Origin of the sequence: Lentzea roselyniae (assembly GCF_039537795.1) — a bacterium.
Taxonomy (GTDB): Bacteria; Actinomycetota; Actinomycetes; order Mycobacteriales; family Pseudonocardiaceae; genus Lentzea; species Lentzea atacamensis.
The window spans coordinates 1-57,671 of the sequence record NZ_BAABBE010000023.1 but is presented as its reverse complement, the minus strand read 5'-3'; the positions used below and the strand labels follow the sequence as shown (position 1 = coordinate 57,671).

The following is a 57,671-nucleotide window of genomic DNA, read 5'->3' as shown; positions in this document are numbered from 1 at the left end:
GTGGTGCCGCCAGGAGGCGTCGTGCCTCCGGGGGGAGTGGTGCCCCCAGGCGGAGTGGTGCCCCCAGGAGGCGTCGTACCACCAGGAGCAACGATGATGACGGCTTGGTTGACCACCGTGATCGTGGTGGCCTGGTAGTGGATGACCGTGCCGGAAGGCACCATGATCACGCTGCCGGAAGGCAGAACGACCTGCACGGGCGCACCCGATCCCGGCACGATTGTGATCGTCGTGCCACCGTCGATCACAATCGTGGTGATCTGAGTGATGACAGTGCCACCAGGAGGCGTCGTACCACCAGGAGGCGTCGTACCACCAGGAGGCGTCGTACCACCAGGAGGCGTCGTGCACGGCGTGCACGTCATGCAAGACGACGGCACCGGCACACTCTCCCGGACGGCGAGATCACGCGGTCCGCAACGCTCCATCTCCGCGGCGGGCTCAGCGACGGGCTCCGCGACAGGCTCCGCGACAGGCTCCGCGACAGGCTCCGCGACAGGCTCCGCGACAGGCTCCGCGACAGGCTCCGCGACAGGCTCCGCGACAGGCTCCGCGACAGGCTCCGCAACGGGCTTCGCGACGGGCTCCGACACCACGACTTCGGACGACGGAACCGAACCGACCGCAACAGGCTCAGCCCCGTAGGCAGGCGAGAAAGCTGGTCCTATGACCAACCCCACCCCCACCAATACGACGCCAACAGCGCGTACCATTCTGGCCACTTCGGACACTCTCCAGTCTCTCTAGTCGCCACGCTTCGAGAAACACCCATGCGGTGCGACGGCGATACCATTGAGGACATCTGGAACTCTGATCTCCCAAACCCGGACCTACCACTTGGGCCGCCACTGGAAACACCAACAGGTGTCCCATATCCCCCGATAGATACCATCCGAAAAATATTGACTGCGGTCCGTTAGTGGCCCTGTTTCACACCTGTGGCCGAGGCGCGCCGGAAACACGAAGAGAAATCACGTAGACGGCTTGATCACAGCATTTGGCCTCATTGCGGCGACAGTCCACCCGCGCCGTGCCAGGAAGGCTTGGCGGACAACGGAGAGTCGTACACCGGCCGGTTCGGAGCCGGCACCGGTCGTATCCGGTCTCCTTGGGCATCGGCGATGTCGCACGGCCGGTTGTGCCCTGTCCGGCAGCCACCGGACGAGTTCGCGGATGGGTTGAGCATCGCAACGGTCCGCGGATGGGTTTCGTGCTGCCGCACAGCACGAAACCCATGGCATGCGGGCCACCCAGGGCAGATGAGGCGGCGGGAGGGAAGCACGACCGAACGCCGGTTCACAGCTGCTCAGGTGCGTGTCCTACCTCCATCGATCACAGGCGGTTGTTCAGACTCCCAGAGCCTCGGCGGCGAGGTGGGTGCCTTCCACCCTGGCCGCGATCTTCGCGAAGGCGGTGTCCCGAGAGGTCGAGGTGTCGTCACCGAACGGTGAGAACCCGCAGTCGTCACACGTGCCCATGCGATCGAGCGGGAGGTACTCGGCCGCTACCAGGATCCGGTCGCGCACCTGCTCCGGAGTTTCCACCACGGGGTTGATCGGGTCGGTCACGCCGATGAAGACCCGCTGGTCGGCCTGCAGGTTGCGGCTGATGATGTCGAGCACCCGGCGCTGGTCGGTCTCGCTGGCGAGCTGCAGGTAGAAGTTGCCGGCGGCCAGGCGGAACAGGTCCGGGAGCAGCTCCAGGTAGTCCACGTCCAGGCTGTGCACGGAGTCCTGGTCTCCGCCAGGGCAGGTGTGCACCCCGATCCGCTGCCGCTCGGCGTCGCTGAACTGGGCGAGCACGCGGTTGTTCAGGTCGATGAAGCTCCGGAGCAGTCCCTTCGAGGGATCGAGCTTCAGTGACAGCCGCCCCTCGGTGAAGTCCAGCTGCACCGAGGCCGCACCGCCGTCGAGCGCACGCCGGATGTCCGCGGCGGACTCCGCGACCAGATCGTCGATGAACTCCTTCCGCACGTAGCCCGGCACACCGTCCGCCGGGTACAGCAGACTCAGCGCGGACGGTGCGATCACCGCCTGCTTGATCGGCAGGTCGGTGTGCCGCTGCGCCCTCGCCAGGTAGTCGGCGGCATAGGTGCCGTAGCGGAACGGACCGCCGGTCAGCACGGGAAGCTGACGGGTGTGGCCGTCCTCGAACGGAATCGTCACCCCACCGGGGGCCAGCTTCTCGAAGCCGGCCAACGGATAGGTGACGAAGCTGGGCTTGGTCTGCTCACCGTCGGTGATGACCGTCGACCCGGTCTTCTCGAACCTGCGGATGGTGTCGCTGAGAGCCTGCTCGTACAGCTCGTCGAGTTCGGCCTGACCGATGCGGCCGGTCTGGAACTTGGCGACTCCGTCGATCAGCTGCTGGGGACGCGGGATGCTGCCGATGGGCTCTGACTGGATGGGCAAGGCGGACGCACCTTTCGTTCTGGGTTCTGCTCACGTTCCAACCGGGTCCCGGACGGAGCCCCGAGGGCTCATTCGATGTAGTGCGACAACGCGTCCCGCAGTTCGGCGGGCACGCTCACCGGCACGGTCCCCTGTTCGGTCCTGCTCATGCACGCGATGGTCTGGCTGCCCCTGGCCACCAGCTGCGCCACCGGACCCGAAGTGCGGTAGTAGTCGAACGTCATCGTCACCCTGTTGTCGCTGGTGCCCTGCAACGCCATGCGGAGCTCGACCGTGTCCGACGCGAAGAGCTCGTCGAAGAAGTCGCACTGGCAGGAGACCGTGACCAGTGCCAACGCTCCCCGCAGCGCGCGGAGCACACCAGGTGCGTGTTCCATCAGGAAACGTTCACGGCAATGTCCCTGCCAGCGCAGGTAGTTCGTGAAGTAGACGTTCCCGACGAGGTTCGTCTCCTCGAGAGTGATCACGTGCCGGTAGTCGAACGTCCTAGCCACGCTCACCGCTTTCCGGTGCGGCGACCAGCACGGCAACGGCGACCGGTGAGTCGACGCCGCTGATCGGCACCACCGCGGAAACGACGGTCACGGCCCCGGTGCGCAGCACCACCCAGCCCCCGTCGTAGACGCCGCCGAGGACGAGCGGTGCACCGGGCGGATAGCCGATCTTGGAAAGACACTCGACAGCGGTCCAGACCCTGGCTGCGGTGTGCGTGACCGGTTCGGTCAGCATCGTGCGGAGCTGCTCGATGAACGGTTCGAACCGTGAGCCGACCAGCCGCAGCCACTCGTCGCCGGTTCTCAGCCCGACCGCCTCCCAGTCGCACGCGACGCGGGCAGCGGCGGAGACGCTCAACACCATCCCGTTCTGGTAACTGCGGCATTCCCGTCCGGACAGATCCGCGGGACCGGCGTGGCAAGACCGGTTCTCACCGAACCTGTCGCCCGCACCGACCCGCACCGTCAACCGGGGAGCGGGAACCAGCGCGAGCACCGACCGTTCCAAGTAGACAGCGAGCAGTGCGGCGGACCACGGCCCGGACGCCGGCAACGGACCCGTGTCGCGCAGCCGCAGTCCCGACCAGCTGACCCGACGCCTGCCGTCGCAGTCCAACGCCACCACGTCCCAGACGTACTCGCCTCCACCGGCGTGCCGTTCCGACGCGAGCACCTCCACCGCCGCATCCGCGCCGGGTTCGACCGCGAAACGCTCACAGCCGACCGGCAGCAGCCGCCGGTGCGGCACACACGCCTGCAATGCGTGCACTGTCGCGTCGTTGCCGGTTGGATCACCCAGCAGGGTCAGGTCGTCGAGCCCTTGCTCCGGTGCGTGCAGCCGGAACCGGCAGTGCCGTGCGGCCAGGGCCGAAAATCGTTGCACCAGACGAAATCTGCCGGTGTGGAAGAACAGCGGGCCGTACAGTTCGTCTCCGCTCAGGGGAACCTCGCCTTCCGCCAGGTCCTCTTCTGGCAGAACCGCGCCGCTGACCCGCGTGAGAGGGAACCTCGCGCGGAAGTGGTCCACCTGACAACGTGTCTCGTCGCTGCGCAACACCACTAGGACGGCGTCGTCCTGACGCAAGGCGCACACCCGCACCATGCGAGCACCGTCCTCGGGGACGATCACTGGGTGCTCCAGCGTCACGTCGGCAATCTCCCGCAGCGGCCGGCCTGCCAACGCGGAGGCCACCTGTGCCATCGCCTCCATCCCCACCACGGCTGGCAACACGGCCAGTCCGTCGATGCGGTGGTCGCGCAGGTACGTGTCGCGGCCGAGATCCAACCGGGAGTCGGCCACCAGCTCGACTTCGGGCCAGTGCGCGGACACCGTTTCCAGGAAACGCCCGCCGAACCTGGCTTCCTCCTCGGCGAGCAGTCCGCCGAGCCGGCCGTGCACCGCGACCGTGGCAGGCAGATCGTTGGCGCACAACAGCTTGAGGAAGAGATCCACACCTTCCGCCACCGGGATCGGGGTCACGTCCAGGCGCAGCAGGGTGTCGAGCACCCCCAGCGACTCCCCCATCCCCGCACCTGACCACACCGACCAGTCCAGGTTGAGCACGCGGCAGTCCGGGAGTTCGACCGCGAGTCGTTCCGCCTCCGCCCGCAGCGCCCCGTTGGCGAAGGCGTAGTGGCACTCGCCCACCAGCCCGTGGCGGCCGATCACAGAGCCGAACGTCACCAGCAGCCGGAGCCGCCCGCGGTCGAGCGCGGCCAGGAGGTTGTGCAACCCGATCGTCTTGGGCGCCAGGTGGGTGGCGAACCGGGCGTGGTCCAGTGGGTCGAACCTCACTGGTTCGTTGACCCCGCTCGCGTGCATCAGGGCCGTGATCGGGCCGAGGCACTGTTCCAGGCGGCGCACGCCCGCCTCCACCGCCACGGGGTCGGCGACGTCCACCGACTCGTAGGCGACCCGCAGCCCCTCCGCCCTCAAGCGGTCCACGTTGGACCGCAGCAGCTCGTCGGTGTGCGGATCGGCTCTGCCTACCAGTGCCAGCGCGGCACCGCACCTCCGGGCGAGCGCCGCCGCACACTCGTAGCCGATGCCCTTGCCACCGCCACTGACCAGGAGCACGTCCTGCTCTTCCAGCGGCAGTTCGCCCTCGGCGAGGTGCCACACGGGCCGATGCCTCGGTTCGGTGGCAACCCCCTCGGCGTCGAGCACGACTTCTCGCCACTCTCCAGCCGCCACGACGGCGTGGCGAGCGGCCGCACGAACTCCGTCGGAACTGGGCGGTACGCGCAGCAGCGTGATGCCCAGTCCTGGATGTTCCATCCGCAGGCTGCGCAGGAATCCACTCAGACCCGAACCGTGGGTGATCACCACCAGCTCGCCGGAGCCGAGCGCCGAGCTCACCGCCGAGAGCAAAGTGCCGACCACCTCAGGGGCCGTCGGGTCGGGCAGGTAGAGCAGGTCGGCGGTGTCTCCAGAGCCCGCATCCGATCCGCCGAACAGCACATGGATCTCGTCGGCCAGCCCGGACGTCCGTCCGTCTGCCACGTGCGTGCGCCAGCGACGGGTTTTGCCCGGTGAGTCCGGCTCGACGGCTGGGCCGGTCTCCTCGACGAAGCACCGGATCCAGGACGCCACCCCGGCGACGGGCTCGTTCTCCCCGCCCGTCTCGGCTGCGGGCAGGCTCTCGATGGTCTCGATCAGCTCGGCGATCGACGCGTCGGCCATGGCCAGCGGCGCGACGGGGCGCTCACGGCCGGCCGCGTCGACCGCGGCGAGGACGAGCTGGGTGACCGCGAGCGAGGTCATGTGCAGATCACCGAGCAGGCGAGCTCGCGGGTCGAGCGACGCCACGTCCAGCTCACTCGCCTCGGCGAGCAGTTCGAGCACGACCGTCCGCGGGTCCCTGGACTCCTCTGCCGGGGCAGCAACCTCGGCGGAGGTGATCACGGTGGCGGGCAGGACCTCGATCGGCCTGACGCTGGACACCGACGAGCAGGGATTGGCCAGGAACCGGCGGTCGCGCCAGATGTCGATCGGTCGTGCGGGCCGGTCGGTGAAGACGGGGGTCAGGTCGTGCAACGCACCCGCGGCGAAGAGCGCCGCGACCGTGTCGGCGAGCGGCCGGTCGTCCGGCGAACCGGCGTCGACACCGACCACGGGTACCGAGCAACCTCCCGCGACCAGAGCCGACAGCGTGCGCCCTGGGCCTGCCTCGCAGAAGAGGTCGGTGTCCGGAAGCGCCTCGTCCATCGCCTGCCAGAACCGCACCGGAGCGGTGAACTGCTGTCCCAGCAACTCGCCGATGTCGTCCTGTGCGCTCAGCGTGCGTCCGAGCACCGTCGAGACCAGCCTGGCGGCCGGGGCGCGGAAATCGACCGACTGCAGGAACGGCTTGAACTCGGCGGCGGCGCCCGCCATCGCGGGCGAGTGGAACCCGTGGGTGACCGGCAGGACCACCGTCTGCGCGCCCAGCCGCGCCGCGCGTGCGGCGACCTCGTCGATGGCGGCTCGCGCACCGGCGAGCACCTGCGAGCGTGGCCCGTTGTAGCAGGCCACGACCAATCCCGTGCCTTCGCACAGCCCGTGTGCCGTCGGCACATCGGCGACGACCGCCGCCATGCCAGTATCCCGAGGACCGAAGACCTCCATCACCCTGGCACGCTCACGCACCAGCCGGTCCGCGTCTCCAATGGACAAACAGCCCGCCCACACCAGTGCGGCGACCTCACCGAGGCTGTGACCGATGACGGCACCGGCCCGGACACCCAGCCGGTCGAGCCAGCGCAGTGCGGCCACGCTCGCCCGGAAGATCGACGGCTGTGCGATGGCGGTTCCCCGCGTCCCCGCCAGTTCCTCGTCCAACCTGAGCTCGCCACCGGTCAGCGCGAGGTCCCGGCCGAGCGCGCCCAGCTCCGCTCTGACCGGTGCGCCCTGACCGGGCAGCAACACCGTGACCCTGCCCGCGACGGCCGTGCCGAGGAAGACTCCGTCCTCGGCGGTCAACCTGCCTCGTGGTACGGATCCGACGCGCTGAGCCGCCGCCACGGCCCGTTCGGCCAGCTGCCCGGGCGTGGTCACCACCAGGGCGACCCGATGCTCACCGGGCGCGACGTCGCGGCCCCACTGACAGGCCAGGTCGTGCAACTCCGCCTCGGAGAGCCGGGGAGCCAGCTCCGCGACCCGTTCGAGGGTGGCGCGTAGTTCGGCGGCATCGCTGCCCGCGAGGACGAACACGTCGGTGCGCGGCGTCGGGCGGGGGCGCGACCTGATCGGCGTCGAGACGGTACGAGGCGGTGACACGACGGGATCGCGCAGCGCGACGTGGGCGTTGATGCCGCCGAACCCGAAGGAGCTCACCCCGGCCAGCCTCGGTCCGGCCGGCCACGGTTGCGCCTCGGTCAGCGCGCGAAACGGTGACCCCGCGCTGGTGAGGACGTGGTGGGGCCGTTCACAACCGGTGGTGGGTGGCAGCACGCCCGACGCGATGCTGAGAGTGGCCTTGATCAGGCCCGCGACGCCGGACGCGGCTTTGGTGTGGCCGATGTTGGCCTTGATCGAACCGACGGCAGCCTGATCACGTGCTCCTCTGCGCAGTTCGGCGAGGGCGCTCAGCTCGGTTTCGTCACCCACGGCGGTCCCAGTGCCGTGTCCTTCGATCAGACGCACCTCGGCGGGGTCGACGCCCGCCATGTCATAGGCACGGCGCAGCGCGAGCAGCTGTCCCTGCTTCTCGGGTCTGGTGATCCCTCCGTTGCCATCGGACGACAGACCCCATCCGGTGATCTCGGCGTAGACCCGCACTCCCGCGGCACGTGCGTCCGCGGCGCGCATCAACACCACGACGCCGCAACCCTCGCCGGGGATGAAGCCATCCGATCGCTCGTCGTACACCCGCATCGGCCCCGCGGTCAGCGCTCCGGTCTTGGCGAAACCGACCAGCTCGAACGGGTCGATGCTGAGGTCGACGCCGCCGGCGAGAACCACGTCGGCACTGCCGTCCCGCAACGACCTGCAAGCGGTCACGACCGCGAGCAGCGCCGAGGAGCAGGCACCGTCCACTGTGTACCCGCCGCCGTGGAGGTCGAAGTGGTTGCAGATCCGGCCCGCGATCGTGTTGGACAGCGCACCCGCGAGGGTCTCGTCCCCGACGGCGGGGAACGGCGCGAGGTAGTGCGTCTCGGCCCGGCCGAGCAGCAACCCGGCCTGCTCGGCGGAGATCTCCGCCTCCGCGAGCGCGGCCGTGAGCACGTGCCGCACATAAGGCCAACGCAGCCGCATCGTCGTCGCCCTGGTCACCTCGCCGGTCAGGCTGTTGCCGAACACGACCGCGACCTTGTCGCGCGCGAGGCCTTCCGCACCGGGCCAGCCCGCGTCGGCCAGCGCACGACCGGCCGTCTCCAGCGCGAGCCAATGCGCCGGGTCGGTCATGCGGTATGACGGCCCGGGAATCCGGAACGCGGCGCGGTCGAACTCCCAGCCCTCGATCAACGCCGCCATCGAGCTGTAGATCCGGTCGGTGGCGGTGCGGTCGGCGTCGTAGTAGTCAGCGAGGTCCAGGCGTTCCCGCGGAATCCGCCGGAACGCCTGGCGCTGGTCCAGCACCATCTGCCACAGCTGCTGCGGATCGTCCGCGTCCGGGTAACGGCAGGCCATTCCCACGATCGCGATCGGGTCAGCGTCGTCGCCGCGCCACACGGCGCCGTTGTCTATGCCGCCGTTCATACCCGGCCGTTCGCGCCGAGAACCGGCACGCCGACTTCTTCGATGCGGTCGCGCACGACCGCGTCGTACTTCTGCGATGCCTGCGCGGGCACCTCAACGGTCTGCCGCCACGAGAGGACGGCGAGGCCCACGCCGCGCAAGGCGCACACCGCCACCAAGGCGAAGAACAGACCGAACACCACGTGAAGCTGCATCAGCACCCCGTACGCCGCCGCGGTCGCCAGTCCGAACAGAACCTGGTTGCGCGGCTTGGAAGGCGACGTGGACGGGTCGGTGATCATGTAGTTGGTGAACAGGATGAACGCGGTTCCGGTGATCGGCAGGATCGCGCTGACGAGCGACAGGTCGGTGAACGCACAGCGGAGCACGGCCTGCAGGACGAACCCACCGACCCATCCCAGGATCAGTGGGATCTTCTTCGTCAGCTTCGCGTTGAGCATCGTGCCGGCCGCGAGCAGGATGACGGGGATCAACCAGTCGACAAAGCCTCTGGTCCACTCCGTGAACTGGTAGGGCGGGGCGATGCTCACCCAGGGGAACACCAGCAGCACCACGACGATGCCGGTGTTGCTGGGGTTGAGCACGTGCCGCAGGCGGCCGTTGATCTTCACCCGGATCAGGTACTTGCTCGCCACCGCGATCACCACGGCCAGCACGATGGGCATCAGCCTGTCGTTGGCGTACAACAACATCGCGCACGCCAGGCCGCCGATGTAGGCGGGCAGCAGGAAGTCGACCACCGAGCCCACCGGACCGAGGTAACGCGGCCGCCGTCCGAGCGAGGCCGCCTCGATGGACTCCAGCAGAACCTCGACCCCGAGGGCGACCAGCACCGCGACGACAGGAGTCAGGTACGCCTGCTCGAAGCCGAGCAGCGTGTGACCCACGACGGTGAGCACCGAGATGGACAACCCGAACCGGCGCAACGCGGCGCTGCGTGGATCCTTCGGCTTGCGGTGCCCCGCGGAGCCGTTCTGGTCCGTCGTCTTCCGTAGCAGCGTTTTCACTTGCCCTCCACCGTGGTCGTGCCGTCCGCGTGCAGCAGAATCCGGTGCCAGCCGGGAGTCACGTTCACCGTCGCCGCGTGCTGCTGACCGCAACCGTCCCGCCAGGACACCTCAACCGGCAGCGGGCCGTCTCGCATGTCTCCGAGACCGAAGACCAGGTCGGGAGCGTTGACGCCGTTGTGCCCGTTGGCCGGGTAGACCTGCTGGGAGTGCTTCGTGCCGTCCGGAGCAGTCAGGACGGCGGTGGCGCCGATCGCCGGTCGGCTCACGCCTTCGCTGCTTTCCGCGCACGTGCCGACGCCCGCGGGCTGGCGCAACCTCAGTCCGACGAACTCGCCCGCCGACTGCGACGTGTTGCGGTACAGCGTCGACTGGGCCCACTGGTTGGCCACGACGAAGTCCAGGCGGCCGTCACCGTCCACGTCACCGACCGCGAAGGCGCGGCTGACCGCGTCGGTGCCGACACCGACGAGGTCGGCGACGTCGATGAACCGCCCACCGCCACTCCGGGTGAAGAACGTGTTCGGGTCGTGGCCCGACAGACCGTCCTCCTCGGTGAACCGCGGCCACAGCGCGGGATTGCCGAGGATGAGGTCGTTCGACATGGCCGCCTCCTGCATCTGCGGCCACCGGTTCGTGGTGCCGCGGATGAACCCGGTGGCGTGCATGACTTCCGCCGCACCGTCGTTGTCGAAGTCGGCCGCCTTGACGTCCCAGCTCCAGCCGGAACGGGACAGTCCGAGTTCCTCGCTGCGGTCGTCGAAGGGGGCGACGCCGCGCCGCAAGGCATCCCGGTCGCCCGTGCTGATGAAAGCGAAGTTGCTTTCTTGCAGCGCGTAGGGCTCGGTGATGTTGCTGACCAGGATGTCCGGCATGCCGTCGTGGTTGAGGTCGGCGAAGCTCGCACCCATGCCCTTGAAGGAGTCCTTGCCGACCACTTTGGACTTCGGTGTCAGCGCGTGTTGTTCGCCGTGCGACTCCCGGAACCGGATCTGGCCCGGTACGGAGACGTTGACCAGCAACTGGTCCGGGCTGAAGTCGTTGGCGACGTAGAGCTCGGGCAGGCCGTCCTGGTCGATGTCCTGGGCTGCTGCCGCGAGCGTCCACCCGGTGTTCCGCGAGTCCCCCTCGACCGGGTTGACCGCCTCCGCGTAACGCACGTCGGGTGCGTTCCCACCCGTCGTGCCTGCGAAGCGGAAGTAGCGGTGGGTACCGCCGTTGTACCCGTCGGACAGCGAGTCGGTCATGACCAGCTCCGGCTGCTGCGCCGTGGGGTCGAGCACCCGCGCCCCGTCGGGGAAGTAGTTGCCGAAGAACAGGTCGAGGTGGCCGTCCCCGTCCAGGTCGGCGATCGTGGCGGCGTTGGTGTTCCACACCTGCGGCGGACTGACGAGCTCGCGTTCGGAGAACCCGGCCGCCGCGGGCGCACTGCCCGGCGTTCGCAGGAACAACACCGGCGACCGGCCCCAGTAGTAGACGACCACGTCTTGCCAGCCGTCCTCGTTGAGGTCGGCGGGAAGACATCCCATCGGGGCGACGTAGTCGGCGTACGGCAGCGTGGTCGGTGCGAGGGTGAAGGCCGCGTACCTCTCACCGGTGGTGGGTGCCGGTTCGACGGTAACCGTGTCGGTGCGTGGATCGACGAGGCAGATGTCGTGCGAGACGACACCACCGTCCACAGCGAACAGACCGGCCCCTGCGCCGACGGAGGACACCCAGTTGCGGATCTGTTCGTAGGCGGGTGCCACCGTCCGGATCCGGCGGTCGCCGTCGCGGTCGGCGGGACTGATCGCGTGGTGGTCGAACCCGAAGCGGGCGGCAAGACGGGCGCGGTCCTCGGCGGCGACCGACGGCGGCTGGGCCAGGACCCACGCCAGCACGCAGCACAGCGCTGCGGCGATCTTCGGCACGAACCGGCGGAACCCCGGAGCGGAAAGCACCTTCACGACGGCCGCCCTTCCATGTTGTCGGCCCACAGATTCCGGATCCCGGCGCGCCACTGCTGGTACTGCGCGGACGTACCGTTCGCAGGACCGAGGGCGTGCTGCGAACGGTTCGCCCACGATCCGGCGACGTCGGCGGTCACACCGGCCAAGATCGGCGCGGCCAGCCGGGTGTGTTCGGGCACGACGCCGGAGATCCGGCGTGCCTCGCAGGCGAAGGAACATCCCTGCGCGAGATCGGCCCGATACTCACCGGCGAGCAGAGCCAGCGACTCCAGTTCGTCAGCTCGCACGCCACCCGCGTAGGTCGCGGCGAGGCCGACGCCACTCCACAGGTCAGGCCGGCGGTTCCGGGGGAAGTCGTTGATGCGCAGGGCGACCGCTTCGGGATCCGCGCACTCCTGGAACCACAGCGACCTGCCGACCCCCTGGTCGCGGACGGCTCGCTGGTCCTCGGTCAGCCCGCGCTCGACGACCTTGCCGCCGATGACCCGATCGGTGTGGAAGAAGCCCTGGTGAAATCCGTAGCCGTCCCAGGCGAGCCAGCGCAGCAACGGATCCTTCACGACCGCGCGCCCCCAGCCGGGGCGCAGTCGCAGCCTGGCGAACGCCCAGCCCACCCCCACGTGCACCAGGTGCGGATAGTCGCTCGCCGGTCCGCGCAGCAGGGCTCGCGTGTTCCTCCCGCCGGACAGCGTCAGGATGTCCAAGACCGCGCAGGCCATGCCGGCGCCCTCGTAGGCGAAGCCGCGCAGTGGAACGTCGATGCGCTCGATCTCACTGGCCAGTCGGTCGTCGGCCGGCCAGGCCACGGCCGCGTTGAACCCTTCGAGAAATGACCGACCCGCACGTTCCAGCGTTTCGCGCGCCGAGCCGGTCCGCAGCCGGAACCGGCGCCTCCCGAAGTCGACCTGCTCGAGTTCCTGACCGAGTGCCGCCACCAGAGCCCGGCGAGTGCGACTCGCCGCCCTGGGACGAACGACAGCAGTTCGGCGCTCTCTTGCAATTTCCGTCGTCAACCTGGACCGCCATTTGCTCTCAGCCGCCCGCCACAAACGACAGACCGCACGGCAAATCGATTGATGCCACAATCATGCCGATCGTCCAGGCGAGCGAAAACCAGTGCAGAACAACGTTTGCAGACTTCCCGCGGGTCAGCCACAAAGAATCAAAAGCAACCTCGTACTACTATTTTTTAAAGTTCATTCCTGCTGGCCGCCTACAGCTAACAGCAGGCATCCGGAGGTCGCGCGTCCGCAGCGGGACATTCACCCGGAGTGGTGACAGCAATCTCTTTCGCCTCAAACGCTGCCGCGCCACGCGGGCAGGGCGCAGCCGCAACGCATCGCGGCGCGGTCGACGGGGGACGGGAACATGTGCAGCATCATCCCGACGATCATCGGGAGGAAGACGATCGCGTTGTAGAACAGGTGGAGCTCCACCCGTGGCACGACGAGCTGGGCGATACTCGTGGGCGTGGACCTGCCGGACAGGTGGACACCGGTGACGACCTGGAGCAGCAGGAGCAGATGCTCGAAGTGGTGCCAGACCTGGACCCCCAGCGAAATGGTCCACCAGCTGCGGCCGCTGCCGGTGAATCCGGGTCGCAGGACGATCAGTCCGACCAGCATGACGAGGGCATAGCCGTAATGCAGCGCCTCGGAGTGCACCAGCCACGGAAAAGCCACCCCCAGCAGTCCGCGTGCCTCATGCACCGGCCATCCCAGCGCGTAGATCTGAAAGGCCTGGGCGAGATGTTCCGCCCAATGCCCCAGCACGATCACCAGAAAGGTGATCAGCGCGGTCCTGTGCCATCGGGTGTTGAGCGCAGCGAACCGGGCGAGGCCGCCGGTCCGCGTCCGGACATGAGCCATATCGGCCGGTCCTTTCCATCGCGATCTGCCGCCACCGGATGAACCGTCACCAGTGTGATGAACGGACAACCTGGCACCGGTCGCCGTTGCTCGCAATCGGATCGCTCTGCCATACCCCAGTCGGGTGACCGGAATCCCCCATGCAGCCGGAAGGCCGCTCACCGTGATCGGTGAGCGGCCTTCCGGTCGGGAGGAGCGTGAGAAGAGAACCTCTTATCCCCTCACGCTCCTGTCAACGTCCACAGAGGATCAAGTCCGGTGTGGACACGTGCATCACTTGTCGACGGCGTCTCCGAGCACGCCGGGGACACCACCGGTGGTGGCGCCGACCTTGCCGGTCGCGTCGGCGGTCTTGCCCGCGACCGCGGGGACAGCACCGGACAGGGAGCTCATGCCGCTGGGGTCGGACATCAGCGGCGCGGAGTCGTTGCTCCGCGCGGTGGCAGGCCCGTCGCCGCCGAGGTCGATTGGGATCACCGAGGCCGGAACCGTGCCCACCTGCACGTCGGTGACATCGGCGACGTGGTTCGACACGGTCGCCATCACCGGCAGCGTCAGGTCCTTGACCTGCGGGACCAGACCCACCGGGATCTGCAGCGGCGATGCGGCGGCCGGGGTGCCGCTGACGTCGCTGTCCACCGCGCTGAGAGTGGTGTTGTCCACGTGCGACAGGGCACCGACGCCCCAGCCGAAGACCTCCGGGTCAGCCGCAACGGGGACGTCCACGATCGCGCCGTTGAGGGCGCTGCCGTCGCCGACTGCGGTCTCGTCGCCACCGGTCTTCGCCGTCAGGTCGTTGACGACCCCGTTGGTCGCCGAACCGATGGCGGAGACGGCCAGGCCGAAGATCTGCGGCATGGCCTGCGCCTCGGCGGAGACGATGTCACCGGACACCCGCGCCACCCGTACCGTCGGTGGTGATCGGGCCACCCGCGGCGATGTCGGTGACGTTCTCGGTCTCCGCGGTGCCGCTGGCCATCGCCGTGATCGTGTTGCCGAACACCTGGGCCAGCGGCTGCGCCTGCGCGGCGATCACGTCGCCGGCGATGGCACCGTTGACGCCGGAGGTGTTGACCGGACCACCCGCGTGCGAGGTGACGTCGTTGTCGGCCTTGGTCTCGACGTTGCCGATCCACGAGACCGCCCAGCCGGTCACCGCACCTGCACCGCCAACCGGAACCTCGGCCACGTTGCCGCTGATGGCACCGCTGTCGCCGTTGGTGTCGGTCTGGCCGCCCGCGTCGACGTCGGTGAGGTTGTGGCCCAGGGCCTCGCCGTTGCCGCCCCACGTGGCGGAGATGGCGTTGACCTGCACCGGCAGCGCGCCGGGAACCTCGGCGACATTGCCACTGACGGCGCCCACCGCACCGGACGCGAGGTTGTCGCCGCCGGCGTCGACGTCGGTGTGCGAGTCGACGTGGCTGGTCGGGTGGCCGCCCCACGCGCCGGCGATGTTGAACACCTGCGCCACCGGGGCCACCGGAGCGGTCACGATGTTGCTGGAGACCAGGCCGCCGTCGTCGACGGTGTTGTTGTCACCGCCAGCGGTGACGGACTTGTCCTCCTTGTAGATGGAGGTGGGGATGCCACCCCAGGCGCCCGCGATGCCGTACACCTCGGCCACGGCCACCGGCACCGGGTTCACGATGTTGCCGCTGCCGACCGCGCCGTTGCCGGAGGTGTCGATGTCGCCACCGGAAGCGACCTTCTCGGTGTTGCTGCCGATCGCGGTCGGGATACCGCCCCACGCGGCCGCGATGCCGAGCACGTCGGCCGCACCCGCGGCCTGGCCACCGATGACGTTGCCAGCGACCACGGAATTGTCACCGTGGTTGTAGGTGTTGCCGCCGGCCTCGGCGTCCACGGTGTTCACACCGGTCGCCCTGGAGATGCCGCCCCAGTCGCCGGCGATGTGCGCGACCTGCACCGGCAGGCCGACCGGCACGTTGGCGATGGTGCCACCGCCGACCGAGCCGTCACCGTTGCTGACGTCGCCGCCGCCCGAGTCGGACGTGACCTCGTCGACGCAGGTGCTGGAGGTGATGCCACCCCATGCACCGGTGTTGCAGTGCACGGAAACCGGCGTCGCGGTCTGCGGGTGCGCGAGCGTGCCACCGACGACCGAGTTCTCGCCGCTGGTGACGACGTCACCGCCCGCCGCGGACTTGACGGTGTTCACACCGACCGAGTCGGACAGGCCGCCCCACGCGGCCGCGGTGTTGAAACCGGTGGCGGGCAGGCTGACCGGGGCGTCGGCCACGGTGCCGCCGACGAGCGAGTCGGCACCGCCGGTCTTGTCGCCACCACCGGCGACGGAGTCGTAGTCGTTGGTGCACTCGGATCCGGTGATACCGCCCCACGGGCCGGTGGTGCAGTTCACCGCGACCGGACCGGCGACCTGCGGGTGCAAGACCGTGCCGGCCGCCGCCGAGTCGTCGCCGCCAGTGACGACGTCGCCGCCCGCGGCCGAGGTGACGTGGTTCGCGGAGGTGGCGAAGGACTCGCCGCCCCAGGCAGCGGCGGTGCCGAGGACGTTTACCGGCGTGGAGACCGGAGCCTCACCGACCCAGCCCCCCGCCAGGGAACCGTCGCCGTCGGTGGTCGCGCCGCCACCGGCCTCGGACTGGAGGTCGTTGACGCACTTCGCGTCGGTGATGCCGCTCCACGCGCCGGAGGTGCAGTTCACCGCGACCGGACCGGCGACCTGCGGGGTGAACACAGTGCCGCCGACGACCGAGCCCTCACCGCCAGTGGTCGCGTACGAGTCGGTGGCCCGGCCGGCGTTGTCGGTGCCCGCATCCGCAAGAACCGTGTTGTGCGACACCGAGTTCCCGATCCCGCCCCAGCCGGCCGCCGTGCCGTCGACCTGGACGGGCAAGGCCACCGGGGCACCCGCGGCCGTGCCGGAGACGACACCCTCGGTGCCGTCGGTGGTCAACTTGCCGGGCGAGCTCGCGTGCTGGACGGTCTCACCGTGCGCCGTGCCGGTACCGCCCCAGCCGGCGCCGGTGTTGTTGACCGCGACGGGAACCCCGCCCTGAACGGCGACGATGTTGCCGGAGGCCGCGGTGTGGTCACCTGACGTCGTGATCGCGCCACCCGTGACGCTCTCCTGCGTGGCGTGGTTCTCCACCGTGGCGTCGGACAGCGTGCCGAGCGCGAGACCGGTGACCATCACCGGCGCCGTGACCGGCGCCGCGACGACGTTGCCCGCGACGGGCTCGCCGCTGCCGCTGGTCGTGATGGGGCCACCCTGCTGGTGCACCTGGTGCGACTCGTTCACCACGTGCGAGTCACCGGCCGCGCCCACGGCCCAGCCCGAGACGTCGACCGGCACCGAGACGTTCGGCGCCACCACGTTGCCGCGCAGCAGCGGCGCGGTCTCACCGCTCACGTCGCGGAGGACGTCGTCGGTGGTGACCACGGTGTCAATGATCACCGGGACGTGCACCTGCTCGATCGGGGTACCGACACCGATGTTGCCGACGCGGATCGGCACGCTGGCACCACCGTCCAGAGGCGACGGTGGCAGGTCCGGATTGACCTGTTCCTCGGCGGAAGCGATGCCGGTGCCGAGCACCAGCATTCCGCCCGTGATCAACGCGGACTTCAGCCACGTCAAGCCCAGACATGCATGGGTGGAGCTCCTCTTTCATCGTGGATAAGCGTGAAACGTGGACGTCGTCGCACACGCGCAATCACGAAGAACGACCGGGCCGACACTCGGAAGGAGAAGAAACGAGGGCCGGACCCGGCCTCGGCGCGAGACACTATCCTCGCGAGACGCTCAGCTGCGACACGAAAAGCACAAACGAACCAGAAAGTGGCGTTTACTCATCCAGAAGACTGGGAATATCAGCACTGCACGTAGCGGCGCATGCCCACCTTCCCTCTGGCCACCCCAACGGGTGTCAATCTGTCCCGTTAATCTCAACGGGTCACAGTCACCCGCACGGGGAACGCCCACATCGCAGTGCAGTGCGGTGCAGTGCGCGTCACCAGCTTCTTCACGGCATCGGCGAGTTGCCCATCGAGCGTGATCAACGCATCTGCCTGGAGCTGGGTCAGAGCGACGTACTCGGCGTCAGAGGTGTCGGGCCACCCGAGTTGGTCGGCGACCTTCCAAGCCACGCTCTGAAGGACACGGTCGCCGAGCAGCCGAATCCGCAGCCCGCGTATGCAGGTGAGCCGTTCCTCGGCATCCTTCTTCGTCATCTCGCCGCGGCGCAATGCTTGGTAGAGAAGCGACAACGTCTGTGAGCGAAGAAGCGCCGGGGCCAGGATCTGGTGTCCGGCGCCGATCACGACCTGCTCGTGAGCCAGGCGAATGGCCACGTCCGGACCGATCACGTACTTGGTCATGAGAGCTCCGCGAGCAACCGGGCGAGTTCGGCCGGCTTCGTGTGCATGGGCCAGTGGCCGGAGTCGATGTCGACGAAGTCGAGGTTCTTGACCTTGGCGAGTTCAGGCACGTCGCCCGCGTTGATCCACTCCTTGGCCTGGGCGGGGGTGAACCCGGGGCAGATGACCACGACCGGGACCTCGAAGCGTCGCTCGTCGGTCAGCCGCACGATGCCGGTGGCCACGCCCTCGGGAACGGGGATGGCGGCGGCGGCGAAGGCGCGCCTTGCCTCCTCGTCGAGGTCGACCGAGTCCGGACCTTCGAACGGGCCCCATCCGGGGAAGGGCATGACACCGCCCCGCAGCTCGAAGAAGTCGGCGTAAGGCTTCCCGTCGGCCGCCGGGAAGCCGCCGACCAGGACCACCTTGGAGATCTTGTCCGGACGCGCGTCGGCAGCCAGCCAGGCCAGGGTGCAGGCGGCCGAGTGCCCGACCACCATGGCCTTGTCAGAGGCCTCGTCCACAGCGGTGAGCACGGCCGCCAGCTGGTCGTCGAGTGTGGCGGAGGAGGATCCGTCACCCTGGCCTGGCAGCGTCAGCGGCACGGGGCGGTGGCCGCGTGACCTGAGTGTGGACGCGACGCCGGCCCAGGCGGATCCGTCGAGCCAGAGGCCGGCGATGAGCAGGACGTCCATGATCAATTCTCCTCATTCTGCGTGGTCAGGGGTGCGGCGGTGCAGTGAGACGTCACGCTAGAGGCAATTCCGGACGATCTGCTTCCGGTTCATCGGGCGATCGCCTAGCCTGCCCGAGTGCCGAGCGATCTCAGTCCCACCGCACGGGCACTACGCGCCCTGGAGTTGCTCCAGGCGCGCCCCGGCACGACGGCAGAACAGCTCGCCGAGAGACTGGGGGTCACGGAGCGTGCCGCCCGCCGCTACATCGGGATCCTCCGAGAGGCAGGCATCCAGGTCGAGTCGAGCCGAGGGCCGCACGGCGGGTACCGGCTGCGGCGCGGAACGCGGCTGCCGCCGATCGTGTTCACCCAGGCCGAGGCGCTGGGACTGGTCATGGCGGTGCTCGACGGCCAGCCGGCCGCCACCGAAGCCGACGACCCGGTCGGCACGGCCCTCGACAAGGTCATCCAGGCGCTGCCCGAGAACGTCGGCCGGCAGGCCGCCACCCTGCGCGAGCACGCCACAGCCACGCTCGACTGGCATTCGGCCCGCCCGGATCCCGCCATCACCAGCGCACTCGTCGCCGCCGTCGCAGCCAGGCATCGGGTGCTGATCGCGTACCGGAGCGAGACCGGCAACACGTGGAAGACAGAGGTGGACCCGTGGGCCGTCGTGGTCCGCCACGGGCGCTGGTACTTGTTGTGTCACTCCCATCGCGCGGCCGCGATCCGCACCTATCGGGTCGACCGGGTTCGCACGGTCAGGCAGACCGCGCACGAGTTCGATCCGCCCGCCGACCTCGACCCGGTCGCGGCGCTGGAGGAGAACCTGGGCACGGGCTGGGAGTTCCCCACCCGCGTCGTGTTCGACGCCCCGCTGGCCGAGGTGGCACCGTGGATCCGGCCTCCCATGGGACGGCTTCAACCGTCGGAGGACGGGTGCGCTCTGGTCGGCAGCACCAGCAATCCGGCGATGTACGCGCAGGAGTGGCTGGCGACCGTGCCGTTCGCCTTCCGGGTCGAGGGTGGGGACGAGCTGCGGGCCGCGGTCGCGGCGGTCGCGACGCGCTTTGCCGCGGCCCTGGCGCCGCAGGACGGGTAGCGGCCTGCATCCCGGCGCTCGTCCGCCACACCTTCCCTGCGATGGGAAGGGAATGTCCGATGCGGGAGATCGCGGCGAAGGACATGCGGCGGGTGCTCGACCTCGTCCACGCGGTGCACGAGAACACCACGGCGGTTGTCCTGCCACAACAGGTGCTCGCCGCAGGTCGTCCGTGAGCACCCGGTGTTGCACGCCTACCAGGCCGGGCTGGTCGACCGACACACCTCGGTCGCACTGAGCGACCTGGCGACCGGCAACAGCTCATCCGGCTTCGGCTGTACCAGGACTTCCAGCGACCCGCCGGCATCACCGGCGTCTCCGTGGACGCCGTCGCCAAAGCGGCCGGCGTCACCCGCACCGCCGTCACGACGAACCCCGGCCGCTGGCGTTCGATCCTCATGCCGGTCGATGCCTCCCCGAGCCTGTCCGCGCCTGCAAAAAGCGCGCCGAAGCCGCCATCCGCGCCCGCTTCGCCGAGATCACCCGCTACTTCCTCACCGGACGCCCCGGCACCGAGGATCTCGACGTCGATCTCCTCGCCCACCTGCTGCTGGGCACGTTGGAAGAAAGCGGCAAGCTCCTGCTCAACGACCCCGCCACCTACCCACCGGACCGCCTCACCGCCATGGCGCGGCAGCCAGTTCAGCACGAAGGACAGCCACCAGTTCCCGCGCACGGTCCGTGCCGCCCCCGAGTTCGGTGCGCCTTCTCCTTCTCCGGCAAGGACGGATCCGGTTGGGTCCAGTCGTCCGCGCAGTGGACGGCGCCGCTGTAGGAGACGCCGCGCGGCGCGAGACCGATCAGTCGTGGTGCACCCCGATGCCTGCGGCCTGTGAGCGCAGGACTTCGGCCGGCATCTCCATGCCGGAACCCTGATCCTGCCGATCGTGATGCCGATGGTGCGGCGAAAGGACCCTCCTGTAACCGCTTCTGTCGACATCTCGTGGCACAACGCGCACATTTCGCGCACGATCCGACGACGTTGCCCCTGCATTGTCGAACCGTGACAGCGATGCATCGAAATCTCGACGGCAAAGGGCTTCGGTCGCTCGTCGTCGCTGGGCTCGTCCTCGTGGCGGTGGCTTGCGCGCCGGAGCCCGTACCGAGCGTGGCACCGTCTGTCAGCTCGTCGGCGCGCGTTCCCGGAGACGGCAGCATCCCGGACAACGAGAGCATCTCGTTGAACGACAACGAGCACGCCGCCATCGCGAACCTCGACCCGGCGCTGCTGGCGGCGGTACGGGAGGCCGCGGTGGACGCCCAAGCGCAGAAGGTGGAGCTGAAGGTGACGTCGGGGTGGCGCAGCGCGCAGTACCAGCAGCGCCTCCTGGACGACACCGTCGCCCGGTACCGCAGTGAGAAGGAAGCCCGGCGCTGGGTGCAGACGCCGGAGAAGTCGAAGCACGTGACGGGGACCGCGATCGACATCGGTCCGACCAATGCCGCCGACTGGCTCATCCGGCACGGAGCGGACTACGAGTTGTGCCAGGCGTACGCCCACGAGATGTGGCACTTCGAGTTGCTGACGACCCGTGGCGGTCAGTGCCCCCAACCGATCAGCGCCCCGCCCGCCTGACCTCCGAACGCGGCCGCAGGGTCAGCAGTCCCTGCGGCCGCACCGCCCGAAGGCCATGGGTCTTCCCGGTCAGCCGGCGATCCGGTACGCGCGCGTGATCGTCACGTCACCGGTGTTGCCGGCCGCGTCGGTCGTCCTCGCCCGCAGCGTTGCGAACTGTGCGCCCTTTTCGTGCCGCACCAGCGCTTTGCCGCCGACCACCGGCGCCTGCCGCCACGTCCTGCCGTCGTCGAACGACACCTCGACCGCGAGCTGCCGCAGCTTCGGCGTGCCCGCCTGCTGTTCGATCTTCAGCGGCACCAGCAACGTCCGGCCGTGCGCGGTGCCGTTGCCGTCCAGTTCGGGCAGGAACCTCACAACGGTTTGCGCCAACGCGGTGAGCTTCGTGGTGCGCCGCGACTTGAACGTCCACACCGCACTGACCTTCGACGACAGCTCGGCGTCGCGGGTCTGCTCCATCTCGGCCCGGTAGGCGCCTTCACCCGGCGGGACGGTGAAGAGCGAGCGGCTGCGCCCGGTCGTCTCACCGATCTTCGTGCCGTCCCTGGACAACGTGATCCGCGCAGCCGTGGTCGCGCTGTGGGAGCGCCCGCCGTTGCTGTCGGTGAAGAGCGGCGCCCCGATCGTCATGTCGTCCTCGAGACGGGCGAATGTGCGGTACTCGACCCTCGGCACGGACGGTCCCAGCACGGGTGTGCCCAGCGTCAGCTCGTACTTCTGCCCCGCCTGCACGGTGCGGAACGGCGTGCCGGACAGGTACTGGAAACCACGTTGCTCGTGCGTGCGTTCGTAGTTCCAGGACCACTGGACACCCGACGCGGTCACCAGCTCGACCGCGCGCCCACCTGCCGGAACCCGGGTGTTGAGAACCTCACCGCCCGCGCCGTTGTCCGCGACCGGCTCCGCCCCGACGATGTAGAGATTGCCGGGCCCTTCATCGCGGAAGCCGACGGTCATCTCGGCCAGTTCGGCCGGCTCGGCGGTCCGCTCGTACCCGGTCGGCACCCGCCCCCGTTCCGTCCACATGAGACGGTAGGTCACCGGCGTGTTCGCATCGCGGGGTGTACCGGCGAACTGCTCCGCGATCGTGGTGGAGAAGTCCGGCGAGCCGGGTCCGAGCTGAGCGGTCCACAGGTGGCCGGCCAGGGAGGGGAAGAACCAGCCGTCGTAGTACCTGCCGCCCGGCAGGTTGCGGACGAACGAGATCGAGCCGGTCCCGCTCTTGGCGTTCGGATCCGGAGTCCTCAGCACGACCGGTTTCGCGGTTCTGGCGTCGAACGTGAGCGCGGTCCCATCCGCGGGCTGGAAGCTCGGGCGCACGACGTAGGCGAACCTCTCGTCACCCATGTCGATCAGAGTCCGCACCAGGTAGTCGCCTTTGGGCAGCCGCAGCTGCCGCATGCCGAGCTGCCCGATCGCGTCGTACCTGCGGCCTGTACCGGTGTTGATGAAGGTGGTCTTGTAGCCGGTGGTCGGCTGGCCGCCTGCGTCCAGCACGGTGAACGGGGCGTCGTAGCTCTCGACCTCGCGGTTGATGGCGACCAACGTGCGGGTTCCGGTGGACGTGCCCACCGAGCCGCTGTAGGTGCCGTCGGGCGCGTGGACCGCGGTGTCCGCGGTGAGCGTCACCTCGACCGCGCCGCCCGCCGGGACGGTGACCTTGTTGCCGGACAGCGTGAACATGCCCTCGGGTGCTTTGCCGCCGGGTCCGTTGACGTCCACGTTCAGGTCGAATGTCACCGGTGCCGCGCCCGAGTTGCGGTAGGTGAGTTGGCGGACCACCTTCTGGTCGTCGTCGTGCGGCCATTGCCGCAGACCGAGGTTCAGGTTGCTCGGCTCGACGATCACCTGCTGCGTCAAGGACTTCGGCACGTCGACCCGGCCGTTGCCCTGGTCGAACAGCCCGAGGTCCGGATTCGCCTTCGCCGACGCCGCCATCTGCGCCTTGATCCGCTGCCCAGGCCAGTCCGGGTGCTGCTGCTTGAGCAACGCCGCAACACCTGCCACGTGCGGGGTCGCCATCGACGTCCCGGACATCGCGACGTGGTCGGACGTCCCGGCTTTCGCGGCGACGATGCCGACACCGGGCGCGGTGACGTCCGGCTTCACCCCACCGTCCGCGGACGGGCCTCGGCTGGAGAACGAGGCGATGGTGTCATCGCGGTTCACCGCACCGACGGTCAGCGCCTGCTCGGCGCTGCCGGGCGAACCGATCGTGCCCGCACCCGGTCCGCTGTTGCCCGCCGCCACGACGAACAGCGCACCGCTCGCGCGCGAAAGCCGATCCAACGCCTCCTCGATCGGGTCGACCTGCGGGGTGTCCATGCCGCCCAGGCTCATGTTGATCACGTGCGCGCCCTGGTCCACCGCCCACTGCATTCCGGCGAGGATCCAGGACTCGGCGCCGCCCCCGCTGTCGTCGAGCACCTTGCCGTCGAGGATCTGCGCGTCCGGCGCGACACCGCGGTACTTCTCCCCCTTGCTCGCGATCGTCGACGCGACGTGCGTGCCATGACCATCCACGTCGGTGACGTCCGGCACGCCGGAGAAGTTCCTCTCCGCGACCTGCTTGCCGACGAGGTCGGGGTGCTTCTCGTCCACCCCCGTGTCGAGCACCGCGACCTTCACTCCCTTTCCGGTGAAACCGGCCTCCCACGCCTTGTCCGCGCCGATCTGCCTGGTGCTGCGGTCCACCGACACCTGGCGCCTGCCATCCAGCCACACCTTCTCGACGACACCCTGGCGCAAGGCATCCCAGGCGCTGCCCGACTTCGGCACATCACCGCTGACCGCACCCAGCGCCTCGATGCCCTGCCGCACGGACATGGCCGGCACACCGCCCGATCGCACGCCCGCCGCCGAACGCACGATCACGGGCACGGTGTCGCGCTTGGAGTCGTCGTAACCGAAATCCACCAACGACGTCACGTCGAACAACCGCCGATCGAGCTTCCCGCTCAACACCAACGGTTCCGCATCATCGGGGATCGCGAACTGGTGACCGTTCTCCTCGTATTTGTGCAACGGCACATTCGACCGGCCTGGCCCCGGCACGTACCCGACGACCCGGTCACCGTCGACCCTCAGCCGGTCACCGGTGACCAGTGTGACGCTGTGGTCGCGTTCTCCAGAACCCGTCGAAGGTTCCTCGGCGACGGCGACAGGTGTCGCCGTGGCGATGAGCCCTGCGGTCAACGCGACCGCGACGGCTCCACGGCAGGCATCTCGCTGCCTCACCCTCATCGTTCCTCCAGCGGTGAAGTGGCGAGGCAAGGGAGCCGGCCGCCACGGACACCCCTTCTTGGCCGCAAGCGCCCTCAGCGTTTCCGGCACGCGACGCGATACGCAGGTGCGGGACAGAAGGTGGACCAACAATCCTGCGCGTTCGAACGCCGCGCGGTTTCGGCGGTTCAGGCGATGAGGCACACCAGCGCGCGCTGCAGCAGGGCTTCTGCTCTGGCCCGGCTGCGTTCGTCAGCTCAGGTTCCGGTGGCGACGAGCACGAGGGCGCGGCGGTCCGGGACGAGATAGGCCTTGGCGAACCACTTGTCGTGGCTGAAGGCCTGGTCGAGGCGATCGCTGGTCAGAAACGTGCCGGTGGGCAGTTCGGCGCGCAGCCCTTCGACGACCTCCGGTGACTTTCCGGTGCTCTCCGGCGCGTAGGCGGACTTCAGTTCGTCGATCTTGCTCTCGGGCAGGGTGACCACGGCGTCGATCCAGTAGGTCGACGGTCCGGGCGCTCGATCGGAGCCGAGGGTGCCCGACATCCAGCGGGCCTGCTCCACGTCGTCCAGCGCAGGGAAACGCTTGGTGAGCGGCTCGAGGCCGGTTCGGAGTTCGCCGGTACCGGACTTCTCCGCGGTGTCGGTGGTGCGCACGTTCGTTCCTCCGTTCCACAAGGACTGACAGCCGACGGTCATCACCGCGGTCAGCAGCACGGCGATCAACCTGGTGAACCTCACCGACGCTCCCTGGGGTTGTCCGGGGTGGGGCCCCGGTCGCGGCTCGTTCCGCGAGGGTCACGATCCTCGCCCGGCTGGCCGGTGGGGCCGCCGGGTGGGTGGCCGAGTTCCCAGGTGACGGTTCTGGTGATCGTGCCGTGGGTGTCGAAGGGCTTGGCCCAGCCGATTTCGGTGAAGCGGCCGTTGTCGTTGTCGCCGGCGCCGGTGGCGATGTCGGCCTGGCCGCGGTTGAAGTTGTACCGGTCCTCGCCCCTGACGGTGATCTCCATCGTGACCTTGTTGCACTCGACGCGAACGTTGGAGTGGCTCCAGACCTGGTACCCGCCAACGGCTTTCCGCCAGTTCTCGGTGGTCGGGTACGGCTGCGCGACGGAGGCCTGCCCGGTCATCGGGAAGTTGGTGTAGCCGTTGCGGATGAGTTCCTCCGCGGCCGCGTGCCCGAGTCGTCGCGGTACGCCTTCTCGTAGTCGAACTCCTTGGGCTCACCGGTGTTCTTCCAGTAGTGCTCGTACATCTCGGTGCCATCGGGCATCATGCCGAGCATCTGGGCGCCGCGAATCCGCGCGGCGTCGACTCCGAGATCACCCGCGCCGCCGCAGCGCGGCGATGTCCACCTCGTATCCGGACATATGCCTTCCCCTCCCCCGCCGCACCATAGCGTTTGCCGTCAAACAGGGCGGTGGAATCGGGAGAGTTCTACCGGTACGGGTCAGCGCTCCTCACCTCCGCGCCCGCACGCGGGACGGTCCTGAACGTGTGCACCACTCGCAACACCAATTGAGACAATTACTCTTCCCGACACTCGCACAATTGCCTGCTCGAAGTGAGACGGCACTAAAGGGCAATCCTTCCCGTGGCTCATTTCTGGATGATCAGAGCAGGTTCGTCCGCACTCCCCAGAAACCGGTGTAGGACTTTCCGGGTTCGAGCACGATGAGGCCGTCACCGCTGTTGAACGCATTGGGTGCGGCGGTGACCGGCTCAATGGCGATGCCGGTGCGCGGCGGACGGCCTGCCGGGTACTCGTCGGTGTAGATGAGCAGGTACCTGTGCGAGTCGTCCACCCACAGCTCGACCTGCCTGCCGTCCGGGCCGGTGAGCGAGGCCACCGCGCTGTCCTGCCGAGGGCGCAACAGGTCGGTGTAGCAGGCGTCGATCTTGGTGGCGCCGAGGACCTTGGGGGTCCGGAAGTCGTCCGGCGTGCCCGCGACCGGTGCCCGGCCGATCGGGATCAGGCGCTTGTCCAAGATCAGCTTGGTGCCGGCGGCCAGCATCAGCGAGGCCTCGTCGATGGTCGGGCCGACCCGGAAGTAAGGGTGGTAGCCACTGCTCAGCGGCGCGGGCTGCCGCCCGGCGTTGACCGCGGTCACCGAGAGCCGCAGACCGGCGCGGCTCAGCACGTACTCGACCCGAAACCGCAGGGTGAACGGGTAGCCGTACTGCGGGTAGAGGACGCAGCTCAGCACCAGCCGGTCCCGTTCGTGCCTGGTGGCGGTCCACGGCAGGAAGCCCATCAGGCCGTGGATCGCGCACTTGCTCCAGTGCTCGCTGATCGGCGTTTCGTGGATGGTGCCGCCGAAGGTGTACTTGCCGCCGTCGAGCCGGTCGACCCAGGGCAGCAGGATCTTGCCCAGGTGGCTGTCGCCCATCGAGTCGGCCGGGTGGGACAGCAGCATCTCCTGGCCGTCCACGGTCCACGACCGCAGGGCCGCACCCACTTCCGCCACGACCAGGCTCTGCCTGCCCGACCGGATCCGGTGTTGCTTTCCCGTGGGCAGCAGTGGCCCCGCCGGTGCCGCGTTCGCGGGCCGGATCGCGGCGGCGGTCGCCATTGTGGCCGCGGCGGCGATTGCGGCGCGGCGTGAGAACACATGAGACATGGCAATTCCCGAATATGTCGAAGGCCGGAGTGGCCAGACTTTGACGGAAACCTCGTCGCGTCGTCAAGGAGTTCACACATCTGAACTGCCGGTCGAATTGGGGGTTGTTCACTCCAGCACCACTGCCCTACATTCCCGTTCCATTCCCCGAGAAAGGACATTCGACGTGCGCCGTAGATCATTTTTCAAAGCAGCCGGTCTCGGAACGTTGTCGGCGGTCACGCTCACCGGAATGTCCCCGATGGACGTGCGCTGGATCCGGCCGGGGGACGCCGGCTACGCGGAGGCCAAGCTGGGCTACTTCCCGATGTACGACCACCAGCGGCCGAGCGCGATCGCCAGGGTGACCTCGGTGGCGGACGTCCAGCGCTGTCTCGATGAAGCCCGGCGCTCTGGCAGTCGCATCGCCGCCAGGTGCGGCGGGCACAGCTACCCCGGCTACTCGACCGCGGACGGCGCGCTCGTCGTGGACGTCCGCGGCCTCAACCGGATCGAGATCCACCCCGACGGCACCGCCGACGTGGATGCCGGAGTCCTCCTCATCGACCTCTACCAGGCACTCGCGTCGGCCGGGCGGATGATGCCCGCAGGCACGTGCGCGACGGTCGGCATCTCCGGGCTCACGCTCGGCGGCGGCATCGGCATGACCGGGCGGCAGATGGGTCTCACCTGCGATCGGCTGATCAAGGCCACGATCGTCACGCCGGACGGCGTGCACCGCGTCGTCAGCCCGACGGAGCACGCAGATCTGTTCTGGGCGTTGCGCGGCGGCGGTGGCGGCAACTTCGGCATCGTCACCCGGTTCACGTTCCACACCGAGCCCGCGCGAACCATGACGACGTTCCGGCTCAAGTTCGCCCCCGCGGCACTGCCCGCGCTGCTGGACGCGTGGCCGCGCTGGCAGGCGCGGGCGCCGCGGGCGATGACCACCAGCTTCGGCGTCGGCGGCGGGCCGGACTCGTCGCCGGGCATCCACGGGTGCTTCATCGGCACCGCCGCACACGCGAAGCCGCTGATCGACGATCTGGTCCGCCGCGTCGGCTCGCAGCCGACGAAACGGAGCGAGACCGAGAAGACCTTCCTCGCCGCGATGGAGGAGTTCGCGTGGTGCTCCATCGCCGACAGGTCCTGTCAGCCGAGCTGGGGCGGCGGTGGCGGCGGGCAGCCCCGCGGTGAGTACGTCGCGACCTCGCGCATGCTGTTCCGCCCGATCTCCGGCCCTCAGGCCCTGGCGGAGCTCTTCCGCACAACCCCCAACTCCTACAACATGATCGACGCTGTGGGTGGCGCCATCGCGGACGGTCCGTCCACGGCGTACCCGCACCGCGACGCGATCGGCAGCATCCAGGTCGAGGTCTCCCTCGCCGCCGGCGAAACCGCTGCCCGCAAGGCGATGGGCACCGCCCGCGACGAGCTGGGCCGGATGTTCGGCGAGACCGGCTACGTCAACTACCTCGATCCGCAGATGCCGAACTGGCAGCGCACCTACTACGGCCGCAACCTCGGCCGCCTCAAGGCCGTCGCGCGCAGGTACGACCCGGACCGAGTGTTCGCGTTCCCCCAGGGTCTGGCCTGACCAGGACCTACGATCGCCGCCATGGGTACTCGCCGGCTGTGGATCGCGGCCTTCACACCGATCCTCATCGGGCTGCTGGCGGCGGGCGTCTTCGGCCACCGGGTGTTCCTGCTGGTCTTCGTGATCTGGCTCGGCGCCCTGGCCTGCGTGCTGCGCGCGGATGCGCTCAACGTCAGGGCACGCGGGCAGCAACAGCCCAGCGCCGCCTGCTCGGGGCTCGGGCGGGGTGGCTGTTCGCCACGCTGGTGCTGATCTTCGGCAGTGCCGGGTTGCTCAACGCCGTGCTCGGCTAGCCGCGGAGACTTCCGTCGGCCGACGACGAGCAGTAGCGCACGCCGTTCAACTCGTCGAGGTTGTCGAACGTGGCCTGGTAGCCGTTCAGCGTCGCGCCCTCGTAGGCCAGGGCCCGCTCGCCGCTCTGCACCACGTGCCGTGCCACGCCGGAGGAATCGGTCGTGGCCTGCGCGATCAGGCGCCCCTCCTCGCCGCCGGTCGGGCCGGTGGCTCGCGTGTAGAACGCCACCCGGCCTCCGGCGACGGGTGAACCGTCGGAGGTCAGCACGGCTTCCAGGGTCAGCGGCGTGCCGGACGCCGGACGGGCTTCGAGTGCCGTGCCGGTGCAGAAGGCGCCGCAGGCCGACGCGGTCGTGAAGGTGGCAACGACCGCCAGGACCGGCAAAGGCTCCTGAGCGAGATCATGGTGTGCCGGCGGCGATGTCCTGCAGGGCCTGGCAGGCGTTGTCCACCGGATCGGCGGCGTTGGCGTGCACGGCGAGCTTGGAGAGCAACGACTTCAGCGCGACCTGCTCGTCAGGAGCCAGCCCGGCCAGCACGTGCGCCTCGGCCATGGCCAGCCGCCGGTCGAGGTCGGCCAGGCGGGCGCGGCCGGTCTCCGTCGCCACGACCAGGCGCGTGCGGCGGTCGGCCGGTGCGGGGCGGCGGGTCACCAGCGAGGCGCGTTCGAGGTCGTCGAGCAGGTAGGTCATGACCGTGCGGTCGATGCCCAGCTGCTGGCAGAGCGCGGACTGACTTTCGGGCTGGTCACGGGTGGCGGCGGTGAGGATCTGGTAGCCGCGGTGGCCGCCCGGCAGGTCGCCGACCGCCACGTTCGTCGCCTTGACGTAAGCGCGGAAGATCACGCCGAGGGTCCAGCCGAAGTCGTCGTCGAGGGCGGTCACCCGGCCAATGATAGCCCCGGCAGAACGTCTGCAGAACAGAACATCTGTGTGGCATACTTTCTGCATGCCAGATTACGGTCACTCGCTGGAGTTCGGGGTGTTCCTGCCACCGGCAGCCGACCAGTTCGGCGCCACGCTGCGGCTCGCGCAGACCGCCGACGTGCTCGGACTGGAGCTCGTCAGCATCCAGGACCACCCCTACAACGCGACGTTCCTCGACACGTGGACGTCGTTGTCGGTCATCGCCGCGGCCACGACCAACGTCCGCGTCTTTCCCAACGTCGCCAACCTGCCGTTGCGGCCACCGGCGATGCTCGCGCGTGCCGCCGCGAGTCTCGACGTCATCACCGGCGGACGCGTCGAGCTCGGGCTCGGCGCCGGGGCGTTCTGGGACGCCATCGCCGCCATGGACGGGCCGCACCGCACCCCGGCCGAGTCGGTCGAGGCGCTCGAAGAGGCCATCGCGGTGATCAGGACACTGTGGACACCCGGTCACGGGATCCGCCTGCAGGGCAAGCACTACTCGCTCAACGGCGCCCGTCCCGGGCCGTTCCCCGCGCACGACGTCGGCATCTGGGTCGGCGCGTACAAGCCGCGGATGTTGCGGCTGGTCGGCCGTCTCGGCGACGGGTGGCTGCCGTCGAGCCCGTACGCGCCGCCGGAGCAGCTGGCCGGAATGAACGCGATCATCGACAGGGCCGCGGCAGAGGCGGGCCGGTCACCGAGGGACATCCGCAGGCTCTACAACATCGACGACACGTTCACCGCCGAGCAGCTCGCCGGGCTCGTGCTGAACGAGGGCATCAGCGGGTTCATCCTGATGGTCAACAGTGACGACGATGTGCGCAGGTTCGCCGAGGAAGTCGCACCAGCCGTGCGCGAGATCGTCGAAGAGGAGCGCAGAGGCCCAAAAGCACCGGCCGTTGACCGGCTCGGCGTGATCCCGACGCCGGACGACGGCACCCGGCTCTCGGCCGAACGACCGTGGGACGAGTCGAAGCGCCCGACCGGCCCGGCACCCGAAGCGGACGCCGTCTACACCGCGTCCGGCCGTGCGCTCGGCCGGCAGCTGATCGACGTGCACGACCACCTGCGGCAGGAGCTGAACAAGGTCCGGTCACTGGTGAAGCAGGTCGCCGACGGCACGCTCGCGGTGGGCGACGCCCGTTCGGAGATCAACACGATGACCATGCGCCAGAACAACTGGACCATGGGCGCGTACTGCGAGAGCTACTGCCGCCTGGTCACGATCCACCACACGCACGAGGACAGGTCGCTCTACCCCCAGCTGCGGCGGGGAGATGAGCGTCTCGGCCCGGTGCTCGACCGGCTGACCGAGGAGCACCACGTCATCCACGACGTCCTCGAACGCGTCGACGCCGCGCTCGTCGCCACCGTCGGCGACCCGAAGCGGATCGTGGACCTGCAGGACGCCGTCGACGTTCTCACGGACACGCTGCTCTCACATCTGTCCTATGAGGAGCGTGAGCTGGTGGAACCGATGGCGCGAATCCCGTACCACTACTGAGTGCACCTCGGCGTGTGCGACGCGAAGTCGCACGCGAAACCCCGCAGACTGGGTGCGTGGACACCAGGAAACGAGTCGATCCGGTCCGGCGCGGTCGCACGATTCTGGGCGCGTCGTTGGTGATCACAGCCGCAGCCGCGGGCACACGGGCCGCCGTGGCGTTCCGGCACGAGGCGGAGACGGAGTTCGCGATCCGGGCGAAGGGCGGCCTGGACGTCACCATCGCACTGCACACCGGACTGACGTACGCCTGGCTCGCGTTCGCGGTGCTCGCCGGCATCGCCGCGGTTCCGCTGCTCGTCAACGGGTCTGGGCGAACGTTCGCGGCCGGGATCTGTTACGCGCTGGGCATGCCGTTGCTGCTGCTCGGCATCGGCGTGCCCGCAGCGGTTTCCGCGGTCAGGACGCTGACGTGGGTGGCGTGCGGTGCCATCCTGCTGCTGGCGTGTCTCGTCATGCTGACCTCCGGACCCGTTCCACAGCAACGACAGCAGCGTCGCAGGCCCGCTCGGTCCCGCTGAATTCTCCGTTCCGGACACTTGGGCCGCGCGTGCCTGGCATGGTGTCCGCCATGATCGAGACAGCCCGGCTGGCCGGGTTCTTCACCGCACACGGAATCTGGTGCGTATCAGAGGGAGAGACGCTCGTCCCGCTGATCGGCTACCTGCACGCCGACGGCGAGTACGGCATGGACCGGCTGATGTACGACGACTACGCGGAAGGTGTCCGCGCCGGGCAGGACGCGCTGGCGGACGGCGACCCCAGCTGGATCGGCGCCGTGCTGGTGGCCGACGGTTACGTCCACCTCGACCAGGGCAAGACGGACGCGTTGATCGTCGAGGCCGTGCAGTACGGCCCGTACCGGCAGAGCGTGCAGCTGGCAGTGCCCTACCGCACGGCCGACGACCCGCGCGGGTTCGCGGTGCACAAGCCCAAATTCATGAACGCGGACTGCGACGACCCGGAGTTCGACGCGCTGGCCGAGGCGTTCTTCGTCGGTACGACCTCGCACACGGAGGCCCACGAGGTGTGGGAGGCGCACCTGGACGAGTCGGTCTAGGTGCGCCTCCGGAACCGTTAGCGTCCGGTCACCGTGCAGGTGGCGGTCGCGGTCTTGGCCGGGTTGCTCTCCGACGTGGCCGTGAGAGTCACCTTCGACATCACCGGCCCATTGGCGCGCTGCGCGTGCACCGGAACATCGACGCGGCCGCCGAACTTGGCCGTGGCCAACGAGTTCGGCACGGAGACGGACCAGCCGTTCTCCGCCTTCGCTGTCACGCGGTACACGTCACCGTCGAGGTACTGGTCGACGGGCTCGGGGTGCTGACCCGCCGGCGGCGCGGTGCGACCGGTGTTGGTCAGCGGGAAGCGGCACGTCGCGACGCCGGAGCCGTCGACGCGAGCCGCGGCAGGGCCGACCCGCACACCCCGCTGCTGCGGGCCCGCGCCGTCGAGCGACCGGATCGCCACCGTGTAGGACAAGATGCCGCGCGCGTCGCGTTGCACGTCCAGCACGTAGAAGTGCAGGCGGTTGGCCGCGTCGACGTACTCGTACTCGCTGCCCGAGTTCGTGCCCGCGTGGAACAGGGCGTCCGACAGCTGCCGGTAGTCGCCGACCGTGATGGGCACCCTGGTGCCGTCGGGCAGGACGTAGTCGGTCATGCCGATGTCCTGCGGGTTGGCGTCGATCACCCACGTGAACGGTGCCGCGTCCTGGTTCTTCGTCTTGGCCAGCAACACACCCGCGTCCGGCGTGAACGAGTCGGCACCCATCCTGTCCACGACTTCGAGCGTGTAGTTGTTGTAGCCGCCGCCGTCGCAGAACGGGTTGGTCGTGACGTTGCACGCGGGTGACTTGTCACCGGTGCCCAACGCCAGGTTGATGCCCGTCCGGCCGTTCGTGCCGGGGTTGACCTCGCGGGCGGTGATCTTCGCGATCACCGTGCCGGAGCCGGCGAGCGCTTCCCTGGACAGGCGCAGCACGTTGCGCTCGTCGACGACGCCGAGCTTGATCTTGTTGCGCAGGGTTTGTTGCGCGCCCAGGGATCCGCCACCGGTGGCGGGGATCGTCCAGCGCGAGTGCGGGCCGCCCGGACCGTTGAACGAGCCGCGCGACAGCATGTCCCACGGGCCGCTGTAGTCGCGGCGCGGCGGGCTGCCGTACGGGTTGTTGTAGTTGTCGCCGATGCCGAGGATGTGGCTCAGCTCGTGTGCGTACACGCCCTGGCCCGAACTCTCTGCCTGGGTGGACGAACCGCCGCCCGCGTTGGGCCAGATCGACGAACCCGCCGCCCACGACGTCCAGTCGACGTAACGGGTGCGCGACCAGTTCGGCAGCGCCGGGTCCGGCGGGCCGAAGTCGTCGGTGACGTCCTCCTTGGTCCGGAACTTCATCATCCCGAACTCCTGCCACGTGCCGGACTCGTCCTGGCCAGCCGACAGGTAGTAGATGAAGTCGTAACCCGCGGGCACTTCCGAACCGACATCAGCGACCCACGCGGCACGGCCGTCGGTGCGGATGTTGCGGTTGCACGAGTCACCGGCCGGGCAGCCGGTGCCACCCTGGAACTCCATGGCGTACTCGTGGTCCTTGCCCGGCATCGTGTACGGGCCGAACGCCTTCAGCTCGACGCCGTAGCGCCCGCCGGAGGTCTCCATCCAGTACTCGTGCACGGTGTGGCCGCGGTTGAGGCCGTTCGGCTTGTTGAGGAAGTCCTGGTAGAACTGCGCGACCTGGTCGCGGGGAACACCGTTGGCCTCGGCGCTCGGGTTGCCGAACACCGTGGAGCTCCTGGGCTGCGTGACGACGAACGACTGGTTCGGGTAGTCCAGAAGGACCAGCGCGCCCTTGAAGTTGCGCACCGAACCGCGCACCGACGGGTCGGCCCAGTTCGTGCCGGGGATCTTCTTGTAGTCCCGTTCCCACGTCATGTGGTCGGGGTTGACCCAGTTCTGCGGGTCGACGGGGCCGGGGAACCCGGGGAGTGCCGCCACGCGAGCCGCGTCCCTGGTCTGCTGCCAGGGCTGCTGCTGCGGCCAGTGGTCGAACTGCCACGGATGTGTTGGCTGGTCAGGGGAAGCGGCTGAGTTGCCGGCGGTGATCATCGCGACCGATAACAGCGCGGTGATCAGCAGGGCAGGGCGCCGGTGTGTGCGGTCCATACCACCACCGTGGTGCAGAGCCGCCCGCGTCAACCACCGACGATCGTCGGCAGGTTGAGGCGAACCGAGGCACCCCGCCCGTTCGGCACGAACCGCGCGGAACCCCCGTGCACCGCGACGATGTCCGCCACGATCGCGAGTCCCAGACCGGAACCGGGAAGGCCGCGGGCATCTGGGGCACGCCAGAACCGTTCGAACGCCACTTCCCGGTGCTCCACCGGCAATCCGGGACCCTCGTCGGTCACGGTGAGCCAGCCCGGCCGGGAGCGGACGGTGATGGTGGAACCCGCCGGGGCGAACTTCACCGCGTTGTCCAGGAGGTTCAGCACACTGCGTTCGAGCGCGGCCGCGTCGCCGGTGGTCCGCCACGGCGAGCGGTCGACGTCGAAGACGTGGTCGTGGGCACGGCTGCGGGCGCGTTTCACCGCGCGGTCGATCACCTCGGCGACCTCGACGGGCTCGCGGGCGAGCTCGCGGTCGTCGCGGGCGAGCACGACGAGCTCGGTGACCAGGTCGCTGAACTCCTGGCTCTGCGCCTGCAGACGGTCGAGGACCTCGCCGCGCTGCGGCAGCTCACGACCCGTCCGTTCGCTGCGCACCAGCAGGTCGATGTTGGTGCGCAGGCTGGTCAACGGCGTGCGGAGCTCGTGGGCGGCGTCGTTGACGAGATTTCGCTGGCGGCGGCGGGATTCGGCCAGTGCCCGGGTCATCGCCGTGAAGGCGCGGCCGAGTCTGCCGACCTCGTCCTGGCCGGAGACGGTGACCGGGGTGGTGAGGTCCTCGGTGCGGGCGATGTGTTCGACGGTCTCGGTGAGGCGCTCCATCGGGGCCAGCGCGCGGCGGGTCAGCCACAGGCCGAGCCCGGCGACCAGCAGCGTGCCGAGAACCGCGACGCCCACCAGCACGCCGGCCAGCGCGGTCAGCGTGTCGTCGATCTCGACGAGGCTGCGGCTGAGGATCAGGACGTCGCCGTTGTCCAGCGGTACCAGCAGGACCCGCACCGGCGTGCCCGACGCGGTCTGGCCGTCGCGGAACGTCGTCGTGCTCGCCTGATCATCGCCGGGCGCGGTGACGGCCGGGTCGACGCCGGGCGGTGCGCACGTGCTGCCGTCCAGCTTCAGCAGCTGGATGCCCTGGAGGACCTGTTGCAACCCCGCGCTGGGCACGCCCACGTCGCACCGCAGCTTGAACTCCCGCCTCAGCCCCGGTGCCGGTGGTCCCACGACGGGCGCCGGCAGGCTCGCGAGCATCGACTTGTCCAACTGGGTGCGCAGGTTGTGCTCGGTGACGAGCCAGGTGACGACGCTGATCCCGCCGATGGCCACGGCCACCACGCAGGCGGTGATCAACGCGAGTTTGCCGCGCAGCAACACCGGGGCCTTCACGGTGACTGCTCGCGCAGGATGAAACCCATGCCGCGCACGGTGTGCAGCAGGCGGGAGCGGCCGTCTGCCTCGGTCTTGCGGCGCAGGTAGCCGATGTACACGTCGAGGTTGTTGGTGCCCTGGTCGTGGCCCCACACGGCGTGTTTGAGGTACTGCTTGGTCAACAGACGCCCCGGATCGCCGAGGAAGACCGCCAGCAGGTCGAACTCGGTGGGGGTCAGGTCGAGCCGCCGACCGGCCCTGGTGACCTCGCGTGCCTGCGGATCCATGGTCAGGTCGGCGAAGTGCAGCAGGTCCGGGATGGTCCGCTGACGGTTCTGCTTGAGCAGGGCGCGGACGCGGGCCAGCAGCTCCTCCAGCGCGAACGGCTTGACCAGGTAGTCGTCGGCGCCCGCGTCCAGGCCGGTGACCCTGTCGCCCAACGCGTCGCGGGCGGTGAGCATCAGCACGGGCAGCCGCTCTCCCGCCGCACGCAGCCGCCGGCAGGCCTCCGAGCCGTCGACGCCCGGCATCATCAGGTCGAGGATCGCGAGGTCGACGCCGGTGAGAAGGCGCAACGCCTCGGCCCCGTCCGCGGCGGTGGTGACCTCGTAGCCCTCGAACTCGAGACTGCGGCGCAGGCTGTCCCGCACGTCCGGGTCGTCGTCCACCACGAGCAGTCGCATGGCAGCGACGGTAGAGACGAAGCCTGTGAGTCCGCTGTGTGACACCGCCGCCTCTCACGAATCTCTCAGCAGAAGCCAAGGACGTTCTCACGACCGCGTCAGCACGCTCGGTGGTGCAGCGGTCACGGCTGTGTCCACAGTGGAACGGAGAACCAATGGCGGTGAGCACCGCACAGGCCACGGGGACGGTCGACATCATGATCCCCGTCTACAACGAGGAACGCGCTCTGCCCGGCTGCGTCGAGGTGCTGCACGGTTTTCTCGAGGAGCAGTTCCCGTTCGACTGGTCGATCGTGGTCGTGGACAACGCCAGCATCGACAGAACCCTGGAGGTGGCCAGGGACCTGGCCGAGCGGTACGAGCGGGTGCGCGTGCACCACCTCGACCGCAAGGGCCGCGGACTGGCCCTGCGGGAGTCGTGGGGTGCCAGCGAGGCGGCCGTCGTCGTGTACATGGACGTCGATCTCTCCACCGGCCTGGACGGGTTGCTGCCGCTGGTCGCGCCGCTGCTCAACGGGCACTCCGATCTCGCGATCGGCTCGCGGCTGGCGCCCGGTTCGCGGACGGTTCGCGGGCCTCGGCGCGAGCTCGTCTCCCGCGGCTACAACGCGTTGATCCGGCTGACGCACGGAGCTCGGTTCAGCGATGCCCAGTGCGGCTTCAAGGCGGCGCGGACAGAGGTCGTCCGGCCGTTGCTCGACCGGGCTCGCGACGAGGCGTGGTTCTTCGACACCGAACTGCTGCTTTTGGCCGAACACAACGGTTTGCGCGTGCACGAGGTGCCGGTGGACTGGGTGGAGGACGTGGACAGCCGGGTCGACGTCGTCAGCACCGCGATCGACGACATCAAGGGCCTGATCCGCGTGGCGCGGGCCAAGGCCAACGGCACGGCGCTCGTTCGCGGGCTGCCTCGCCGGCCGCAGCCCCGCGCCATCCACCCCGACGCCGTACTGAGCCGCAGCGAGGGCGGGCTCTCCTGGCAAATGCTGTCGTTCGCGGTCATCGGCGTGATCTCCACGCTCGCGAACCTGGCTCTGTACGGCGTCTTCCGGCTCTGGTGGCCGGTGCTGACCGCCAACCTCGCCGCTCTGGTGATCACCACTCTCTTCAACACGGAGGCCAACCGCCGCTTCACCTTCACGGCCCGCAACACCGCCCGTGGCAGGACACATCTGCAGGGCCTCGTGGTGTTCGGCCTCTACTACGCGTTCACGTCGGCCGCCCTGCTCGTGTTGCACGCGGCCGTTCACAACCCTCCCCGCGCGCTGGAGCTGATGGTGCTGCTCGGCTCGTCGGCCATCGGCACCGTGGGGCGTTTCTTCCTGTTGCGGAGCTGGGTGTTCCGCCGGGACGACCGAAAGGACCACGCATGACCGCCACTGCAGAAGTGGCCTCTCCCGCTGACGCGCCGGAACCCGCACGCCCCTCTCGCTGGCCCGGCTGGGCGCTCGCAGGAATCTGCTTGGTGGCAGGGGTTCTGTACGTGTGGGCGATCGGCGCCGGTCAGATCGGCAACGCGTACTACTCGGCCGCCGCGAAGTCCATGTCGACGAGTTTCACCAACTTCCTGTTCGGCTCGTTCGACCCGGCGGGTGTGGTGACCGTCGACAAGCCGCCGATGGCGTTGTGGCCGCAGGCTGTCGCCGTGTGGATCTTCGGGTTCCACGGCTGGGCCGTGCTGCTGCCGCAGGTGATCGAGGGTGTGGCGGCGGTGTTCCTGTTGCACCGCACGGTCCGGTTGTGGGCCGACGAGAAGGTGGCGTTGCTCGCCGCGTTGATCCTGGCGCTGACGCCGATCACCGTGGCGATCAACCGGGACAACAACCCCGACACGTTGCTGGTGTTGCTGCTCGTGGCCGCGGCCTGTGCGTTCACGCGGTCAGTGCGTGCCGAAGAAAGCCGTACTCGGACGAAGTGGCTGTTGTGGTGCGCGTTCTTCATCGGCTGCGGGTTCCTGACCAAGATGCTGCAGGCCTGGATCGTGGTGCCGGCGTTCGCGCTGGCTTATCTGGTCGGGGTGTCCGCGCCGGTGAAGCGGCGGATCCTCGACCTGCTGGCCGCGGCTGCGGTGCTGGTGGCGTCGTCGTTCTGGTGGGTGGCGCTGCACGCCTGGTGGCCGGGGTTCAAGCCGTACATCGGGGGCAGCACGGACGGCAGCGCGTGGGACCTGATCATCGGCTACAACGGCCTCGGCCGGGTGTTCGGCGGCAGCGGCAACCGGGGAGGAGGCAGCGGCCAGCAGCCGGAGATGATGTTCTACGGGCCCAACGGCGTCGAGACGGGTCCCGGCGCGATGTTCGGCGGCCAGGCCGGTCCGGCCCGAATGTTCGACGCGGCGGTCGGCGGGCAGATCTCGTGGCTGCTGCCGTTGTCGCTGCTCGTGCTGGCCGCTGTCGCCGTCGCGGGGGTCCTGCGACGGCGGGCGGGGATTCCCGGCAACGCCCCCGAACGGGCGGGCTGGTTCATGTGGGGCGGCTGGCTGCTGGTCGCGGCGGCGGTGTTCAGCTTCGCCAGGGGCATCTTCCACCCCTACTACACGACGATGCTGGCGCCCGCGATCGCCGCGATCAGCGCCGCGGGGCTGATGATGTTCTGGCGGGCCAGGAGCCGCGTGCGCTTCCTGCTGCCGCTGTCGGTCGCGATCACCGCAGCGTGGGCGTTCGCCGTGGTCTCCCGCGACACCGCCTGGCACGGGTGGACGCGGTGGGCCGTGCTCGGGATCGCCGTGGTTGCGATCATCGGGCTGCTGGCGGGCCTGCGCCGGGCGGGCCTGGTGGCCGCGCTGGTCGCGGTGCTGCTGACGCCCGCGGTGTGGTCGGCCGCGACCGCTGCCAGGGCCACCGGCAACGGCGTGATGCCCGCCGCCGGGCCGATGATGCCGCTGGGTGGTGACCCGCCTCCCGGCGCTCAGCCGAACGGCCGGCAGAACCGTCCGCAGATCGGCATGATGCCGGGGATGGGCGGCAACCGCGGTGAGCTGACCGAGGAGCAACGCCGAATCCTCAACTACGCCAAGGAGAACAGCGGCGGTGCCGAGATCACGCTCGCCGTCTCGGGTCCGGCGCAGGCGGCCGCGCCGTACATCATGGGCTCGGACGAGGTGGTGATCGGCATGGGCGGGTTCTCCGGTTCGGACAACGCGCCGTCGGTCGGCCAGCTGCAGGAGTGGGTGAGCTCCGGCAAGCTGAAGTTCGTGCTCAGTCCCGGTGAACGCGGTGGTCCTCGCGGTGGTGGCCGTGACGACGAGGGCCGCCAGGAGTGGATCAAGCAGCACTGTTCCGAAGTGGACCCGAGCGCGTACGGCGGATCCGCCGAGACCCTGCTGGAGTGCCACGCGTGAGGTGGAGCCGTTCGTGCCCGGCACGAACGGCTCTGTCTAGTCGTCCACCGCGACCAGTGCCTCCTCGTTCTCCTCCTCGTCGTCGTGCTTCGCCTCGTCGACGAGCCCGAGCATGCGATGCACGTGTTCCTTGCTGGCTCCGAACATGAAGCACATGCCGTCGACGCTAGGCGCGCCCTCCGGTCAACGGCTTCTCGATTCCTGCCTGAATTCGTGCTGAGATTTGCGTCCTCAGGAGGGAGCGCACCATGGCCGATCGCGGTGACCGCATTGTGCACGTGCTCGAGGAGGCCTTCGTCGGTCTGATGACCGCCGATCCCGCCGCGTTCCGGCACAAGTTCCGCAAGATGGCAGCCGAACCGTTCGCGTTCTACAGAGGCAGCGCGTGCCTGTTCTACGCCGACATGGCCGAACTGCCCGACGAGTGGACCGACGACCGCACCAGCCGCATCTGGATCCAGGGCGACCTGCACGCGCAGAACTTCGGCACCTACATGGACGCCGAGGGCACCCTCGTCTTCGACGTGAACGACTTCGACGAGGCCTACCTCGGCTCCTTCACGTGGGACCTCCGTCGCTTCGCCGCCTCGATGGCCCTCCTCGGCTGGCGCAAGGCGCTGCCGGACAGCGTCATCACCGATCTGATCCGCACCTACGTCTCCGCCTACGTGACCCAGGTCCGCGCGTTCGCCGACCACCCGAACGACGAGCTCTTCAGCCTGCGCCTCGACAACACCGAGGGCGCCCTGCACCGCGTCCTGCAACGAGCCCGCCTGGCCACCCGCATCGGCCTGCTGGACGAGAAGACCGTCATCGTCGACTACGAGCGCAGGTTCCGCCGCGACCGCGAGGGCATCCACGAACTGACACCCGCCGTGCGCGCCGCCGTGGCCGAGGCCTTCGCCTCCTACCTGGACACCATCCCCACCGGCAAGCGAGCCAGCAGCCGCACCTACACCGTCAAGGACGTGATCGGCCGCAGCGGCTTCGGCATCGGCTCAGCCGGCCTCCACGCCTACAACATCCTGGTGGAAGGCCGCACCCAGGCCCTGGAGAACGACGTCGTCCTCTCCATGAAACAGGCCAACGTCGCCGCCCCGAGCCGAATCGTCTCCGACCAGGGCATCCGCGACTACTTCACCGACCACGGCCACCGCACCGCCGTGTCGCAACGAGCCCTGCAGGCCCACGCCGACCCGTGGCTCGGCCACACCCAGATCGACGGCGTCGGCTACGTCGTCGCCGAACTCTCCCCGTACGAGGCCGACCTGGACTGGTCCGACCTGACCGAGCCCGCCGACCTGCTCCCGGTCCTCGGCTACCTGGGCCGCGCCACCGCCAAGATGCACTGCGTGGCCGACGAGGACTCCGCGCAAACCCTCGTCGCCTTCCAGTGCGAGGAGGCCATCGCCGGGGTGATCGGCGACCGTGCGGAGGCCTTCACCGATTCGATCATCTCGTTCGCCCTCGACTACGCGCGGCAGACGCGTGAGGACCACCGGCTGTTCGTGGACGCGTTCCGCGAGGGGCGGATCAAGGGTGTCGGCTCGACCGCGTGAGGCGTTCGGCGTCTGCGGCCAATCGACCGACAGGAAGTTCGATGGCCCCTCCGACGACGCTCAGCACGACCTCGACGATCTGGGGACGCTGCTGCGCACGCATCGGAAGAGGGCTGGGCTCACGGGCGTGGAGGCGGCGCGTCGGGCCGGGTTCACCCGGTCCAGGCTGTCCAAGGTTGAGAACGGCATCCTGCTGCCCAGCTGGGAGGACGTGCGACGCCTGACGACGGCGCTCGGCATGGACTCGGCGGCCACCGGCGAGGCGGTCGAACTGGCACACAGGCTGGAGATTGGCCAGCCCGGCCGGCGCATCGTGCTGCGCAGGGGCTCACTCACCGAGCACACGACACTGCTCGCCAGGCTCGGTCCCACCGGCAGCGTCGTGGCGGCCGGCCCCGCTGTCGTGCCCGACTGGTTGCGCACCCGCGACTACCTGCTCGCGTCCGGACCGCTCTGCGACGGCAAGCATTGAAAGAAGTCGCGGAACACCTGCAAGACAAGGGATTCCTCAGACCGGCGTTGACGAGGCCACGGAAGTGCTGTGGTTCTGCTTCGGGTTCGGGACGTGGCGGACGCTGGTCAAGGAGTGCGGCTGGTCCTGGGACGACGCCGAGCGGTGGCTCGCCCGGCAGGCCGTCACGATCTTCACGGGAGTGCGGGTCGTCACAGAGGGAAATATCTGACGGAGCCAGGTGCTTTGCTCTCACCGTGAAGCTCGTCTACGTCTTCGACGCCTACTGCGGCTGGTCGCACGCGTTCTCCGGCACCCTGCAGGAGGTCATCGCACGCCATCCGGACCTGCCGGTCGAGGTGGTCTCCGGTGGACTGTTCACCGGGCAGCGGCGGGTGCCGATCCGCGAGTTCGGGTTCATCAAGGGGGCCAACGTCCAGGTCACGGCGCAGACCGGGGCGCGGTTCGGCGATGCCTTCAACGCGGTCCTCGACGAGGGATCGTTCGTCATGGACTCCGAGGCCGCCGCCCGCGGGCTGATCGCGTTGCGCCAGGCCGCGCCAGAACGGGCCGCCGAGCTGGCGATCGCCATGCAGAAGGCGTTCTTCCACGAGGGCTTGAGCCTGTCCGACGCGAAGACCTACCGGAAGATCGCCGACGAGTTCGGCCTCGACTCCGACGCCGTCGTGGTCGCGTTCAAGACCGCGGTGCCCGACGCCGACTTCCAGCTGGCGGCCCGGTTCGGCGTGAGCGGCTTTCCGACGCTGATCGCCGTGCGCGGCAACGACGCGTACGCGCTCGCACGTGGACACGCGAACATCGAGCAGATCGAACAGCGCCTGGCAGGCCTGCTCGCCAGTCAGTGAACGTGGTGGCGGTTCGTCCACGCCGCCACGGCCGGCAGCACGTCGGTGATCCACTCGCGAGCAGCGGTGGTGAGCTCGTAGCGTGCGGCACGTCGGTGCACGAAACCCTTGTCCTGCAGGGACTCCAGGGTGCTGTACACCGTCGAGCCCAGCGTCGCGACGAGCTCTTCCGACGCCTTCGCGCCGTCGGACAGCGCGACCAGGACGTGCGGCAGCTGATCACTGCTCATCAGGTCCTGCAACGCGAGCAGGTGCTGCAGCGCGGAGGTCTCGGTGTTCCGCTCGGCCGCGCACGCGTTCGGATCGTGCACCTGGACGCGGGCACGGCCCTGACGCTTGGCCCGCTGCAACGCCGCGTCGGTGTCGCGGACGAGGTCGATCAACGTGTCGTCACCCACGGGAACGTGGGCCGCGACGCCGATCGACGCGGTCTGCCCGTACAACGTCATGCCGTAGCCGTCGTTGGTGGTGATCTCGGTCTGCAACCCGCGAATCCCGCGCAGCATCCGTTCGGCCACAACGGTCGCCTCACCCGCGGTGGTGCGCGGCAGCAGCACGAGGAACTCGTCGCCGCCGTACCGGCACACGAGATCTGACGAGCGCGTGTGCGTCTTCAGGACGCCGGCCACGTCGCTCAGCACGACGTCTCCAGCGGGGTGGCCGTACTCGTCGTTGATCTTCTTGAAGCGGTCGAGGTCGATCATGAGCAGCGCGACCTGCTCCCACCGGCGCTGAGCACGGCGGTACAGCGCGGGTGCCTGGTCGTCCCAGCCCCAGCGGCCCAGCAGGCCCGTGAGGCGGTCCGTCGTCCACGCACCCACCGGTTGCGCGCACGAACCACACCGCGAGGGAGCGCTCTCGTCGTGCAGGCGCAGAGAACCGTGGTCCACCGGAAGCCCCATCCGCGCAGTCGCCATGAGTCCCCCCAGACATCAGCTCTGACTGGCCCGAACTGCCGCTTTCAACTCAGGTGACGTCGTTCGGATCAAACACGACACAACAGTTGAAGCGGCGGAGTGTGATCATAGGGCTACACAGTGGTGGATTCAACCCCTGTGATGTCATATGCTCTGCGGGTTCCACAACAGTGGAATGATCGCTGGCCAGGGGGCGCTCCAGCGGAGGTGTGGCGTGAGGCCGTTCGCCGAGGTGCTCAACGAGCTGTGCAACAACCCGCCCAACGGCCAGGGCAAGGTGACCAACGTAGCGCTCGCCGCCGCGGTGAAGTCACGGGGTGGGGACATCGGGCACGGCTACATCTCGCAGCTTCGGCTCGGCGTGAAGGACAACCCGACCTGCCAGGCCATCGTCGACCTCGCCGGCGCGCTCGGTGTGCACCCCGCCGTGTTCCTCGGCGGCCGCCGTGAACTGCACCCCGGTGAGCAGCCCGGCTGGCGCACGAACGCGTTGAGCACGCTCTTCGAGGCGGTGCACCCGCCCGACCGCGGACCCTGGTCGCCGGAGGAGGTCGCGGCCTCGATCAGCTCGTCCGGCCAGTTCGGCAGCATCTCCGCGAGCTACATCCGCGAACTGCTGAGCAACACCAGCGACAACCCGCGCCTCAAGCACATCCTCGGCCTCGCCGACCACTTCGGCGCCGATCCCGCCTACTTCTTCGACGACGACCTCGCGGCTCGGGTCGACTCGGAGCTGACCGACTTCCTGGCACTGCGCGAACTCGGCGTCGTCGAGTTCGTCACCCGTCTGGCCGAACGTACGGGCGAACTGTCCCCGCAGGCCAGGGCTGCTGCGGTAGAAGGGTTCCGACAGGCGCTCGAAGTCGGCGAGGGCTGGTCGTTCCCGCTGAACAGCCGCCGTACATCCGCGGACCACACTTGATGACGACACCGGCGTGAAGATCTCTGCCTGGACCGCTGCAGACGACATCGAGAGGAGGCGACGGGTGAACCGCAGGAAACTGCGCAAGCTGGTCGACGAGGTCGCCCGTGACCTCGACCTGCCGCCCGACGCCACGCACCGGGACGCGAGCCGCCGGGTCTGCGAGCTGATGAGCGAACGGCTCGGGCGCCCCGTCGACGTCCGCTTCGCCGCGATCACGAACGCGGTCTGCCTGACCGGTGCGACCGCGTTGCTGGAGAACGGCACGTACCTCGTGATCTGCGCCGACTCCCCGTCCTGGTACCACCGCCTGCACGTGCTGCTGCACGAGTTCGCGCACATGCTGCTGGCGCACCAGCCGGTGGCGCTGAGCCGCAGCGAGGGCATGCGCAAGCTCGCGCCGCACCTGCTGCCGCGGATGGCGCAGATCATCGCGGGCAGGACGACGCTCACCGAGGACGAGGAGCGCGAGGCCGAGAACCTCGCCGACCACCTGCTGGAACGCCTGACGGAACACCGCGTGTGGGCCGACACGGCCGCCACCGAGGAGCCCGCGCACGTGCGCCGGGTGGCCGAGTCTCTCGAAGGAAGATCTCGCTGGGTGCGTCGTGGCGATCTTTAACCTGATCTACCTCTCGTGCGGCATCGTCGGTCTGCTCCTGCTCGCGTACAAGATCCGTGCGCTGCGGTCGAGCTGGGGCAGCCCGCGGGTGGTGGCGTTGATCGCCACCGTGTTCTTCTCCGCGTTCGCCGTGCTCTTCGCAGCGCCCGCGAACATCACCTGGATCAACTGGGTCAGCGGAGTGCCGAACTTCGCCGCGTTGCTGGTCTACGGCCTCGTCGTCGGCTTCGCGGGTTCGTCGTTCGCACTGGTGTTGTACTGGCGGTACCCGCCTGCCCAGGCCTGGCAACGGGTCCGGCTGATCCTCGTCAGCTACACCTCGATCGTCGCAGCGATGATCGTGCTGTTCTTCAAGTCCGAGATCCAGGAAGAACGCCAGGTCGACTTCGACACGTTCTACGCCACGCAGCCGACAGTCGCCGTGTTCCTGTTCATCTACCTCGTGGCCACCGGGGTCGGCTGCGGTGGCCAGGCGTACCACTGCTGGCAGGGTGCGCGGGACGAGGCGATCTCCGCGCGGCCGTGGCTCGCGCGCGGCCTGCGGTGGTACTGCTTCGCCGGGCTCTTCCCGGTGGCGTTCGCGGTCATCAAGCTGTTCGTGCTGATGATGAACTGGTTCGGCGAGCGCAGCTTCGACGTCCTGAGTCTGACCGCGCCGCTGATGGCGTCGCTGAGCATGATCCCGCTGGTGATCGCGATGGCGCTGCCGGTCTTCGGACCGCGCCGCCCGTCGCCGTCGCTGTGGGTACGGCGCTGGCGGACCTACTTCGCGCTGCGGCCGCTGCACCGCGCGCTGGTGCACGTGAACCCCGGCATCGTGCTGGTGGCGCCGGGCAAGTTCCTCAACCCGCACCACCGCGTACGCAGGCAGATCATCGAGCTGAACGACTGGCGCTGGGCGCTCACGCCGTACTTCGACCTGTCCGTCGGTGAGACCGCGACTTCGCTCGCACGCCAGGCCTCGCTGCCCAAGGACGAGGTCGCCGCCGTCGTGGAGGCCGCCCAGCTGCGGGCCGCGGGGTCCGGCGGGCGCAGGACCCCGGCCAAACGCCGTCCCGCCGCGGAGATCGCCGACGGCACCGACCTCGCGGCCGAGCACGACAAATGGGTGCGGATCTCCCGTGCGTACCAGCACTCGCCGATTGTGGACGCAGCCGCTCGCGCGCAAGCAGCAGGGGGAAAAGAGTAGATGGCACCCACACACGCCGTTGTGCTCGGCGGAGGACTCGCGGGCATGCTGGCGGCGGCCGTCCTCGTCAGACACGTGGACGAGGTCACCGTCGTCGAGCGCGACAAGCTGCCGGACGGGCCGTCGCCGCGATCCGGTGTGCCCCAGGCCCGGCACGCGCACCTGCTGATGTCGGGTGGCGCCCGTGCGATCGAGTCCCTGTTGCCCGGAACGCTGGACGCGTTGTTCGCCGCCGGCGCGCACCGCATCGGCGTGCCGAACGACCTGGTGTCGCTGAGCGCCCAGGGCTGGGTGCCGCGGTTTCCCGAGATGCAGTTCATCGTCTCGTGCAGTCGCGGCCTGCTGGACTGGGTCGTGCGCAGCCAGGCGTTGCGCGACAACAAGATCACCGTGCTGACCGGTACCGAACCCGTCGCGCTGCTCGGTGATCGGCACGCCGTCACCGGTGTGCTGGTCGAGGACCGGATCTCCCGCGAGCAGATCTCTTTGGAGACCGACCTCGTCATCGACGCGACCGGACGCGGTTCGCGGTTGCCCGCCTGGTTGACCGAGTTCGGGCTGCCGCCGGTGCACTCCGAGAGCGTCGACTCCGGACTCGCCTACGCCACCAGGATCTTCCGGGCTCCCGCTGCCGCCACTTCCGGGTTCCCGATCGTCAACGTGCAGGCGAACCCCCGTGATCCGCATCCCGGCTGCACGGCCACCCTGCTACCGATCGAGGACGGCAGGTGGCTCGTGACGCTGTCCGGGACCAGGGGCGGGGAGCCGTCCACCGACGAGTCGGAGTTCGTGTCCTTCGCGCGGTCGGTGCGCAATCCGGTCGTGGGTGAGCTGATCGCCTCGGCAGAGCCGATCTCGCCCGTGTACGGGTCGCACAGCACCGCCAACCGCCGGATGTTCTTCGAGCGCTTGAAGTCCTGGCCCGCGGGATTGCTGGCGCTGGGTGACTCCGTGGCCACCTACAACCCCGTCTACGGGCACGGCATGTCGATCGCCGCTCAAAGTGCTCAGGCGCTGGACGCCGGGTTGACGGCCGGGCACGGGACTCAGCAGATCCAGCGCAGCATCGGCAAGGTCGTGGACGGCGCCTGGGCCATGGCCACCAACCAGGACATCCTCTATCCGGGAGCCGTGGGCAAGCCGCTGCCGCTGGCCGGGCGGGTGCTGCAGCGGTACGTGGACCGGTTGGTGCGGACGGCCACCACTGAGGCCGCGGTGACACGGACGTTCATCGACGCGTTCACCCTGTCCGGGCCCATGGCGAAGCTGCTCAGCCCCAAGATGGTGTGGGCGACCATGCGCGGGCCCCGGCGCGAGGTGTCGCCGGAGCCCACGCTGACCGCCGCTGAGCTGGAGCGGGTCACATCTGCGGAATGAGGTCCGCGCCCTGCACGTACTCCATGTTCTTGATGAACGCCGGGTCCTGCATCCCGGCGTTCAGCTCCTCCGGGGTCGGTTCCGCGACGCGCTGGTGCACCCACCACAGGTTGCCGAACGGGTCGAAGAAGCGGCTGACCCGGTCGCCCCAGAACAGCTCGGTCGGCTCCGTGACAACGGTGCCTCCCCGCTCGCTCGCCTTCTTGAGCGTCGCCGCGTCGTCGGCGACGTACAGGCGGAGGAAGGCAGGGGTCTTCGGCCACTTCGGATTGTCGAACATCATCACCACCGAGTCGCCGATGCGGACCTCGGCGTGGCCGATCTGCGGGGCTTCGCCGACACGGCCGATCTCGGTCGCGTCGAACACCTCCGTGACGAAGTCGATCAGCTCGGCCGTGCGGCCGTTCGTGATGATCCACGGGGTCACGGTGTGGTAGCCCTCGGGCACGACGTTCATCAGTCCATTCCCTTCGTCGCTGTCGGAGCGACCGTACGACCTATATAGGACGATTCCGGTCCTAGTTCTGGACTAGGTTGGCGACATGAGTGATGCGGCCCGGTTGTTGCGTCTGCTGTCGCTGTTGCAGACACCCCGCGAGTGGCCGGGCAGCGAGCTGGCGGAGCGGCTGAGCGTGACGACGCGGACGGTGCGGCGGGACATCGACAGGCTGCGCGACCTCGGGTACCCCGTCGAGGCCACGATGGGCGTGTCCGGCGGATACCGGCTGGTCGCGGGCAAGGCGATGCCGCCGTTGCTGCTCGACGACGAGGAAGCCGTGGCCATCGCGGTCGGGCTGAGGACAGCGGCCAGGCAACCCGTGGCAGGCATAGCCGAGGCGTCACTGCGGGCGCTCGCGAAGCTGCAGCAGGTGCTGCCGCCCCGGCTCGCGCGCCGGGTCTCGTCGCTCACGTCGGCCACCGCGCCTTCCGCGTCGTCGTTCGCCTCGCTGGTCGACCCGGCTCAGCTCACGGTGATCGCCGGAGCGGTGCACGCCAGGGAACGGGTGCGGTTCGCGTACGTGTCCAACGACGGTGTGGTGTCGAAGCGGCACGTCGAGCCTGTTCAGTTGGTAGCGCTCGGCCGGCGCTGGTACCTCCTCGCCTTCGACGCGGAACGGGACGACTGGCGGATCTTCCGGCTGGACCGGGTCTCCGAAGCGGTGGCCACCGGGGCCAGGTTCGCGGCACGGGTCGCGCCAGGTGGGGACGCGACGCAGTACGTGACGCAGAAGATGTACGAGTCGGCGCCCACCTATCGGGCTCGCGCGACGTTGCGGTTGCCCGTGGAGCTGGCACGGGCCCGGCTCGCGGACTTCGCCGGCGATCTGTCAGCCCTCGACGACGGCTCGTGCACCTGGCACAGCGTCGAGGACACGATCGACTACCTCGCGTTCCGCCTGACCTTGCTGGGGTGTGACTTCACCGTCCACGAGCCACCGGAGCTCGTAAACCACCTGCGCGGGCTGGGCGAGCGGATCAGCCGCTCGGTGGGCTCGCCCTGACGCCGAGGACCGGCTGGCCACCGGGCACGCCTTCGTAGGACTGCTCCCAGGGCCAGTGACCTGTCTCGTCCGCATGGACGAGCTGCAGGGCCTTGATGCCCTCACCGAACAGGCGGGCGGACACGAGGAGGTGTGCCCACGGCCGTTCGACGCGGACCACCTCCAGCAGCGGGCCGCCGGGCAGAGTGAAACGCCGGCCAGGAGAGGGCACGCAGCTGTGGACCACGTGTTCCGCGGTGTCGTCGAGAAGGCGGCCCGCCTCCAGGACGGGCATGCCCGTGACGACGAGCTCCGGCAGGCCCCGCAGCGACAGGCCCACGGTGTAGGCCCAGGGCGGATGGGCTCGGGCGCGTTCCATCGCCTGGACGGCCCAGCCGCGCGCGTCGATGCAGCGGCGCAGGGTGGCCAGGTGTTGGTCCATGCGGCTGGCGGGGTGGTCGCAGTCCCAGCACATCAGAGGTCTCCTCGGGGTTGGAGTGAGCGGGCGGGGTCGTGCCTCGTCCAGTGTGCCGAGGAGCACCGACAAGATCGTTTGGGCAGTTCGTGGACAGAAGATGGACAAACGATCGCTCGGCCGTCCGGATCGTTAATCTGCGACGCACGGACGAACGTGCACGCCGCATCACTGGCCACAAAGGACGGTGACCGAGTTGGAGGCCGAACCCGGCACACCCCTCGCCCACGCGATCAGAGCGGCCAGGGCGGCCGCCCGCCGCGGCGACGTGCACGGGGTCGACCACGCCTACACCGCGGCCGTCAGGATCAGCCGGATCATCGCCCACGAGCACTGCGCCACCCTGCTCAGCCTCGGCGCGATCGGAAAAGCCGCCCAGCGCTGCGACGAGTACCTCACCGCGGACGACACCGGCCTGAGAGTTCTCAGGGCCCAGATCCGCAGCGCGGCGACCGATCACGCCAAGGCCACGCAGGACGTGCGCGAACTGCGGAAGCGAGACCTCACGGAGCTGCAGCGGGCGGTGCTGGCGCGGGTTGCCGCCCTGGCCGCCGCCGACCGCTACGACCTCCCCACCGCGGAAAGCGAGCTGAACGCCGCCGAACGCCACTTCCGCCGCGCGGGCCGCACCGAGCACCTGGAAGCCATCGGCAACGACCGACTCCTCCTCGACGTGCGCAGAGCCAGCCACGCCCCGAGGCTCGACGATCCGGCTCCACGCACGCCTGCCGAGCTCCTGCAGCGGGCAGCAGCGCTCAGACGCGATCTCCGCTACGAAGAAGCACTGGCGCAGATGACGAGATGCGTCACGAGCTACGAGATCGAGCCCGCGCTGAGGCCCGCCGTCCTCCACGAGCTGACCGTCCTGCTCGTGATGACAAGACAGGCGGGCGCGGCCCGGCGCCTCTTCCCGCTCCTGGTGGCCGCCAGAGGCCCGGAAGTGCTGTCGCAGCTGCCCGACGCCACCCAGACGCTCAGCCCCGACCGCCGTCTCGACCAGGTCCGCCGCCTGATCGCGGAGAACGAGCTCACCGCGGCGGAAAGCCTGCTGGGCGAAGGAAACTCACCGCTCTGGCACCTCACCGCGGGCGAGCTCGCGTACGCGAGGGGACGGCTCGACCAGGCCGCCCGGCACTTCCGCCAGGCGTCTGCCCGCACTGACCACACCGAGCTCAAAGCGTTGGCACTGCGCAAACTCGGCGACACGTGCGCCGACGCGGGAGACGAAGAGCAGGCGCTGCAGTGCTGGAACGAAGCCCACCACGCCGACGGCCGCGTCCTCGCCGCGATCCGCCGCGTCCACCGCGACGGAGAGAAGGCCCTGGCAGGTCTCGTGGTCGCCGTCGAAGCCGCCCGAGGCGCGGATCCGCCGAGGTCGACCGACGTGGAAGCCGCACGACGCTGGCTGCGCAAGACGACCAGGAAGCTTCCCCGCGACCAGGTCGTGTGGATGATGCACGCCACGCAGGACCAGCTGCACCACGTCATCGTCGGCCGCAAGATCACGCACATCGCCACCGACGTGCACATCAGCGAGCTCACCAGGACGGTGCACCAGCTCAGGGCGTGGAACCCGGGACACGACCCGGCGATCATCGGCAGCCTGCTCACCGAGCTGACCGTCCTGATCGCGCTGGAAGAGGTGCTCGACGCCCTGCCGCCGAAGGTCACGAGGATCGCGGTGGTGACGAGCGACGTCCTGGCGGGAATCCCGCTGGCGGACCTGCCCGTCCCCGGCAACCACCTGGGCCGCACGCACACCCTGTCTCACCTGCCATGCCTCTCGGCCCTCACCGGAGGCGACGCGGGCTTCCCCGCCAAGGCGGGCCCGCTGCGCAGAAGGCTCAGGAAGAACGGAGAACCAGTGCCGCTCGAAACCCGCCCCAAGGTGTTCCTGTCGTTCGCGAACAAGGACCGCCCGCACGCCGAACAGCTGCGTGACGAACTGGAGGCCCGCAACGTCAACGCCTGGCTCGACGAGAGCGGGACGGTGCCCGACGCGCTGGCCACCTCCGACTACCACGTCCTGCTGTGGTCGGCGAACACCGCGCTGCGCGAGCAGGTCACCGAGGAGTGGGCCGCGGCGTTCAACCGCGAGCTGACCCGCCGCCGCGCCTTCCTGTTCATCGTCCGCCTCGACGAGGAACCGCTGTCACCACTGCTCGCGCCACGCAAGCACATCGACCTCGTGGAGGCCGCCGACCGCCTGGTCACGACGTGGCGCGCGGACCGCAAGTCGGAGCTTCCGGTGTTCCCGCAACCGGTACCGCCGGCGCCGGGCGGCCCGACCGTGGCGATCTCGGTGCGCAGCCACGACCTCGGCGTCACGCACGTCGTCATGACGCCGTTGCACCTCACCGGAGCCGAGCTGCACCGCACGGTGTTCCGGGCGCTGCGGCTGCCCACCGAGCAGGCCACGTTCGACGCCACGGTCGGGATGAGGTTCTCCTACGAGCTGTTCTCGCAGAACAAGCCGATCCCCGCCGATGAGTCCACTGTGGAGCTGATGTCCGACCTCGTCGACATCTCCGTGCACGTCGAGTCGATCGCCCCGCGACGGCCGTACTGCAACAGGGAGTACCGCCCGGACGACGATCTCGACAAGGGGTTCGACGTCGACCAGCAGCGGATGCTGCTCGTCGCCGCTTTCCGTCATCTCCTTCCATGAAAGGGCACCTGCCCCTGGGAAACGAGACCCAGGGGCAGGTGCGTCGATCAGAACCTTTCGACTAGGACCTGCGACGGCGCGCGACCAGCGTCATGAACGCACCGGCGAGCAGCAGGGCCAGGCCGGAGCCGAGCAGGGCCCACACCGCGGCACCCGTGGAGGCGAGCGGCGGCTTGGGCAGCAGACCTGCGTCGAGCGTCAGGTCCACCCGCTTGTCCTTGCCCAGCTTGACGACGTGGGTGCATCCGGTCGCCGGGTTGGCGTCGGAGTCCTTTCCGTCGTCCCCGACGTGCGGCTTGGTCAGCTGGCGACCAGCGACCAGGCCCGTCCGCGGATCGGCGTTGAAGCAGACCTTGTACTCACCGTCCGGAAGGTCGGTGAACAGGTACTTGCCGTCCTTGTCGGTCGTCGTCTGCGCAACGGGCTTGCCGCTGCCGTCCTGCAGGAACACCGGCAGGTTCGGCACACCGGGTTCGCCGGCGTCCTGCACCCCGTTGGAGTTGTTGTCGTACCAGACGAGGTCACCAACGCGGTTGGTCGGCGGCACCAGACCCAGGGCCGGCTTCTGCTCACGCTGGCCCACACCGACCGTCACCGGCGGCGTGCACCCGGTCGCCGGATCCACGTCCGAGGCCTTCGCGTCGTCACCGGCGTTCGGCGTCGTCGCGACGTACCCGGCGTACTGGCCGGGCAGAGCGCCCATCTCGAAGCACACCTTGTAGGTGCCGTCCGGGATGTTCGGGAACTCGTACTTGCCGTCAGGCCCCGTCTTCACCGGCACGCCGACGGGATTGCCCTGCTCGTCGACCAGCGTGACCGTCACACCGGGCACGCCCGGCTCACCCGGATCCTGCACGCCGTTGCGGTTGGTGTCGTACCACACCAGGTCGCCGATGCTGTTCGGCGGTGCGACCAGACCCGCGTCCAGCGTGAGGTTCTCGCGCTGGCCCACACCGAGGGTCACGGGCAGCGTGCAACCCGTTGCCGGATCGGCATCCGAGTCCTTCGCGTCGTCACCCGCGTTGACCTTGGTCAGCGTGTAGTCCGCCACCGCGGCCGGCAGGTTCGCGATGTCGAAGCACACCGTGTACGTGCCGTCCGGAAGATCGCTGAACAGGTACTTGCCCTGCGCGTCGGTCTTCGTGGTGGCACCGGTGTTCAGCTCCACGGTCACGCCCTCGACGGGCTTCTCGCCGTCGTCCTGCAGACCGTTGTTGTTCGCGTCGACCCACACGAAGTCGCCTATCCTGTTGACCGGCGCGTGGATGCCGGCGTCCAGGGTCAGGTCCTCCCGCTTGCCGAGGCCGAGCGTGACCTCCGAAGTGCAGCCCGTGGCCGGGTCGGCATCGGAGTCCGCGGCGTCGTCACCGGCGTTGGGCTTGGTGAACTGGAAGTCCGACATGCCCGCGGGCATCGGGCCGAAGCAGACCTTGTACGTACCGTCCGGCAGGTCGCCGAACAGGTACTTCCCGTCCGCCCCGGTCGTCGTCGTGATCTCCTTGCCGTCCTGGTCGATCAGCTTGACCGGCATGTTCGGCACCGGCGCCTCGCCCGCGTCCTGCACACCGTTGCGGTTCGCGTCGACCCAGACGTAGTCACCGAGCTTGTTCGGCGGCGAGACCAGACCCATGTCCAGCGTCAGGTTCTCGCGCTGACCCACGCCCAGCGTCACGGCCGGCACACAACCGGTGGCCGGGTCGGCATCGGAGTCCTTCGCGTCATCGGAACCGGCGTCCTTGGTGGTGACCAGGTAGTCCTTCACCGCCGCGGGCAGGTTCGCCAGATCGAAGCACACCGTGTACTCGCCGTCGGGCAGGTCGGAGAACAGGTACTTGCCCTGCGCATCCGTCGTCGTGGTCGCGCCGGTGTTCAGCTTCACCGTCACGCCCTCGACCGGGATGTCAGTGGCGTCCTGCAACCCGTCCTTGTTGACGTCGATCCACACGTAGTCACCGAGACGGTTCACCGGCGGGATCAGACCGAGGTCGATCGTGAGGTCCTCGGGCCTGTCCACGTCGAGCTTCGTCGGCGGGGCACACCACGTGTCGACGGCCGCGTCCGAGTCCTTCGCGTCGTCGGTACCGGCGTTCGGCGTCGTCGGGACGTAGTCCGCGTACTGCGCCGGCAGGGTCGTCTTGTCGAAGCAGACGGTGTACTCGCCGTCGGGCAGCTTGTCGAAGACGTACTTGCCCTGCTCGTTCGTCGTGGTGGTCAGGTCACCGACCTTCACGGTCACACCGGGCACCGGCGGTTCGCCGTCGTCCTGCTGGCCGTTCTTGTTGGTGTCGATCCACACGTAGTCGCCGAGCTTGTTCGGCGGCCGGATGCCCGCGTCCAGCGTCAGGTCCTCGCGCTTGTCGGGGCCCAACGTGGTGGTGTGCGTGCACTTCGTCGCCGGGTCGGCGTCGGAGTCCAACGCGTCGTCGCCCGCGTTCAGGCGCGTCAGCAGGTAGCCCGCGTACTCGGCCGGAGCGGTCGAGAGGTCGAAGCACACCTGGTACGTGCCGTTGGGCAGCTGGTCGAACAGGTACTTGCCCTGCGCGTCGGTCTGCTTCGACGTGCCCACGGTCGCACCGGAGCCGTCCTTCAGCGTCACCGTCACGCCCGGCACACCCGGCTCGTCGCCGTCCTGGAGGCCGTTGCGGTTGGTGTCGACCCACACGAGGTCGCCGAGCCTGTTGTTCGGCGGCACCAGACCCGCGTCGAGCGTCAGGTCCTGACGTTTGGCAGCACCCAGCGTCGTCGTCGCGGTGCAGCCGTCCGCGGCATCCGCGTCCGAGTCCTTCGTGTCGTCACCCGCGTCCTTGCCGGTGAACACGTAACCGGCGTACTGGGCGGGCAACGTCGACAGGTCGAAGCACACCATGTACGTGCCGTCTTCGAGCTGGTCGAACAGGTACTTGCCCTGCGCGTCGGTCTGCTTCGGCGTGCCGACCTGGGTGCCGTCGCCCTTCTTCAGCACGACGGTCACGCCCTGGACGCCCGGTTCGCCGGCGTCCTGCAGGCCGTTGCGGTTGGTGTCGACCCACACGAGGTCACCGAGGGAGTTGGTGACCTTGGCGTTGATGCCGGCGTCGATCGTGTGGTCGGCGGTGCCGGACTTGCCGGTGGTCACCTGGGTGTTGCCCGCGGCGTCCACGTTGGAGTCGACGACCCGGTCCGGCCCGGCTTCCTTGACAGTCCACTTGAGACTCTCAACAGGTGGCGCGCCCGGCAGGGCGGCCGTGTTCACCCCGCTGTAGTCGAACGTGAGGTTGTAGCAGGTCTCCGGCTTCAGACCGTCGGCAGCGCCGAAGTAGTACTCGCCCTTGGCGTTCGTGGTCTTCACCGGCAGTGCGGCACCACCGGCACACGGCGTCGCCGTCACCTTGACGCCCGCGATCGCCGGTTCGTCGCCGTCCTGCACGCCGTCGGCGTCGGTGTCGAACCAGACGCGGTTGCCGAGCTGCACGGGCGCCAGGTCGCACAGCGCCTCGAGGTCGGCCAGGCCGTTCGCCTTGCCCCAGCCCTCGCTTAACTCGTCAATGATCTTGTAGGCGTTGGAGTACGAGGTGTTGGCCATCGAACCGTTGCCGCGATCGAACCAGCCGACACCACCGGTGCGCACACCGGTCGGGTCCATCACGATCGCGGGCATCCGCAGCTCGCCGGGCACCAGGGCCACCGCACCCTGCGCGGTCTCGAGGTGCGGCGCGTAGTTGCTGTCGGAGAACGCGAAGTACTCACCGGGGTAGTACTCGACGACGTCGGCCGCCTGCTCGTTGCCGCCGTTGGGGTGGACGTGGTTGTTCTTGCAACCGCCGGTGCCCTCCCACGTGTAGCCCGTGGGGGTCTTGCAGGCGCGGTTGAGGTCGCCGCCCGACACGGTCTCCCACTCGCCACCGCTGCCGTCGGGAGCAGGGATCCAGAAACCGCCCATGTCGCCGAAGCGGTCGCGGAAGCCCAGCGCCAGATCGCCGTTGTTCTCCACCCCGATGTCGATCAGCAGCGGCATGGGGTACGAGTTGTGCCGCAGGTCGTTGGCGGCGGTGTCGTTCCAGCTGTCGGTCCAGGGGTACCAGACGTTGCTCGTCGGCCGGTTGTTGAACGCCCTGCCACGCTGGAAGTCCAGCACCTCGTCAGCACCGGCGGGCTGAAGGAGCCGCCGGAGAACGTCATCACGACGGCCTTCACGTCGGCGATCTTCTTCGTCGACGCACCGGAACAGACGCCACCGACGTACACGACGCCGTCACGCACGCCCAGCGCGCCAGGCCGCCAGTCGCTCGCGGTCGGACAGGCCGAGGGAATCACGTACGAGGCCTTGGCGGCGGCAGCGGTCGGCTGTGTGGCGTCGTAGACGTAGAGCTTCTTGTCGGCCATGTTCACGACGTAAAGCTCGCTGCCGTCCTCGGACATGTCGATGTCACCGAGGCTTTGCGTGCCCGGCACCGCGTAGAAGGCGCCGTCGAAGTTGGTCTGGTGGTTGTGCGTAGCGCCACCGGCGTTGGGCACGGTGGTGAACAAGGTCGTCGCACCGCCCGCGGCCGGCGTGACGTAGATGGCGCCAGGACCACCGGGACCGTAGTTGGTGAGCCGCTTCGCGAACGCGGCGGAGAACAGCCGCTTGTCCTGCTTGCGGTAGGCGAGACCGAACACCGTCCCGGTGGCGCCCTGGTTCGCGACCTGGGCCGGTGCGGAGTTGGTTCCACGTGCGTCGAACGGCATGGTGACCAGCGAGCGAGCTGAGCCGTTCACCATGCTGTTGCCGTCGCGGTCACGGGTCGCGCGCTGGCACGCCGTGGCGAGCGTCGGGCTCGACTGGCAGTAGTCAGCCGGGTTCCACAGACCGGTGGTGACGGTGACGTTCTTGCCCCCCGGAGACGTCCACGAACATCGTGTTGCTCTCGAGCGTGCCGCCTGCGGGAGCGGGCTGCAGCGCACTGCCCGCGGGAGGGCTCACCTGCACGCGGTACTTACCACCGCTCACCGGGTCGAGACCGACTGTGACGCTGCCGCTCGCGTTGGTCGTGCCCGTCGCGGTGTTGCCCGCGGGGTCGGTGACGAGCACGGCGGCACCCTGGACGGGGACCTCGACGGCGGCGTCGTAGTTGCCGTTGCCATTCACGTCGCGGATGACCTGCACGGACAGCGTGCCGTCACCTGGACCGGCGTGTGCTGTCGGTATCACCACGGCGAACGAAGCGGCCAGCAGCGCGGCGAGCGCGGCGGCAAGCGGACGTTTCACGAATTCGCTCCTAGTACTCCAGCCGTAGATCGTGATCTTCATGGTTCCTGCCGCGATTGCCGCTGGTAGTGGGCTTGCTGGGCTCGGTGCTGGTGTCGCCTGCGCCAGTGTGAGCAGCGCAGGACGTGCCCGATGTT

The 57,671-nt window shown here is 69.0% G+C and carries 48 protein-coding genes (1 of these 48 running past the window's edge); 20 read left to right on the top strand and 28 right to left on the bottom strand.

Annotated features, from left to right (window positions below):
* The 12 genes from ABFX45_RS32780 to ABFX45_RS32725 all read right to left on the bottom strand — a co-directional run.
* Positions 1-365 carry the 5' portion of a hypothetical protein gene (locus ABFX45_RS32780; protein WP_346134187.1) on the bottom strand. It extends 253 nt beyond the left edge of the window, so only the first 365 of its 618 coding nucleotides appear in the window; the start codon lies at positions 363-365; the stop codon falls past the left edge of the window.
* A 981-nt stretch (positions 366-1,346) separates the two neighbouring features.
* Positions 1,347-2,411, bottom strand: coding sequence for a cobalamin-independent methionine synthase II family protein (locus ABFX45_RS32775; RefSeq protein ID WP_346134185.1), 1,065 nt, complete (start codon positions 2,409-2,411; stop codon positions 1,347-1,349).
* A gap of 68 nt (positions 2,412-2,479) precedes the next feature.
* Complete coding sequence (locus tag ABFX45_RS32770; protein WP_109634974.1) at positions 2,480-2,905, bottom strand: acyl-CoA thioesterase; 426 nt, start codon at positions 2,903-2,905, stop codon at positions 2,480-2,482.
* The gene (locus tag ABFX45_RS32765) at positions 2,898-8,585 is read right to left on the bottom strand and encodes a type I polyketide synthase (protein ID WP_346134182.1); all 5,688 of its coding nucleotides are present in this window, start codon (positions 8,583-8,585) and stop codon (positions 2,898-2,900) included. Before ABFX45_RS32765 ends, ABFX45_RS32770 begins: the two co-directional genes overlap by 8 nt.
* Entirely contained in the window at positions 8,582-9,592 is a 1,011-nt protein-coding gene (locus ABFX45_RS32760; RefSeq protein WP_346134181.1) for an enediyne biosynthesis protein UnbU, read from the bottom strand. The genes ABFX45_RS32765 and ABFX45_RS32760 overlap by 4 nt, the downstream gene beginning before the upstream one ends.
* Positions 9,589-11,538: a CRTAC1 family protein gene (locus ABFX45_RS32755; RefSeq protein WP_346134179.1), complete on the bottom strand. Its 1,950-nt coding sequence runs from the start codon at positions 11,536-11,538 to the stop codon at positions 9,589-9,591. The genes ABFX45_RS32760 and ABFX45_RS32755 overlap by 4 nt, the downstream gene beginning before the upstream one ends.
* The gene (locus ABFX45_RS32750) at positions 11,535-12,476 is read right to left on the bottom strand and encodes a DUF1702 family protein (RefSeq protein ID WP_346134177.1); all 942 of its coding nucleotides are present in this window, start codon (positions 12,474-12,476) and stop codon (positions 11,535-11,537) included. The genes ABFX45_RS32755 and ABFX45_RS32750 overlap by 4 nt, the downstream gene beginning before the upstream one ends.
* 360 nt (positions 12,477-12,836) lie before the next feature.
* The gene (locus ABFX45_RS32745; RefSeq protein WP_346134175.1) at positions 12,837-13,409 is read right to left on the bottom strand and encodes a hypothetical protein; all 573 of its coding nucleotides are present in this window, start codon (positions 13,407-13,409) and stop codon (positions 12,837-12,839) included.
* A gap of 273 nt (positions 13,410-13,682) precedes the next feature.
* Complete coding sequence (locus tag ABFX45_RS32740; RefSeq protein WP_346134173.1) at positions 13,683-14,303, bottom strand: hypothetical protein; 621 nt, start codon at positions 14,301-14,303, stop codon at positions 13,683-13,685.
* The gene (locus ABFX45_RS32735) at positions 14,293-17,031 is read right to left on the bottom strand and encodes a beta strand repeat-containing protein (protein ID WP_346134171.1); all 2,739 of its coding nucleotides are present in this window, start codon (positions 17,029-17,031) and stop codon (positions 14,293-14,295) included. Before ABFX45_RS32735 ends, ABFX45_RS32740 begins: the two co-directional genes overlap by 11 nt.
* A 308-nt stretch (positions 17,032-17,339) precedes the next feature.
* A complete protein-coding gene (locus ABFX45_RS32730; protein ID WP_346134169.1) occupies positions 17,340-17,771 on the bottom strand; it encodes a type II toxin-antitoxin system VapC family toxin in 432 nt (143 codons plus the stop codon).
* Complete coding sequence (locus tag ABFX45_RS32725; protein WP_346134167.1) at positions 17,768-18,445, bottom strand: alpha/beta fold hydrolase; 678 nt, start codon at positions 18,443-18,445, stop codon at positions 17,768-17,770. The genes ABFX45_RS32730 and ABFX45_RS32725 overlap by 4 nt, the downstream gene beginning before the upstream one ends.
* A 117-nt stretch (positions 18,446-18,562) precedes the next feature.
* Between ABFX45_RS32725 and ABFX45_RS32720 the strand changes: the two genes are divergently transcribed.
* From ABFX45_RS32720 to ABFX45_RS32710, 3 genes are all read left to right on the top strand, one after another.
* Positions 18,563-19,528 (top strand): helix-turn-helix transcriptional regulator, encoded by a 966-nt coding sequence (locus ABFX45_RS32720; protein ID WP_346134165.1) that lies wholly within the window; start codon positions 18,563-18,565, stop codon positions 19,526-19,528.
* A 41-nt stretch (positions 19,529-19,569) separates the two neighbouring features.
* Positions 19,570-19,704, top strand: a complete 135-nt coding sequence (locus tag ABFX45_RS32715; protein WP_346134163.1) for a hypothetical protein — start codon at positions 19,570-19,572, stop codon at positions 19,702-19,704.
* Between the two features lie 836 nt (positions 19,705-20,540).
* Positions 20,541-21,104, top strand: a complete 564-nt coding sequence (locus tag ABFX45_RS32710) for a M15 family metallopeptidase (protein WP_346134161.1) — start codon at positions 20,541-20,543, stop codon at positions 21,102-21,104.
* A gap of 69 nt (positions 21,105-21,173) precedes the next feature.
* On the opposite strand, the gene ABFX45_RS32705 is transcribed toward ABFX45_RS32710, so the two are convergent.
* The 5 genes from ABFX45_RS32705 to ABFX45_RS32685 form a co-directional block, all read right to left on the bottom strand.
* The gene (locus ABFX45_RS32705; protein ID WP_346134159.1) at positions 21,174-24,341 is read right to left on the bottom strand and encodes a S8 family peptidase; all 3,168 of its coding nucleotides are present in this window, start codon (positions 24,339-24,341) and stop codon (positions 21,174-21,176) included.
* A 242-nt stretch (positions 24,342-24,583) separates the two neighbouring features.
* A complete protein-coding gene (locus ABFX45_RS32700) occupies positions 24,584-25,066 on the bottom strand; it encodes a hypothetical protein (RefSeq protein WP_346134158.1) in 483 nt (160 codons plus the stop codon).
* Positions 25,063-25,455 carry a hypothetical protein gene (locus ABFX45_RS32695; protein WP_346134156.1) on the bottom strand — a complete coding sequence of 131 codons (393 nt, stop codon included), beginning with the start codon at positions 25,453-25,455 and terminating at the stop codon, positions 25,063-25,065. Before ABFX45_RS32695 ends, ABFX45_RS32700 begins: the two co-directional genes overlap by 4 nt.
* Entirely contained in the window at positions 25,452-25,601 is a 150-nt protein-coding gene (locus tag ABFX45_RS32690) for a hypothetical protein (protein ID WP_346134155.1), read from the bottom strand. The genes ABFX45_RS32695 and ABFX45_RS32690 overlap by 4 nt, the downstream gene beginning before the upstream one ends.
* Positions 25,602-25,938: 337 nt before the next feature.
* Positions 25,939-26,946, bottom strand: a complete 1,008-nt coding sequence (locus tag ABFX45_RS32685; protein ID WP_346134153.1) for an aldose 1-epimerase family protein — start codon at positions 26,944-26,946, stop codon at positions 25,939-25,941.
* Between the two features lie 232 nt (positions 26,947-27,178).
* Here ABFX45_RS32685 and ABFX45_RS32680 point away from each other — a divergent pair, with 232 nt between their 5' ends.
* Both ABFX45_RS32680 and ABFX45_RS32675 read left to right on the top strand, forming a co-directional pair.
* Positions 27,179-28,522, top strand: coding sequence for an FAD-binding oxidoreductase (locus tag ABFX45_RS32680; RefSeq protein ID WP_346134151.1), 1,344 nt, complete (start codon positions 27,179-27,181; stop codon positions 28,520-28,522).
* 21 nt (positions 28,523-28,543) lie between these two features.
* Positions 28,544-28,774: a hypothetical protein gene (locus tag ABFX45_RS32675; RefSeq protein WP_346134149.1), complete on the top strand. Its 231-nt coding sequence runs from the start codon at positions 28,544-28,546 to the stop codon at positions 28,772-28,774.
* A 37-nt stretch (positions 28,775-28,811) separates the two neighbouring features.
* On the opposite strand, the gene ABFX45_RS32670 is transcribed toward ABFX45_RS32675, so the two are convergent.
* Both ABFX45_RS32670 and ABFX45_RS32665 read right to left on the bottom strand, forming a co-directional pair.
* Positions 28,812-29,201, bottom strand: a complete 390-nt coding sequence (locus ABFX45_RS32670) for a hypothetical protein (protein ID WP_346134147.1) — start codon at positions 29,199-29,201, stop codon at positions 28,812-28,814.
* Between the two features lie 16 nt (positions 29,202-29,217).
* The gene (locus ABFX45_RS32665) at positions 29,218-29,700 is read right to left on the bottom strand and encodes a MarR family winged helix-turn-helix transcriptional regulator (RefSeq protein ID WP_233439394.1); all 483 of its coding nucleotides are present in this window, start codon (positions 29,698-29,700) and stop codon (positions 29,218-29,220) included.
* Positions 29,701-29,764: 64 nt separating this feature from the next.
* Here ABFX45_RS32665 and ABFX45_RS32660 point away from each other — a divergent pair, with 64 nt between their 5' ends.
* The 3 genes from ABFX45_RS32660 to ABFX45_RS32650 are packed head-to-tail and all read left to right on the top strand — an operon-like array spanning position 29,765 to position 32,288.
* On the top strand, positions 29,765-31,228 hold the full coding sequence (locus ABFX45_RS32660; protein WP_346134145.1) for an LLM class flavin-dependent oxidoreductase: 1,464 nt from the start codon (positions 29,765-29,767) through the stop codon (positions 31,226-31,228).
* Between the two features lie 56 nt (positions 31,229-31,284).
* Entirely contained in the window at positions 31,285-31,749 is a 465-nt protein-coding gene (locus ABFX45_RS32655; protein ID WP_109635011.1) for a hypothetical protein, read from the top strand.
* Positions 31,750-31,799: 50 nt separating this feature from the next.
* Positions 31,800-32,288, top strand: coding sequence for a hypothetical protein (locus tag ABFX45_RS32650; protein ID WP_346134143.1), 489 nt, complete (start codon positions 31,800-31,802; stop codon positions 32,286-32,288).
* A 17-nt stretch (positions 32,289-32,305) separates the two neighbouring features.
* On the opposite strand, the gene ABFX45_RS32645 is transcribed toward ABFX45_RS32650, so the two are convergent.
* Genes ABFX45_RS32645 through ABFX45_RS32635 form a run of 3 tightly spaced genes read right to left on the bottom strand, consistent with a single transcriptional unit; the run spans position 32,306 to position 36,440 of the window.
* Positions 32,306-34,390 carry a M6 family metalloprotease domain-containing protein gene (locus tag ABFX45_RS32645; protein ID WP_346134141.1) on the bottom strand — a complete coding sequence of 695 codons (2,085 nt, stop codon included), beginning with the start codon at positions 34,388-34,390 and terminating at the stop codon, positions 32,306-32,308.
* Positions 34,391-34,419: 29 nt separating this feature from the next.
* Positions 34,420-35,775 carry a HAMP domain-containing sensor histidine kinase gene (locus ABFX45_RS32640; protein WP_233439395.1) on the bottom strand — a complete coding sequence of 452 codons (1,356 nt, stop codon included), beginning with the start codon at positions 35,773-35,775 and terminating at the stop codon, positions 34,420-34,422.
* Complete coding sequence (locus ABFX45_RS32635; RefSeq protein WP_346134139.1) at positions 35,772-36,440, bottom strand: response regulator transcription factor; 669 nt, start codon at positions 36,438-36,440, stop codon at positions 35,772-35,774. The genes ABFX45_RS32640 and ABFX45_RS32635 overlap by 4 nt, the downstream gene beginning before the upstream one ends.
* Before the next feature lie 155 nt (positions 36,441-36,595).
* Between ABFX45_RS32635 and ABFX45_RS32630 the strand changes: the two genes are divergently transcribed.
* From ABFX45_RS32630 to ABFX45_RS32605, 6 genes are all read left to right on the top strand, one after another.
* Positions 36,596-37,813, top strand: a complete 1,218-nt coding sequence (locus tag ABFX45_RS32630) for a bifunctional glycosyltransferase family 2/GtrA family protein (protein ID WP_428834262.1) — start codon at positions 36,596-36,598, stop codon at positions 37,811-37,813.
* Positions 37,810-39,780, top strand: a complete 1,971-nt coding sequence (locus ABFX45_RS32625; protein ID WP_346134137.1) for an ArnT family glycosyltransferase — start codon at positions 37,810-37,812, stop codon at positions 39,778-39,780. The genes ABFX45_RS32630 and ABFX45_RS32625 overlap by 4 nt, the downstream gene beginning before the upstream one ends.
* 248 nt (positions 39,781-40,028) lie before the next feature.
* Entirely contained in the window at positions 40,029-41,339 is a 1,311-nt protein-coding gene (locus tag ABFX45_RS32620) for a DUF2252 domain-containing protein (protein WP_109635027.1), read from the top strand.
* The gene (locus ABFX45_RS32615; protein WP_346134135.1) at positions 41,320-41,811 is read left to right on the top strand and encodes a helix-turn-helix domain-containing protein; all 492 of its coding nucleotides are present in this window, start codon (positions 41,320-41,322) and stop codon (positions 41,809-41,811) included. Before ABFX45_RS32620 ends, ABFX45_RS32615 begins: the two co-directional genes overlap by 20 nt.
* A 64-nt stretch (positions 41,812-41,875) precedes the next feature.
* Positions 41,876-42,022 carry a hypothetical protein gene (locus ABFX45_RS32610; protein ID WP_346134133.1) on the top strand — a complete coding sequence of 49 codons (147 nt, stop codon included), beginning with the start codon at positions 41,876-41,878 and terminating at the stop codon, positions 42,020-42,022.
* A 25-nt stretch (positions 42,023-42,047) separates the two neighbouring features.
* Positions 42,048-42,656, top strand: coding sequence for a DsbA family protein (locus ABFX45_RS32605; RefSeq protein WP_346134131.1), 609 nt, complete (start codon positions 42,048-42,050; stop codon positions 42,654-42,656).
* Here ABFX45_RS32605 and ABFX45_RS32600 read toward each other — a convergent pair.
* Positions 42,650-43,573: a diguanylate cyclase gene (locus ABFX45_RS32600; protein WP_346134129.1), complete on the bottom strand. Its 924-nt coding sequence runs from the start codon at positions 43,571-43,573 to the stop codon at positions 42,650-42,652. The genes ABFX45_RS32605 and ABFX45_RS32600 overlap by 7 nt on opposite strands.
* 214 nt (positions 43,574-43,787) lie before the next feature.
* Between ABFX45_RS32600 and ABFX45_RS32595 the strand changes: the two genes are divergently transcribed.
* From ABFX45_RS32595 to ABFX45_RS32580, 4 genes are all read left to right on the top strand, one after another.
* Positions 43,788-44,495 (top strand): hypothetical protein, encoded by a 708-nt coding sequence (locus ABFX45_RS32595; protein WP_109635034.1) that lies wholly within the window; start codon positions 43,788-43,790, stop codon positions 44,493-44,495.
* Between the two features lie 64 nt (positions 44,496-44,559).
* Entirely contained in the window at positions 44,560-45,117 is a 558-nt protein-coding gene (locus tag ABFX45_RS32590; RefSeq protein WP_346134126.1) for a hypothetical protein, read from the top strand.
* Positions 45,104-46,306 carry an MAB_1171c family putative transporter gene (locus tag ABFX45_RS32585; RefSeq protein ID WP_346134124.1) on the top strand — a complete coding sequence of 401 codons (1,203 nt, stop codon included), beginning with the start codon at positions 45,104-45,106 and terminating at the stop codon, positions 46,304-46,306. The genes ABFX45_RS32590 and ABFX45_RS32585 overlap by 14 nt, the downstream gene beginning before the upstream one ends.
* Entirely contained in the window at positions 46,307-47,683 is a 1,377-nt protein-coding gene (locus tag ABFX45_RS32580) for an NAD(P)/FAD-dependent oxidoreductase (protein WP_346134122.1), read from the top strand.
* Here ABFX45_RS32580 and ABFX45_RS32575 read toward each other — a convergent pair.
* Positions 47,667-48,140, bottom strand: a complete 474-nt coding sequence (locus ABFX45_RS32575) for a VOC family protein (protein ID WP_346134120.1) — start codon at positions 48,138-48,140, stop codon at positions 47,667-47,669. The genes ABFX45_RS32580 and ABFX45_RS32575 overlap by 17 nt on opposite strands.
* An 85-nt stretch (positions 48,141-48,225) precedes the next feature.
* Here ABFX45_RS32575 and ABFX45_RS32570 point away from each other — a divergent pair, with 85 nt between their 5' ends.
* Positions 48,226-49,185, top strand: a complete 960-nt coding sequence (locus tag ABFX45_RS32570) for a helix-turn-helix transcriptional regulator (RefSeq protein ID WP_109635046.1) — start codon at positions 48,226-48,228, stop codon at positions 49,183-49,185.
* Here the strand turns inward: ABFX45_RS32570 and ABFX45_RS32565 are convergent.
* A complete protein-coding gene (locus ABFX45_RS32565; RefSeq protein ID WP_346134119.1) occupies positions 49,160-49,639 on the bottom strand; it encodes a DUF4262 domain-containing protein in 480 nt (159 codons plus the stop codon). The two genes, ABFX45_RS32570 and ABFX45_RS32565, sit on opposite strands and share 26 nt — an antisense overlap.
* Before the next feature lie 187 nt (positions 49,640-49,826).
* On the opposite strand from ABFX45_RS32565, the gene ABFX45_RS32560 reads away from it, so the two are divergent.
* On the top strand, positions 49,827-52,307 hold the full coding sequence (locus tag ABFX45_RS32560; RefSeq protein WP_346134117.1) for a TIR domain-containing protein: 2,481 nt from the start codon (positions 49,827-49,829) through the stop codon (positions 52,305-52,307).
* A 61-nt stretch (positions 52,308-52,368) separates the two neighbouring features.
* Here the strand turns inward: ABFX45_RS32560 and ABFX45_RS32555 are convergent, their stop codons facing one another.
* From ABFX45_RS32555 to ABFX45_RS32545, 3 genes are all read right to left on the bottom strand, one after another.
* Positions 52,369-55,869 (bottom strand): SdrD B-like domain-containing protein, encoded by a 3,501-nt coding sequence (locus ABFX45_RS32555; protein WP_346134276.1) that lies wholly within the window; start codon positions 55,867-55,869, stop codon positions 52,369-52,371.
* Between the two features lie 419 nt (positions 55,870-56,288).
* On the bottom strand, positions 56,289-57,014 hold the full coding sequence (locus ABFX45_RS32550) for a hypothetical protein (RefSeq protein ID WP_346134115.1): 726 nt from the start codon (positions 57,012-57,014) through the stop codon (positions 56,289-56,291).
* A gap of 103 nt (positions 57,015-57,117) precedes the next feature.
* Entirely contained in the window at positions 57,118-57,534 is a 417-nt protein-coding gene (locus tag ABFX45_RS32545) for an SdrD B-like domain-containing protein (protein WP_346134113.1), read from the bottom strand.
* Between the last annotated feature and the right edge of the window lie 137 nt (positions 57,535-57,671).

What these genes read in the sequence shown, in the direction of transcription:
- ABFX45_RS32765 (WP_346134182.1), bottom strand. Translation starts at nt 8,585, where the DNA reads ATGAACGGCGGCATAGACAACGGCGCCGTGTGGCGCGGCGACGACGCT.
- ABFX45_RS32745 (WP_346134175.1), bottom strand. Translation starts at nt 13,409, where the DNA reads ATGGCTCATGTCCGGACGCGGACCGGCGGCCTCGCCCGGTTCGCTGCG.
- ABFX45_RS32730 (WP_346134169.1), bottom strand. Translation starts at nt 17,771, where the DNA reads ATGACCAAGTACGTGATCGGTCCGGACGTGGCCATTCGCCTGGCTCAC.
- ABFX45_RS32725 (WP_346134167.1), bottom strand. Translation starts at nt 18,445, where the DNA reads ATGGACGTCCTGCTCATCGCCGGCCTCTGGCTCGACGGATCCGCCTGG.
- ABFX45_RS32715 (WP_346134163.1), top strand. Translation starts at nt 19,570, where the DNA reads ATGGGAAGGGAATGTCCGATGCGGGAGATCGCGGCGAAGGACATGCGG.
- ABFX45_RS32710 (WP_346134161.1), top strand. Translation starts at nt 20,541, where the DNA reads ATGCATCGAAATCTCGACGGCAAAGGGCTTCGGTCGCTCGTCGTCGCT.
- ABFX45_RS32695 (WP_346134156.1), bottom strand. Translation starts at nt 25,455, where the DNA reads ATGACCGGGCAGGCCTCCGTCGCGCAGCCGTACCCGACCACCGAGAAC.
- ABFX45_RS32690 (WP_346134155.1), bottom strand. Translation starts at nt 25,601, where the DNA reads ATGATGCCCGATGGCACCGAGATGTACGAGCACTACTGGAAGAACACC.
- ABFX45_RS32685 (WP_346134153.1), bottom strand. Translation starts at nt 26,946, where the DNA reads ATGTCTCATGTGTTCTCACGCCGCGCCGCAATCGCCGCCGCGGCCACA.
- ABFX45_RS32680 (WP_346134151.1), top strand. Translation starts at nt 27,179, where the DNA reads ATGTCCCCGATGGACGTGCGCTGGATCCGGCCGGGGGACGCCGGCTAC.
- ABFX45_RS32675 (WP_346134149.1), top strand. Translation starts at nt 28,544, where the DNA reads ATGGGTACTCGCCGGCTGTGGATCGCGGCCTTCACACCGATCCTCATC.
- ABFX45_RS32660 (WP_346134145.1), top strand. Translation starts at nt 29,765, where the DNA reads ATGCCAGATTACGGTCACTCGCTGGAGTTCGGGGTGTTCCTGCCACCG.
- ABFX45_RS32650 (WP_346134143.1), top strand. Translation starts at nt 31,800, where the DNA reads ATGATCGAGACAGCCCGGCTGGCCGGGTTCTTCACCGCACACGGAATC.
- ABFX45_RS32645 (WP_346134141.1), bottom strand. Translation starts at nt 34,390, where the DNA reads ATGGACCGCACACACCGGCGCCCTGCCCTGCTGATCACCGCGCTGTTA.
- ABFX45_RS32635 (WP_346134139.1), bottom strand. Translation starts at nt 36,440, where the DNA reads ATGCGACTGCTCGTGGTGGACGACGACCCGGACGTGCGGGACAGCCTG.
- ABFX45_RS32630 (WP_428834262.1), top strand. Translation starts at nt 36,596, where the DNA reads ATGGCGGTGAGCACCGCACAGGCCACGGGGACGGTCGACATCATGATC.
- ABFX45_RS32625 (WP_346134137.1), top strand. Translation starts at nt 37,810, where the DNA reads ATGACCGCCACTGCAGAAGTGGCCTCTCCCGCTGACGCGCCGGAACCC.
- ABFX45_RS32620 (WP_109635027.1), top strand. Translation starts at nt 40,029, where the DNA reads ATGGCCGATCGCGGTGACCGCATTGTGCACGTGCTCGAGGAGGCCTTC.
- ABFX45_RS32600 (WP_346134129.1), bottom strand. Translation starts at nt 43,573, where the DNA reads ATGGCGACTGCGCGGATGGGGCTTCCGGTGGACCACGGTTCTCTGCGC.
- ABFX45_RS32580 (WP_346134122.1), top strand. Translation starts at nt 46,307, where the DNA reads ATGGCACCCACACACGCCGTTGTGCTCGGCGGAGGACTCGCGGGCATG.
- ABFX45_RS32575 (WP_346134120.1), bottom strand. Translation starts at nt 48,140, where the DNA reads ATGAACGTCGTGCCCGAGGGCTACCACACCGTGACCCCGTGGATCATC.
- ABFX45_RS32570 (WP_109635046.1), top strand. Translation starts at nt 48,226, where the DNA reads ATGAGTGATGCGGCCCGGTTGTTGCGTCTGCTGTCGCTGTTGCAGACA.
- ABFX45_RS32565 (WP_346134119.1), bottom strand. Translation starts at nt 49,639, where the DNA reads ATGTGCTGGGACTGCGACCACCCCGCCAGCCGCATGGACCAACACCTG.
- ABFX45_RS32555 (WP_346134276.1), bottom strand. Translation starts at nt 55,869, where the DNA reads ATGGCCAACACCTCGTACTCCAACGCCTACAAGATCATTGACGAGTTA.
- ABFX45_RS32550 (WP_346134115.1), bottom strand. Translation starts at nt 57,014, where the DNA reads ATGCCGTTCGACGCACGTGGAACCAACTCCGCACCGGCCCAGGTCGCG.